The sequence below is a fragment of the Micromonospora sp. AB353 genome (assembly GCF_049538395.1).
GTDB classification, from domain to species: domain Bacteria; phylum Actinomycetota; class Actinomycetes; order Mycobacteriales; family Micromonosporaceae; genus Micromonospora; species Micromonospora aurantiaca.
Window position 1 is genome coordinate 1 of sequence record NZ_JBMVFV010000050.1, and the last position, 42649, is coordinate 42649.

Annotated in this window: 40 protein-coding genes, 1 pseudogene and 1 riboswitch; of the genes and pseudogenes, 36 read left to right on the forward strand and 5 right to left on the reverse strand. The window is 73.1% G+C overall.

Features of this window, described 5'->3' with window-relative positions:
• Window positions 1-250: 250 nt before the first annotated feature.
• The 9 genes from ACPCK6_RS19865 to ACPCK6_RS19905 all read left to right on the forward strand — a co-directional run bounded on the left by ACPCK6_RS19865 (window position 251) and on the right by ACPCK6_RS19905 (window position 8934).
• A complete protein-coding gene (locus tag ACPCK6_RS19865) occupies window positions 251-868 on the forward strand; it encodes a hypothetical protein (protein WP_396880771.1) in 618 nt (205 codons plus the stop codon).
• A 146-nt stretch (window positions 869-1014) separates the two neighbouring features.
• The gene (locus ACPCK6_RS19870; protein ID WP_013285490.1) at window positions 1015-1476 is read left to right on the forward strand and encodes a DUF948 domain-containing protein; all 462 of its coding nucleotides are present in this window, start codon (window positions 1015-1017) and stop codon (window positions 1474-1476) included.
• Between the two features lie 32 nt (window positions 1477-1508).
• The gene (locus ACPCK6_RS19875) at window positions 1509-1814 is read left to right on the forward strand and encodes a hypothetical protein (RefSeq protein WP_013285491.1); all 306 of its coding nucleotides are present in this window, start codon (window positions 1509-1511) and stop codon (window positions 1812-1814) included.
• The gene (gene alaS / locus ACPCK6_RS19880; RefSeq protein ID WP_396880478.1) at window positions 1811-4492 is read left to right on the forward strand and encodes an alanine--tRNA ligase; all 2682 of its coding nucleotides are present in this window, start codon (window positions 1811-1813) and stop codon (window positions 4490-4492) included. Before ACPCK6_RS19875 ends, alaS begins: the two co-directional genes overlap by 4 nt.
• Before the next feature lie 127 nt (window positions 4493-4619).
• Entirely contained in the window at window positions 4620-5081 is a 462-nt protein-coding gene (gene ruvX / locus ACPCK6_RS19885) for a Holliday junction resolvase RuvX (RefSeq protein WP_423481859.1), read from the forward strand.
• Window positions 5078-6280 carry an endolytic transglycosylase MltG gene (gene mltG, locus ACPCK6_RS19890; protein WP_423481860.1) on the forward strand — a complete coding sequence of 401 codons (1203 nt, stop codon included), beginning with the start codon at window positions 5078-5080 and terminating at the stop codon, window positions 6278-6280. Before ruvX ends, mltG begins: the two co-directional genes overlap by 4 nt.
• On the forward strand, window positions 6280-7092 hold the full coding sequence (locus tag ACPCK6_RS19895; RefSeq protein WP_423481861.1) for a shikimate dehydrogenase: 813 nt from the start codon (window positions 6280-6282) through the stop codon (window positions 7090-7092). The genes mltG and ACPCK6_RS19895 overlap by 1 nt, the downstream gene beginning before the upstream one ends.
• Before the next feature lie 157 nt (window positions 7093-7249).
• The gene (gene aroC / locus ACPCK6_RS19900; RefSeq protein ID WP_318333471.1) at window positions 7250-8428 is read left to right on the forward strand and encodes a chorismate synthase; all 1179 of its coding nucleotides are present in this window, start codon (window positions 7250-7252) and stop codon (window positions 8426-8428) included.
• Window positions 8425-8934 carry a shikimate kinase gene (locus ACPCK6_RS19905; RefSeq protein WP_396880475.1) on the forward strand — a complete coding sequence of 170 codons (510 nt, stop codon included), beginning with the start codon at window positions 8425-8427 and terminating at the stop codon, window positions 8932-8934. Before aroC ends, ACPCK6_RS19905 begins: the two co-directional genes overlap by 4 nt.
• A 69-nt stretch (window positions 8935-9003) precedes the next feature.
• On the opposite strand, the gene ACPCK6_RS19910 is transcribed toward ACPCK6_RS19905, so the two are convergent.
• Window positions 9004-9810 carry a cytochrome c oxidase assembly protein gene (locus ACPCK6_RS19910; RefSeq protein ID WP_423481862.1) on the reverse strand — a complete coding sequence of 269 codons (807 nt, stop codon included), beginning with the start codon at window positions 9808-9810 and terminating at the stop codon, window positions 9004-9006.
• A complete protein-coding gene (locus ACPCK6_RS19915) occupies window positions 9807-10349 on the reverse strand; it encodes a DUF2243 domain-containing protein (RefSeq protein WP_423481863.1) in 543 nt (180 codons plus the stop codon). The genes ACPCK6_RS19910 and ACPCK6_RS19915 overlap by 4 nt, the downstream gene beginning before the upstream one ends.
• A 92-nt stretch (window positions 10350-10441) precedes the next feature.
• Here ACPCK6_RS19915 and aroB point away from each other — a divergent pair, with 92 nt between their 5' ends.
• From aroB to nusB, 4 genes are read left to right on the forward strand one after another with little or no spacing between them, the layout of a single operon-like run.
• Entirely contained in the window at window positions 10442-11518 is a 1077-nt protein-coding gene (aroB, locus tag ACPCK6_RS19920; protein ID WP_423481864.1) for a 3-dehydroquinate synthase, read from the forward strand.
• Complete coding sequence (gene aroQ / locus ACPCK6_RS19925; RefSeq protein WP_396880471.1) at window positions 11515-11964, forward strand: type II 3-dehydroquinate dehydratase; 450 nt, start codon at window positions 11515-11517, stop codon at window positions 11962-11964. The genes aroB and aroQ overlap by 4 nt, the downstream gene beginning before the upstream one ends.
• 41 nt (window positions 11965-12005) lie before the next feature.
• On the forward strand, window positions 12006-12563 hold the full coding sequence (gene efp, locus ACPCK6_RS19930) for an elongation factor P (RefSeq protein ID WP_013285503.1): 558 nt from the start codon (window positions 12006-12008) through the stop codon (window positions 12561-12563).
• A 23-nt stretch (window positions 12564-12586) separates the two neighbouring features.
• Window positions 12587-12997, forward strand: coding sequence for a transcription antitermination factor NusB (gene nusB / locus ACPCK6_RS19935; protein WP_174361785.1), 411 nt, complete (start codon window positions 12587-12589; stop codon window positions 12995-12997).
• Window positions 12998-13058: 61 nt separating this feature from the next.
• Here the strand turns inward: nusB and bldD are convergent, their stop codons facing one another.
• The gene (bldD, locus tag ACPCK6_RS19940; protein ID WP_013285505.1) at window positions 13059-13547 is read right to left on the reverse strand and encodes a transcriptional regulator BldD; all 489 of its coding nucleotides are present in this window, start codon (window positions 13545-13547) and stop codon (window positions 13059-13061) included.
• 286 nt (window positions 13548-13833) lie between these two features.
• Between bldD and pyrR the strand changes: the two genes are divergently transcribed.
• From pyrR to ACPCK6_RS20040, 20 genes are all read left to right on the forward strand, one after another.
• Window positions 13834-14418: a bifunctional pyr operon transcriptional regulator/uracil phosphoribosyltransferase PyrR gene (gene pyrR, locus ACPCK6_RS19945; RefSeq protein WP_318333476.1), complete on the forward strand. Its 585-nt coding sequence runs from the start codon at window positions 13834-13836 to the stop codon at window positions 14416-14418.
• A complete protein-coding gene (locus ACPCK6_RS19950) occupies window positions 14415-15341 on the forward strand; it encodes an aspartate carbamoyltransferase catalytic subunit (protein ID WP_396880470.1) in 927 nt (308 codons plus the stop codon). The genes pyrR and ACPCK6_RS19950 overlap by 4 nt, the downstream gene beginning before the upstream one ends.
• Window positions 15338-16615: a dihydroorotase gene (locus ACPCK6_RS19955; RefSeq protein ID WP_423481865.1), complete on the forward strand. Its 1278-nt coding sequence runs from the start codon at window positions 15338-15340 to the stop codon at window positions 16613-16615. Before ACPCK6_RS19950 ends, ACPCK6_RS19955 begins: the two co-directional genes overlap by 4 nt.
• A gap of 3 nt (window positions 16616-16618) precedes the next feature.
• Window positions 16619-17761, forward strand: a complete 1143-nt coding sequence (carA, locus tag ACPCK6_RS19960) for a glutamine-hydrolyzing carbamoyl-phosphate synthase small subunit (protein ID WP_423481874.1) — start codon at window positions 16619-16621, stop codon at window positions 17759-17761.
• Complete coding sequence (gene carB, locus ACPCK6_RS19965; RefSeq protein WP_396880468.1) at window positions 17754-21101, forward strand: carbamoyl-phosphate synthase large subunit; 3348 nt, start codon at window positions 17754-17756, stop codon at window positions 21099-21101. Before carA ends, carB begins: the two co-directional genes overlap by 8 nt.
• Before the next feature lie 139 nt (window positions 21102-21240).
• Window positions 21241-22260: a quinone-dependent dihydroorotate dehydrogenase gene (locus ACPCK6_RS19970; RefSeq protein WP_423481866.1), complete on the forward strand. Its 1020-nt coding sequence runs from the start codon at window positions 21241-21243 to the stop codon at window positions 22258-22260.
• Between the two features lie 163 nt (window positions 22261-22423).
• The gene (locus tag ACPCK6_RS19975) at window positions 22424-23698 is read left to right on the forward strand and encodes an adenosylmethionine--8-amino-7-oxononanoate transaminase (RefSeq protein ID WP_423481867.1); all 1275 of its coding nucleotides are present in this window, start codon (window positions 22424-22426) and stop codon (window positions 23696-23698) included.
• Window positions 23699-23785: 87 nt separating this feature from the next.
• The gene (pyrF, locus tag ACPCK6_RS19980) at window positions 23786-24628 is read left to right on the forward strand and encodes an orotidine-5'-phosphate decarboxylase (RefSeq protein WP_318333486.1); all 843 of its coding nucleotides are present in this window, start codon (window positions 23786-23788) and stop codon (window positions 24626-24628) included.
• 175 nt (window positions 24629-24803) lie between these two features.
• The gene (gene mihF, locus ACPCK6_RS19985; protein ID WP_013285515.1) at window positions 24804-25121 is read left to right on the forward strand and encodes an integration host factor, actinobacterial type; all 318 of its coding nucleotides are present in this window, start codon (window positions 24804-24806) and stop codon (window positions 25119-25121) included.
• Window positions 25122-25146: 25 nt separating this feature from the next.
• A complete protein-coding gene (locus ACPCK6_RS19990; protein ID WP_318333487.1) occupies window positions 25147-25698 on the forward strand; it encodes a nucleoside/nucleotide kinase family protein in 552 nt (183 codons plus the stop codon).
• Window positions 25699-25701: 3 nt separating this feature from the next.
• On the forward strand, window positions 25702-25968 hold the full coding sequence (gene rpoZ / locus ACPCK6_RS19995) for a DNA-directed RNA polymerase subunit omega (protein ID WP_013285517.1): 267 nt from the start codon (window positions 25702-25704) through the stop codon (window positions 25966-25968).
• A gap of 14 nt (window positions 25969-25982) precedes the next feature.
• The gene (gene coaBC, locus ACPCK6_RS20000; RefSeq protein WP_423481868.1) at window positions 25983-27191 is read left to right on the forward strand and encodes a bifunctional phosphopantothenoylcysteine decarboxylase/phosphopantothenate--cysteine ligase CoaBC; all 1209 of its coding nucleotides are present in this window, start codon (window positions 25983-25985) and stop codon (window positions 27189-27191) included.
• An 82-nt stretch (window positions 27192-27273) separates the two neighbouring features.
• Complete coding sequence (gene metK / locus ACPCK6_RS20005) at window positions 27274-28479, forward strand: methionine adenosyltransferase (RefSeq protein WP_135239432.1); 1206 nt, start codon at window positions 27274-27276, stop codon at window positions 28477-28479.
• Window positions 28480-28538: 59 nt separating this feature from the next.
• Window positions 28539-30560: a primosomal protein N' gene (locus tag ACPCK6_RS20010; protein WP_423481869.1), complete on the forward strand. Its 2022-nt coding sequence runs from the start codon at window positions 28539-28541 to the stop codon at window positions 30558-30560.
• A gap of 233 nt (window positions 30561-30793) precedes the next feature.
• Complete coding sequence (locus tag ACPCK6_RS20015; RefSeq protein ID WP_396880461.1) at window positions 30794-31774, forward strand: AAA family ATPase; 981 nt, start codon at window positions 30794-30796, stop codon at window positions 31772-31774.
• A gap of 94 nt (window positions 31775-31868) precedes the next feature.
• Window positions 31869-33134 (forward strand): cytochrome P450, encoded by a 1266-nt coding sequence (locus tag ACPCK6_RS20020; RefSeq protein ID WP_423481870.1) that lies wholly within the window; start codon window positions 31869-31871, stop codon window positions 33132-33134.
• A gap of 42 nt (window positions 33135-33176) precedes the next feature.
• Entirely contained in the window at window positions 33177-33737 is a 561-nt protein-coding gene (def, locus tag ACPCK6_RS20025) for a peptide deformylase (RefSeq protein ID WP_396880459.1), read from the forward strand.
• A 5-nt stretch (window positions 33738-33742) separates the two neighbouring features.
• Window positions 33743-34669: a methionyl-tRNA formyltransferase gene (gene fmt, locus ACPCK6_RS20030; protein ID WP_423481871.1), complete on the forward strand. Its 927-nt coding sequence runs from the start codon at window positions 33743-33745 to the stop codon at window positions 34667-34669.
• Window positions 34666-36240, forward strand: coding sequence for an RsmB/NOP family class I SAM-dependent RNA methyltransferase (locus ACPCK6_RS20035; RefSeq protein WP_423481872.1), 1575 nt, complete (start codon window positions 34666-34668; stop codon window positions 36238-36240). The genes fmt and ACPCK6_RS20035 overlap by 4 nt, the downstream gene beginning before the upstream one ends.
• A gap of 236 nt (window positions 36241-36476) precedes the next feature.
• Window positions 36477-38225, forward strand: coding sequence for a M28 family peptidase (locus ACPCK6_RS20040; protein WP_396880457.1), 1749 nt, complete (start codon window positions 36477-36479; stop codon window positions 38223-38225).
• Between the two features lie 43 nt (window positions 38226-38268).
• Here the strand turns inward: ACPCK6_RS20040 and ACPCK6_RS20045 are convergent, their stop codons facing one another.
• Window positions 38269-39159, reverse strand: a complete 891-nt coding sequence (locus tag ACPCK6_RS20045) for a septum formation family protein (RefSeq protein WP_423481873.1) — start codon at window positions 39157-39159, stop codon at window positions 38269-38271.
• 77 nt (window positions 39160-39236) lie between these two features.
• Complete coding sequence (locus ACPCK6_RS20050; protein WP_194802856.1) at window positions 39237-40124, reverse strand: septum formation family protein; 888 nt, start codon at window positions 40122-40124, stop codon at window positions 39237-39239.
• Between the two features lie 261 nt (window positions 40125-40385).
• Between ACPCK6_RS20050 and rpe the strand changes: the two genes are divergently transcribed.
• From rpe to ACPCK6_RS20065, 3 genes and pseudogenes are all read left to right on the forward strand, one after another.
• Entirely contained in the window at window positions 40386-41066 is a 681-nt protein-coding gene (rpe, locus tag ACPCK6_RS20055; protein WP_128137820.1) for a ribulose-phosphate 3-epimerase, read from the forward strand.
• 1 nt (window position 41067) lies between these two features.
• Entirely contained in the window at window positions 41068-42024 is a 957-nt protein-coding gene (locus ACPCK6_RS20060; protein WP_194802855.1) for a GGDEF domain-containing response regulator, read from the forward strand.
• 74 nt (window positions 42025-42098) lie between these two features.
• Window positions 42099-42271: riboswitch (FMN riboswitch) on the forward strand.
• Between the two features lie 166 nt (window positions 42272-42437).
• Window positions 42438-42649, forward strand: a pseudogene (locus ACPCK6_RS20065) (bifunctional diaminohydroxyphosphoribosylaminopyrimidine deaminase/5-amino-6-(5-phosphoribosylamino)uracil reductase RibD); the annotation flags it as partial.

Sequence of the window (42649 nt, forward strand, 5' to 3'; positions counted from 1 at the left end):
CGCCCGCGCGACGGCCGGCGTGGCCCGCCCGGTCGCGCCGGACGAGCGGCCCGCCGGGCGCGCGACACCACCCGGACCGGAAACCGACCGGCCCGGACCGGGCGGCCCGGCGACACCGGCGGCGGCCCGGGCGGCTGTGGTCGTACCCCCGGGGGAGCCGGCGGGGCCACGGCCCGGCGGTCCCGGACCGGCCGACAGCGGCGCGGAGACCGGTGGCCTGCGTGGCGCGCGGTCCGAGCTGCGCCGGCAGATGCGCGAGCGCAGCCGGCTGCGGCTGGGCATCCTCGCCCTGGTCAGCCTCGTGCTGCTGGGTGCGGTACCGCTCTACTTCGGGATGCGGACGCTCAGCCGCGACCCGGTCTTCGACACCCTCGACGAGCTCGCGGTGCCCACCTGGGCGCAGAGCAACACGGTGGACAACGTCAGCGGCAGCCGCTGGTGCCTGCAGGACTGCCGCCTGCGGGAACGGTCCCTCGAGTCGGAGCAGGGGTGGAAGGAGACCGTCGCGGTCTACGAGAAGGCGCTGGCCGGGGACGGGTGGCGGCGCTGGAAGGTCGACCGTTGCCCGGACGAGAAGGTCCCGGGCAGCTACACCTGCTGGCGCCGGGACGAGCTGACGCTCGACCTGTGGGTACGCGACCGCACCTGCACGCCTCCGCCGATCGACGGAGCGCCCGCGCCGTCCACGCCCGCCGAGCCCGCAGCGGCGGCCTGCACCGGCTCGTTGGTGTCGGTGAAGGTGCGCAACGCGATCGACGACGAGCGCACCGGACCGACACCGACCACCGATCCGTCACTCACCGGTGAGGATCCCTACCCGACGCTGACCGACGACCCGCTGGGCGAGGTGACCCCCTCACCGTCGTGAGCCGACTTCCATCACGGACGGTAGGGTCTGGGGCTGGCACGCCCGTCCGTGCCCGGTGACCGGGTCGGCGTGGCGCGAAGTGGGTAGGTACGGTCGCGCGTTCCGGGGCGTCGGGTTCCGGGACACTGCTTGAGGAGGACTTTCGCGTGAGTGGTGGAGAGATCGCTGCGCTGATCGCGGCCGGCGCGTTCCTGATGCTGGTGCTCGTGCTGGCGGTGCCGATCCTGCGGCTGCGGCACACCGTGGACGCGACGACCCGCATGATCACCGACGTGAACGAGCGCACCGCGCCGCTGCTCGGTGACGTGAACACCACGGTGAAGAACGTCAACGTGGCGCTGGAGCAGGTGCAGACCTCGCTGGACGGGGTGAACCTCCAGCTCGCCAAGGTGGACACCATGACCAGCCACGCGCAGAACGTCACCGCGAACGTGGCGAACCTGGCCACCGTGGTCTCCGCCGCCGCCGCGAACCCGCTGGTCAAGGTGGCCGCGTTCGGCTACGGCGTGCGCCGGGCCGCCTCCGCCCGCCGGCACGCCGAGACCGAGCGCGAGGTGCGCGACACCATCAAGCAGCAGCGTCGCGCCGCCAAGCGCGGCAACCGCTGACCCCGACCGGCGTACGCGGGAAGGATGAGAACATGAGGCGGTTGTTCTGGCTGGGCATCGGGCTGGCCGTGGGCGTCCTGGTGGTGCGCAAGGCCACCCGGACCGCGCAGGCGTACACCCCGGCCGGCATCGCCAGCGGGCTGTCCGAGTCCGCCGGCGGTCTGGTCGAGTCGCTCCGGGCGTTCGTGGACGACGTCCGGGTCGGCATGGCCGAGCGTGAGCAGGAGATCCACGAGGCCTTCGCCCGCGGCGAGGTGTACGACGACCAGTTCGCCGAGCTGCGGGAGGACCCGCGGATCGGCGACCGAGAGATTTTCCCGGAGGACCACCAGCGATGAAGACGGCGGAGATCAAGCGGCGGTTCCTCGCCCACTTCGAGGCGAACGGGCACACCGTGGTGCCGTCCGCTCCGCTGCCCGCCATCAGCGACCCGAACCTGCTGTTCATCAACGCGGGCATGGTGCAGTTCGTGCCCTACTTCCTGGGCCAGCAGACCCCGCCGTACGCGCGGGCGACGAGCGTGCAGAAGTGCATCCGGACGCCGGACATCGACGAGGTCGGCAAGACCAGCCGGCACGGCACGTTCTTCCAGATGAACGGCAACTTCTCCTTCGGTGACTACTTCAAGTCCGGGGCGATCCCGCTCGCCTGGGATCTGGCCACCAAGCCGGTCGAGGCGGGCGGCTTCGGGCTGGACCCGGAGCGGATCTGGGCCACCGTCTACCTGGACGACGACGAGGCGTACGACATCTGGCGCGCCACCGGCGTGCCGGCCGAGCGGATCGTGCGCCGCGGCAAGGCCGACAACTTCTGGTCGATGGGCATCCCCGGCCCGTGCGGTCCGTGCTCCGAGCTGTACTACGACCGCGGCCCGGCCTACGGCCGCGAGGGCGGCCCGGAGGTCGACGAGGACCGCTACCTGGAGTTCTGGAACCTCGTCTTCATGCAGTTCGAGCGCGGCCCGGGCACCGGCAAGGAGGACTTCCCGATCCTCGGTGACCTGCCGGCGAAGAACATCGACACCGGCATGGGCCTGGAGCGGATGGCCTCGCTGCTGCAGGGCGTGGACAACCTCTACGAGATCGACGAGGTCAAGCCGATCCTCGACAAGGCCGCCGAGCTGACCGGCAAGCGCTACGGCGTGCACTCGGGTCACGCGGCCAACGAGTCGCACCCGGACGACGTACGGCTGCGGGTCATCGCCGACCACGTGCGCACCTCGCTGATGCTCATCGGCGATGGCGTGACCCCGTCGAACGAGGGCCGGGGCTACGTGCTGCGGCGGATCATGCGCCGGGCGATCCGGGCGGTGCGGCTGCTCGGCTACCAGGACCGGGCGCTGCCGGAGCTGCTGCCGGTGGCCCGCGACTGCATGGCGCCGTCGTACCCGGAGCTGGCCGAGGACTTCGGCCGGATCTCCCAGTACGCGTACGCCGAGGAGGACGCGTTCCTGGCCACGCTGCGCGCCGGCACCACGATCCTGGACACCGCCATCGCCGAGACCAAGTCGGCCGGCAGGGCGGCGCTCTCCGGTGACAAGGCGTTCCAGCTGCACGACACGTACGGCTTCCCGATCGACCTGACCCTGGAGATCGCGGCCGAGCAGGGGTTGCAGGTCGACGCGGAGGGCTTCCGCCGGCTGATGGCCGACCAGCGCAGCCGGGCCAAGGCCGACGCGCAGGCGCGCAAGACCGGGCACACCGACGTGTCGGCGTACCGGTCGGTGCTCGACGGCGGCGGGCCGGTGGAGTTCACCGGCTACACCGAGCTGAGCCGGGAGTCGCGGGTACGCGCGTTGCTGTCCGGCGGCGCCGCGATCTCCGCGGCGGTCGAGGGCGACACGATCGAGCTGGTGCTCGACACCACCCCGTTCTACGCCGAGGGCGGCGGCCAGCAGCCCGACCAGGGGCTCATCACCGTCGGCGGCGGCCAGGTCGAGGTCTTCGACGTGCAGCAGCCGGTGCCCGGCCTGATCGTGCACCGGGCCAAGGTGGTGCGCGGCGAGGTGCGTTCCGGGGAGACCGGGTACGCCGAGATCGACGTGTCCCGCCGCCGGGCGATCTCCCGCTCGCACACCGCCACGCACCTGGTGCACCAGACGATGCGCAACTTCCTCGGTGAGTCGGCGACCCAGGCGGGTTCGCTCAACGCGCCGGGCCGGCTGCGGTTCGACTTCAACACCCCGACGGGTGTGGCGCCGAGCGTGCTGCACGACGTCGAGCAGCAGGTCAACGAGGTGCTGCTGGCCGACCTGGAGGTGCACGCGTTCGTCACCAGCCAGGAGGAGGCCCGCCGGATCGGGGCGATGGCCCTGTTCGGCGAGAAGTACGGCGAGCGGGTCCGGGTCGTCGAGGTCGGCGACTACGCCCGCGAGCTGTGCGGTGGCACGCACGTGGCCCGCTCCGCCCAGCTCGGCCTGGTGAAGATCCTCTCGGAGGCTTCTGTGGGTTCCGGCGTCCGCCGCATCGAGGCGCTCGTCGGCATGGACGCGTTCGGCTTCCTGGCCCGCGAGCACCTGCTGGTGTCCCGGCTGGCCGAGCTGTTCCGGGTGCCCGGCGAGCAGGTGGCCGACCGGGTGGAGCAGACCGTCACCCAGCTGCGCGACGCGGAGAAGGAGCTGGAGAAGCTGCGCGCCCAGCTCGTGCTCGGCGGGGCCGGTGCCCTGGCGGCGCAGGCGAAGGACGTGCGCGGCGTCGCGTACGTCGGCACCGAGGCGCCGGAGGGCGCGGCGGCGAACGACGTGCGGACCCTCGCCCAGGAGATCCGGGGCCGGATCGACGCGGCCCGCCCGGCGGTGGTCGCGGTGGCCGCCCGGGCCAACGGCAAGGCGTCGCTCGTGGTGGCCGTCAACCAGGCCGCCCGGGGGCGGAACCTGAGCGCGAAGGATCTGGTCAAGGCGGCGTTCTCCGGCCGGGGCGGCGGCAGCGACGACCTGGCCCAGGGCGGCGGCCTGCCCGCGACGGAGGCGCCGAACCTGCTGGTCACCGTCGAGCGGGCGGTCGCCGGCACGGCATGAGCGAACGCACCGAGCGAAGCGAGGGCCGTGAGGGCATGCCCAGTCGGCACGGCATGAGCGCGACGATCGACGCCAGGGCGGACCACCCGGTCCGCCCTGGCCCGTACCGGCGGGGAGGTGTCCGCTCGTGAGCGAGCTGTCCCGTGGCGTCCGGCTGGGCGTCGACGTCGGCCAGGTCCGGGTGGGGGTGGCCCGCTGTGATCCGCACGGCATCCTGGCCACGCCCCTGGTGACGCTGGCCCGTGACCTGACCGCCGAACCGGACGCGGTGCCCGCCGACATGGCCGAGCTGGTCCGGCTCGCCGCCGAGCACGAGGCGGTGGGGATCGTGGTCGGGCTGCCTGTCAACCTGGCCGGAAAGCACGGCCCCGCGGCGGCGAACGTATCAGCATATGCCAGCCGATTGGCTGATGTAATGAGGCCGATTCCGGTGACGCTGACGGACGAGAGGATGTCTACCGTCGTCGCGAGTCGTAGGCTGGCCGAACGGGGCGTCCGGGGAAAGCGCCAACGAGCGGTGGTCGACCAGGCCGCCGCGGTGGAGATTCTGCAGAGCTGGCTGGACGCACAGCGGAGGCGGACGCAATGATCGACGATCTTGATCTGGGGTTCGACGAGCCGGACAGGGGGGAGAAGGGCCGGCACCGGCGCGGCGCGGTGCGCCGACGCCAGGGCAAGTCCGGCGGCAGCCGGGGCAAGACCCTGCTCGCCCTCGCGCTCGCGCTGGTCCTGCTCGGCGGCATCGGCGGCGGTGCGTTCTACGGCTTCGACCGGGTCCAGAACTACTTCGTCACACCCGACTACGACGGCTCCGGCACCGGCGAGGTGACCGTCGAGATCAAGCAGGGCGCGTTGATCGCCGACATGGCCGACGCGCTCGTCGCCGCCGACGTGGTGAAGAGCACCAAGGCGTTCATCGAGGCCGCCGAGGAGAACTCGCGCAGCAAGAACATCCAGCCCGGCACGTACAAGCTGCGCAAGCAGATGAGCGGTGACGCGGCGGTCGCGGCGATGCTGGACCTCAAGAACAAGATCGTCAACGGGATCACCATCCCCGAGGGCCTCACCGCGAAGACGGTCTACAAGCGGCTCTCCGAGAAGACCGACATCCCGGTCAAGGACTTCGAGGCCGCGGCGAAGGACCCGGAGGCGCTCGGCGTCCCGGACTGGTGGTTCAAGCGCTCCGACGGCAAGAAGGTCAAGCCGTCGATCGAGGGCTTCCTCTTCCCGGACACGTACGAGATCCCGCCGAAGGCCACCGCCGAGACGGTGCTCAAGCTGATGGTGGACAACTTCCTCACCGTCACCTCCGGCATGCAGTACGCGGAGAAGGTGCAGAAGGACCGCGGCGGCATCACCCCGTACGAGGCGCTGATCGTCGCCTCGCTCGCGCAGGCCGAGGCCGGCAACAAGGCCGACCTGGGCAAGGTTGCCCAGGTTGCCTACAACCGGGTCTACAAGGGCAACTTCGACTGCGGCTGCCTGGAGATGGACGTCACTGTCAACTACTACCTGGAGCTGACCGGGCAGCCGACCAAGGCGTCCAAGGACATGACCTCTGCCGAGCTGGACAACCCGAAAAACCCGTACAACCGCAAGCTGCGCGGCCTCATCCCCACCCCGATCAACAACCCGGGCAAGGACGCCCTGCAGGGCGCGCTGAGCCCGCCGCCGGGCAAGTGGCTCTTCTTCGTGGCGATCAGCAAGGACGGGCGCTCCGCGTTCGCCGAGACCTACGCAGAGCACCAGCGCAACGAGCAGAAGGCCAGGGAGGCCGGGATCATCTGATGGCCGATCCCCACCGCGCCGCGGTGGTCGGCAAGCCGATCGCCCACTCGCTCTCCCCGGTGATCCACACCGCCGGGTACGCGGCCGCCGGGCTGACCGGCTGGTCGTACACCCGGATCGAAGCCGGCGCCGACGAGCTGCCCGGCCTGGTCGCGGGTCTCGGCCCCGAGTGGGCCGGGCTGTCGGTGACCATGCCGGGCAAGGAGGCGGCGCTCGCGCTGGCCGACGAGGTCTCGCCGGTCGCCGCCGCTGTCGGCGCCGCCAACACGCTGGTACGCCGGCCCGACGGCACCTGGTACGCGGACAACACCGACGTCACCGGCATGGTCGAGGTGCTCACCGGTGCCGGCTGCGTGGCCGGGGCGGTCGTCACCGTGCTCGGCGCGGGTGGCACCGCCCGGGCGGCCATCGCGGCGGCGGCCCGGATCGGGGCGGCCGAGGTGACTGTGGTGGCCCGCCGCCCGGAAGCGGTGGACGAGCTGCGCCCGGTCGCGGCGGCGGCCGGGGTGCCGCTGGCCGGAGCCGAGTGGGACGGCGCGCCCGCGCACGCCCGCGCCGACGTGGTGATCTCCACGGTGCCGAAGGGGGTGGCCGACCCGCTGGCGGACAACTTCGACTGGCGGCCGGAGTCGGTCTTCTTCGACGTGGTCTACGAGCCGTGGCCCACGCCGCTCGCGGCGGCGGCGCTGACCGCCGGGTGCCGGGTGGTCTCCGGGCTGGACCTGCTGCTGGCCCAGGCGTTCGGCCAGTTCGAACAGTTCACCGGGGTCACCGCCCCACGCGCCGCGATGCGCGCCGCGCTGCCGGTGTAAGGAAGGGCCCTTCTTAACGCCTCCGGTAGAGGAAGGGTCCCCTGTTAACACCTCACCGACCGGGCGGAAGACCAGCGCGCGGAAATGGCCTGTCCGCAGGGCGGGATGCGGCGGGCGGCGTACGCCGGTGACCACCGGGCGTGACAGACTGACCGTCGTGTTGCGCTGGCTGACTGCAGGTGAATCGCACGGACCCGCCCTCGTCGCGATGCTGGAGGGCGTACCCGCCGGCATCGAGGTGACCACCGGGGAGATCTCCGGCGAGCTGGCCCGGCGCCGGCTCGGCTACGGCCGGGGTGCCCGGATGTCGTTCGAGCAGGACGAGGTCGAGATCATCGGCGGGCTCCGGCACGGGGTGACGCTCGGCAGCCCGGTGGCGATCCGGGTCGGCAACTCGGAGTGGCCCAAGTGGCGCACCGTGATGGCCGCCGACCCGGTCGACCCGGAGGAACTGGCGAGCCAGGCCCGCAACGCACCACTGACCCGTCCCCGCCCGGGTCACGCCGACCTGGCCGGCATGCAGAAGTACGGCCACACCGACGCCCGGCCGATCCTGGAGCGCGCCAGCGCCCGGGAGACCGCCGCCCGGGTCGCGGTGGGCACCGTCGCCAAGGCGCTCGTGCGTCAGGCGCTCGGCGTCGAGATCGTCTCGCACGTGGTCGAGCTGGGCCCGGTGGCGGTCAAGCCGGGTCTGCGCCCCACGCCGGAGGACGCCGCGCGCATCGACGCCGACCCGCTGCGCTGCCTCGACGCCGAGGCCAGCGCCCGGATGGTCGCCGAGGTCGACGCCGCGAAGAAGGCCGCCGACACGCTCGGTGGCGTGGTCGAGGTGCTCGCGTACGGGGTGCCGCCGGGCCTGGGCAGCCACGTGCAGTGGGACCGCAAGCTCGACGCCCGCCTCGCCACCGCGCTCATGTCGATCCAGGCGATCAAGGGCGTGGAGATCGGCGACGGCTGGCAGCAGGCCCGCTCGCGTGGCTCCGAGGCGCACGACGAGATCGTGCCCACCGCCACCGGCGTGCGGCGGATCACCGACCGGGCCGGTGGCCTGGAGGGCGGCATCACCACCGGTGAGCCGCTGCGGGTGAAGGCGGCCATGAAGCCGATCTCCTCGCTGAACCGGGCCCTCGCGACGATCGACGTGACCACGGGTGAGCCGGCCACCGCGATCAATCAGCGTTCCGACGTGTGCGCGGTGCCGGCCGCGGCCGTGGTGGCCGAGGCGATGGTCGCGCTGGTGCTGGCCGAGGCGGCGGTGGAGAAGTTCGGCGGCGACTCGATCGCCGAGATGCGCCGCAACCTGACCGGTTACCTCGACGGGCTGGTCGTCAAGTGAACACCCGGCCGGTCTGCGTGCTTGTCGGGTCGCCCGGCTCCGGCAAGACCACAGTCGGAACGGCGCTCGCCGAATTGCTCGGCGTCGGCTTCCGGGACACCGACGCCGACATCGAGAACCTCGCCGGCAAGCCCATCCCGGAGATCTTCGTGGACGAGGGGGAGGAGCACTTCCGTACCCTCGAACGGGCCGCCGTGGCGGCGGCGCTCGCGTCGCACGCGGGCGTGCTCGCGGTCGGCGGCGGCGCGGTCCTGGCCGAGGAGAACCGGGCCGCGTTGATCGGCCACACGGTGGTGCACCTGTCGGTGGAGCTGCCCGACGCGGTCAAGCGGGTCGGTCTGGGCGCCGGGCGGCCGCTGCTCGCGCTGAACCCGCGCGCCACGCTCAAGCACCTGATGGACCAGCGCCGACCGCTCTACGCCGAGGTGGCGACCGCGACGGTGGTCACCGACGGGCGTACGCCGCAGGAGTTGGCCGCGGAGATCGCCGCCCTGCTCAAGCCCTGACCCTCGCCTCGCCGCGCTGTGTCCGGCTCCTTCGGTGGAACGCCATGGGCGGGTGAGAAGGCGCACCGGTCAGGCGTTGGCCGCGGCGGTCCCGGCTGTCCGGCGTCCGGCGCGGCGGCTCCGGGCCGGCTCGGGTCGCCAGGTGGCGAGCAGCGCCAGCGCCAGCGCGATCTCGGCCAGGTCACCCAGGTAGTACATGAGCGTGGCGCCGGCCCGCAGCTCGGCGGCGGTGGCCGGCACGTCCACGAACAGCCCGGCGTAGAGCAGTTGGGCGATGGTGGCGTGCGCGGCGACCCCGACCCCGATCACCACCAGCCGGACCGGTACGCGGGGGCGGTGCGGTCCCGGATCGGGACCGGCGATCGACCAGGCGAACAGGCAGCCGCTCAGCAGGAAGTGCACGTTCACCAGCGTGTGCAGGGCCGGGTCGTCCAGGGTGGCCCGGTACAGCGGGGTGAGGTAGAGCAGCCATAGCCCGCCTGCGGTGAGCAGCAGACCGGTCACCGGGTGGCCGAGCACCCGCGCGACCGGGTGCCGCAGCAGGTGGACCAGGGCCCGGCCGGTACGCCGGTCCAGCGTGCGCAGCAGCAGCGTGACCGGGGCGCCGAGCACCAGCGCCAGCGGCGCGAGCATGCCGATCAGCAGGTGCTGCCACATGTGCCCGACGAAGTCGCCGACCGGCCACAGCAGCCCGGTCACCAGCAGCAGCGCGCCCAGCCCGAAGCTCGCCGTGCGGGCGTGCGGCCAGCCCGGCCCGCCCGGGTCGCGCAGCCGCAGCGCGGCGGCCAGGTACGCCCAGAACAGCGCCACCGGGATCAGCGCGGTCACCGGGAAGCCGCCGTCGGCGTGCCCGGCGTGGGCTAGGGCCACTGTCACCGGCGTTCGGGCGCGCAGAGGTCCACGGCCCGGGCCCGGCGCTGGATCACCCAGCCCGCGGCGATCAGCACCACCCCGAGGGCCAGGAACCCGAGATCCCACCAGAGCTGGTTCGGGCCGCCGCGGACGTGGTGGATGCCGAGCAGGTGGTGGTCGATGACGCCCTCGACCAGGTTGAACAGGCCCCAGCCGATCAGCGCCCAGCCCCACAGCGTGGGCGAGCGCCACAGCCGGCCCCGGGAGTGTGTGACCCGGGAGTAGAGCAGGGCCAGCCCGGTCAGCACCGCCACCCAGGTGACCACGTGGAACAGACCGTCCCAGAGCGTGTTCATCTGCAACCCGGGCACGGTGTCGACCGGGTACTCGCGCACGCCGATCCGGTCGCTGCCGGTGCTGCTGAGCATGTGGTGCCACTGGAGTACCTGGTGCAGGACGATGCCGTCGACGAAGCCGCCGAGCCCGACGCCGAGGATCGTGGCGGGCAGCCGGATGCTCGTCGCGGACTCCGGCCGGGTCGCGTGTGCCGTCGTCTCGCTCATTCCGGCCGCCCTACCCGCGGTGCGGCCGGGCAAACACCCAGCCCGTGGACAGTCGCCCCGCGAGGGCGGCGTGCTGGACTAGGCTGCCCGCGATGGACGAGGTGACCCGGATCCCGGTCGGCGGCGAGCGGCCGTACGACGTGCTCGTGGGACGTGACCTGCTGGACCCGCCGCCCCGGCTGCTGCCGGGCGCCGAGCGGGTGGCCTTCCTGCACGCGCCGCCGCTCAAGGCGCTCGCCGACCGGCTCGCCGACGCGGTCCGCGAGAGCGGCGTGACGCCGCTGCTGATCGAGGTGCCGGACGCGGAGGCGGGCAAGCACGTCGACGTGGCGGCGGCCTGCTGGGACCGGCTCGGCGACGCCGGGTTCACCCGTACCGACGCGGTGGTCGGGGTGGGCGGCGGCGCGGTCACCGACCTGGCCGGGTTCGTCGCCGCGACCTGGCTGCGCGGCGTGCGCTGGGTGCCGGTCGCCACGTCGCTGCTCGGCATGGTCGACGCCGCCGTGGGCGGCAAGACCGGCATCAACACCGCCGCCGGCAAGAACCTGGTCGGCGCGTTCCACCCGCCGGTCGGCGTGCTGGCCGACCTGGCGACGCTGGACAGCCTGCCCCCGGCCGACCTGGCCGCCGGCATGGCCGAGGTGGTCAAGTGCGGGTTCATCGCCGACCCGGTCATCCTCGACCTGGTCGAGGAGGACCCGGCCGCCGCGCTGGACCCGGCCGGTCCGGTGCTGCGGGAACTGGTCGAGCGCGCGGTCCGCGTGAAGGCCGGCGTGGTCGCCGGGGACCTGCGCGAATCCGGGGTACGCGAGGTGCTCAACTACGGGCACACCCTCGCCCACGCGATCGAGAAGGTGGAGGGCTACCGCTGGCGGCACGGTCACGCCGTGGCGGTCGGCCTGGTCTACGCGGCCACGCTCGCCCGGCTCGCCGGTCGCCTGGACGCGGCCGACGCCGAGCGGCACCGCCGGGTGCTGACCGCGCTCGACCTGCCCACCGGCTACCGGGCCGACGCCTGGCCGGAACTGCTGGCCGCGATGCGGGTGGACAAGAAGGCCCGGGGCAGCCGGTTGCGGTTCGTGGTGCTCGACGGGCTCGCCCGCCCGGCGATCCTGGAGGCGCCGCCGGACGACCTGCTCGCCGCCGCGTACGCGGAGATCAGCTCGTGAGGGTGTACGTGCTCAACGGGCCGAACCTGGGCCGGCTCGGCACCCGCCAGGTCGACGTGTACGGGGTGACCAGCTACGCCCAGCTCGTGGCCGACTGTGAACGGCACGGCCGGGAGCTGGGCCTGGACGTGGTGGTCCGGCAGACCGACGCCGAGCACGAGATGCTCGCCTGGCTCCACGAGGCGGCCGACGAGGCGGCGGCGGTGGTGCTGAACCCGGCCGCCTGGTCGCACTACTCGATCGCGGTGCGGGACGCCTGCGCGATGCTGCGCGGCCCGCTGGTCGAGGTGCACATCTCCAACATCCACGCCCGGGAGGAGTTCCGGCACCACTCGGTGGTCTCCGCGGTGGCCACCGGCGTGATCTGCGGCCTGGGCGTGGACGGCTACCGGCTGGCGCTGCACCACCTGGCTCAGCGTGCGAGTCCGATTCGACAGAGCGAGTAGACTTGGACGGTCTGTCCGCCAATTGATGATCAAGGCAGGAAATGGCCACCACCAACGACCTGAAGAACGGCCTGGTACTCAACCTGGACGGCGAGCTGTGGGCCGTCGTCGAGTTCCAGCACGTCAAGCCCGGTAAGGGTGGTGCCTTCGTGCGCACCACGCTGAAGAACGTGCTGTCCGGCAAGGTGGTCGACAAGACCTTCAACGCGGGCACCAAGGTCGAGACCGCGACCGTGGACAAGCGCACCATGCAGTACCTGTACGCCGACGGCGAGGACTATGTCTTCATGGATCTGGAGACGTTCGACCAGATCACCGTCCCCGGCGGCACCGTCGGCGAGGCCGCCAACTACCTCCTCCCCGAGGCCGAGGCGACTGTCGCCACCCACGAGAGCGTGCCGCTGTACATCGAGCTGCCGACCTCGGTCGTGCTCGAGGTCACCTACACCGAGCCGGGCCTGCAGGGCGACCGCTCGACCGGCGGCAACAAGCCGGCCACCGTCGAGACCGGCGCCACCGTGCAGGTGCCGCTGTTCATCACCACCGGTGAGAAGATCAAGGTCGACACCCGCGACGGCCGTTACCTCGGCCGAGCCTGATGGCCGAGGGCCCCAAGCAGCAGATGCCGGCGCGCCGCAAGGCGCGCAAGCGGGCGCTGGACGTGCTCTTCGAGGCCGACCTGCGGGACCGCCCGCCGGTCGAGGTGCTCGCCGGTTACCTGGAACGGATCGAGCAGCCCCGCCCCGACCACCTCGGCTACGCGGTCGGGCTGGTCGAGGGCGTGGCGGCGCACCTCGACCGGATCGACGAGACGATCGCCAGCTACGCCGAGGGGTGGACGCTGGAGCGCATGCCGGTGGTCGACCGCAACCTGGCCCGGATCGCCGTGTACGAGCTGCTCTACGTCGACGAGATCGACGACGCGGTGGCGATCAGTGAGGCCGTGGAGCTGGCCCGGCAGATGTCGACGGACGACTCGCCCCGCTTCCTCAACGGCATCCTCGGCCGGATCGCCGAGTACGCCACGCGCTGACGCGTAGCGACGACGAAGGGCCCGTGCCGGTCGGCACGGGCCCTTTCGTCGTACGGGGGTGTCAGGAGGCGAAGAACGCCCGCGGGTCGGCGACCAGCACGCCGTGCTCGGTCAGCCGCTCGATCAGCCCCGACGGCGAGGCGTCGTAGACGATCGCGAGGGCGCGCAGGTCGTCGGCGCGGATCGAGAGCACCCGGCCGTTGTAGTCGCCGCGCTGCTGCTGGATGGCGCGCGCGTAGCGGGCCACGTACGCGAGGTCCTCGGAGGCCTCGTCGTAGAGCCGCTCCAGGTCCAGCACGATCTTGCTGGTGGGCTCGTGACGCACCCCGCTGCCGTCGGGCAGCAGCTCCGAGACGGGAACGCGGTAGAAGTCGGCCAGCTCCGCCAGGCGGGACACGGTGACGGCGCGGTCGCCGCGCTCGTACGAGCCGACCACCACGGCCTTCCACCGCCCGTTCGACTTCTCCTCCACCCCCTGCAGGGACAGACCCTGCTGCTGGCGGATGGAGCGCAGGCGGGCGCCCAGCGACTTGGCGTATTCAGAGGGCATTCGGACACTCCCAGTGCTGTTCGGGTTCTCCGAGCTATCGCTACGGAGCGTGACGGTACGGGGATTGCGACATGTGGTCAAGTGTTGCCGTCCACCGGGTCCGGCACCCGCGTGTGGCTTGTCCCTATTTCTCCGGGCTGACCAGCAGGTCAGGACCGGCGGCGGGCGGCCCGGTGACCGCTGGTAACGTGGCGTGAAGCCCCGGTCCGGGCCCTGTGGGGGCCGGCCGGAGCAGACCAGACGTCCTTTAACGACCCGTCCCGTGAGGCGGGGAAGGAGGTCCGCCGTGGCCTACCCGTCGGCTGCCCACTCGTCGCCGCCGCGACAACCCTCGGTGAAGGTGATCCTCGCCGCAGCGGACGTGTCGCGGGTGGTCGACCGCATCGCCCACCAGATCCTGGAGAAGACCCAGGGCGCCGCCGGCACCGTGCTGCTGGGCATCCCCACCCGGGGCGTGCCGCTGGCCCACCGCCTCGCCGCCCGGATCAGCACCTTCGAGGACGTCACCGTCCCGGTCGGCGTGCTCGACATCACGCTCTACCGCGACGACCTGCGCCGGCACGCCACCCGCGCGGTCGGCCCGACCGACCTGCCGAGCGGCGGGATCGACGGCAAGCGGGTGATCCTCGTCGACGACGTGCTGTTCTCCGGCCGTACCGTGCGGGCCGCGCTGGACGCGCTCAGCGACGTCGGCCGCCCGGCGTCCGTGCAGCTCGCGGTCCTGGTCGACCGCGGCCACCGCCAGCTGCCGATCCGCGCCGACTACGTCGGCAAGAACATCCCCACCGCGCTGGCCGAGAACGTCAAGGTCACCCTCGCCGAGACCGACGGCACCGACGAGGTCAAGTTGTACGGGGGTACACCCGCATGATCCGGCACCTGCTCTCCGGCGCCGACCTGGACGCCGGCACCGCCACCCTGGTCCTGGACACCGCCGCGGAGATGGCGACGGTGGCCGGGCGTGAGGTCAAGAAGCTGCCCGCGCTGCGCGGGCGCACCGTGGTCAACCTCTTCTACGAGGACTCCACCCGGACCCGGATCTCGTTCGAGGCGGCCGCCAAGCGGCTCAGCGCCGACGTGATCAACTTCTCCGCCAAGGGCTCCAGCGTGGCCAAGGGGGAGAGCCTGAAGGACACCGCGCTCACGCTCCAGGCGATGGGCGCGGACGCGGTGGTCGTCCGGCACCCCGCCTCCGGCGCGCCGCACCGGCTCGCCGAGTGGGTCGACGGGTCGGTCGTGAACGCCGGTGACGGCACCCACGAGCACCCCACCCAGGCGCTGCTCGACGCGTACACGATGCGGTCCCGGCTGGGCCGGCTCGAGGGCCTGCACGTGGCGATCGTCGGCGACGTGCTGCACTCCCGGGTGGCCCGCTCGAACGTGCTGCTGCTGTCCACGCTCGGGGCGAAGGTCACCCTGGTCGGCCCGCCCACGCTCATCCCGGTCGACATCGCCGCCGCCCTGGCGCCCGGCACCGACGTCTGTTACGACCTCGACACCGTTCTCCCAGGTGTGGACGTGGTGATGATGCTTCGGGTGCAGCGCGAGCGGATGGGTGACTCCTACTTCCCGTCGGCCCGCGAGTACGCCCGCCGCTACGGGCTCGACGGGCCGCGCATGCGCCGGCTGCCCGAACACGCGATCGTCATGCACCCCGGACCGATGAACCGGGGCATGGAGATCACGCCCGAGGTGGCCGACTCGCCCCGCTCCACCATCGTCGAACAGGTCGCCAACGGGGTCTCCGTGCGGATGGCCGTGCTCTACCTGCTGCTCGGAGGGAACAACCGGTGACCGCGTACCTCATCACAGGCGTCAGTGTGGTCGGCGGCGAGCCGACCGACCTGCTCATCCGCGACGGCGTGGTGGCCGGGACGGGCCGCGGGCTCGCCGCGGACGACGCCACAGTCATCGACGCGACCGGCCTGGTCGCGCTGCCCGGCCTGGTCGACCTGCACACCCACCTGCGCGAGCCCGGCCGGGAGGACGCCGAGACGGTCGAGTCCGGCTCCCGGGCGGCGGCGCTCGGCGGCTACACGGCGGTCTGCGCGATGGCGAACACCTCGCCGGTCGCCGACACCGCCGGCGTGGTCGAGCAGGTCTGGCGGCTCGGCCGGGAGGCCGGCCTGGTCGACGTGCAGCCGATCGGCGCGGTCACCGTCGGGCTGGCCGGCGAGCGCCTGGCCGAGCTGGGCGCGATGGCCGACTCGGCCGCCGGGGTGCGGATCTTCTCCGACGACGGGCACTGCGTGTCCGACCCGCGGCTGATGCGCCGGGCGCTGGAGTACGTCAAGGCGTTCGACGGCGTGATCGCCCAGCACGCCGAGGAGCCCCGGCTCACCGAGGGCGCGCAGATGCACGAGGGCGAGGTGTCCACCCGCCTCGGCCTGACCGGCTGGCCGGCCGTCGCCGAGGAGGCGATCATCGCCCGCGACGTGCTGCTCGCCGAGCACGTCGGCAGCCGCCTGCACGTCTGCCACGTCTCCACCGCCGGCAGCGTCGAGGTGCTGCGCCAGGCCAAGGCGCGCGGGGTACGGGTGACCGCCGAGGTGACGCCGCACCACCTGCTGCTCACCGACGCCAAGGCGGAGAGTTACGACCCGGTCTTCAAGGTCAACCCGCCGCTGCGTACCGCCGCCGACATCGCCGCGCTGCGGGAGGCGCTGGCCGAGGGCGTGATCGACATCATCGCCACCGACCACGCGCCGCACGCCGTGGAGGACAAGGAGTGCGAGTGGGCGTACGCCCGGCCGGGGATGCTCGGCCTGGAGACGGCGCTGTCGATCGCGCTCGACGTGTTCGGCCCCCGCTGGGACCTGATCGCCGAGCGGATGTCCCGCACGCCGGCCCGGATCGCCGGGCTGGCCGGGCACGGCCTCGACCCGGCGCCCGGCGTACCGGCCAACCTGACCCTTGTCGACCCGGCCGCCCGGCGCGTCATCGAACCGGCGGAGCTGGCCAGTCGCAGTCGCAACACCCCGTACGCCCGCATGACGCTGCCGGGTCGCATCGTGGCGACCTTCCTGCGCGGCGAGCCGACGGTCCTGGACGGAAAGGCTGTCAAGTAAATGGTGAAGCGTAGATCGGCAATTCTCGTCCTGGAGGACGGGCGCACGTTCCACGGTGAGGCGTACGGCAGCGTCGGGGAGACCTTCGGCGAGGCGGTCTTCAACACCGGCATGACCGGCTACCAGGAGACGCTCACCGACCCGTCGTACCACAGGCAGGTGGTGGTGCAGACCGCGCCGCACATCGGCAACACCGGCGTCAACGGCGAGGACGACGAGTCCGACCGGATCTGGGTGGCCGGGTACGTGGTGCGCGACCCGGCCCGGATCAGCTCCAACTGGCGGGCCGGCGGCGGCCTGGAGGACCGGCTCGCCGCCGAGGGCGTCGTCGGCATCAGCGGCGTGGACACCCGGGCGCTGACCCGGCACCTGCGCGAGCGCGGGGCGATGCGGGTCGGTATCTCCAGCGTCGAGGACGACCCGGCCGCGCTGCTGGAGCGGGTGCGCCGCTCGCCGCAGATGGTCGGCGCGAACCTGTCCGACGAGGTGACCACCGCCAAGCCGTACGTGGTCGAGGCGGAAGGCGAGCACCGGTTCACGGTGGCCGCGGTGGACCTGGGCATCAAGCGCAACGTGCCGCGGCGGCTCGCCGCCCGCGGCGTCACCACCCACGTGCTCCCAGCCGGGTCGACGATCGAGGACCTGCTCGCCACCGGCGCGGACGCTGTCTTCTTCTCGCCCGGCCCGGGCGACCCGGCGACCGCCGACGGCCCGGTGGCGCTGGCCCGGGAGGTGCTGACCCGGCGGATCCCGCTGTTCGGTATCTGCTTCGGCAGCCAGATCCTCGGCCGGGCGCTCGGCTTCGGCACCTACAAGCTGGGGTACGGCCACCGCGGCATCAACCAGCCGGTGCTCGACCGGGCCACCGGCAAGGTCGAGGTGACAAGCCACAACCACGGCTTCGCGGTGCAGGTGCCGGGTGCCGGGGACGGTGCGGTGGTGCCGGATCAGGTGATCCAGACCGAGTTCGGCGGCGTCCAGGTGTCCCACGTCTGCCTCAATGACAACGTGGTCGAGGGGCTGCGAGCCGTGGACGTGCCCGCCTTCACCGTCCAGTACCACCCCGAGGCGGCGGCCGGCCCGCACGACGCGGACTACCTCTTCGACCGTTTCGCAGAGCTGATCGAGGGGCGCAAGAATGCCTAAGCGGACCGACCTCAAGCACGTCCTGGTGATCGGCTCCGGGCCGATCGTGATCGGACAGGCCTGCGAGTTCGACTACTCCGGCACCCAGGCCTGCCGGGTGCTGCGCAGCGAGGGGATCCGGGTCAGCCTGGTCAACTCGAACCCGGCGACGATCATGACGGACCCGGAGTTCGCCGACGCCACGTACGTCGAGCCGATCACGCGTGAGTTCGTCGAGCTGGTCATCGCCAAGGAGCGCCCCGACGCGCTGCTGCCGACGCTCGGCGGGCAGACCGCGCTGAACACCGCTGTCGCCCTGCACGAGGCGGGCGTGCTGGAGAAGTACGGCGTCGAGCTGATCGGCGCGAACATCGAGGCGATCAACCGGGGCGAGGACCGGCAGCTGTTCAAGGAGATCGTGGCGAAGGCCGGCGTACGGCTGGGCCTGGACGATCCGTCCGCGCTGGTGCCGCGCTCGCGGGTCTGCCACTCGATGGACGAGGTCCGCGAGACGGTCGCCGACCTGGGCCTGCCGGTGGTCATCCGGCCGTCGTTCACCATGGGCGGCCTCGGTTCCGGCATGGCGCACACCGACGAGGACCTGGAGCGCATCGCCGGGTCCGGCCTGGCGGCCAGCCCGGTCCACGAGGTGCTCATCGAGGAGAGCGTGCTCGGCTGGAAGGAGTACGAGCTCGAACTGATGCGCGACCGCCACGACAACGTGGTGGTGGTCTGCTCGATCGAGAACGTCGACCCGATGGGCGTGCACACCGGCGACAGCGTCACCGTCGCCCCGTCGATGACGCTCACCGACCGGGAGTACCAGCGGCTGCGTGACCTCGGCATCGCGGTGCTGCGCGAGGTCGGTGTGGACACCGGCGGCTGCAACATCCAGTTCGCGGTGAACCCGGCCGACGGCCGGATCGTCGTGATCGAGATGAACCCGCGGGTGTCGCGTTCCTCGGCGCTGGCGTCGAAGGCCACCGGCTTCCCGATCGCGAAGATCGCCGCGAAGCTCGCCATCGGCTACACGCTCGACGAGATCCCCAACGACATCACGCTGAAGACGCCGGCGGCGTTCGAGCCGACGCTCGACTACGTGGTGGTGAAGATCCCCCGGTTCGCGTTCGAGAAGTTCCCCGGCGCCGACCCGGAGCTGACCACCACGATGAAGTCGGTGGGCGAGGCGATGAGCCTGGGCCGCAACTTCACCGAGGCGCTGAACAAGGCGATGCGCTCGATGGAGACCAAGTCATCCGGTTTCTGGACCACTCCGGACCCGGAGGGCGCGACGAAGGAGAACACCCTGGCGGCGCTGCGGACGCCGCACGACGGCCGGCTCTACACGGTCGAGCGGGCGCTGCGCCTCGGCGCGTCGATCGCCGAGGTGTCCGAGGCGTCCGGCGGCATGGACCCGTGGTTCCTGGACCAGATCGCCTCGCTGGTCGAGCTGCGCGCCGAGATCGTGGACGCGCCGGTGCTCGACGCCACCCTGCTGCGCCGCGCCAAGCGGGCCGGCCTGTCCGACCGGCAGCTCGCCGCGCTGCGCCCGGAGCTGGCCGCCGAGGACGGCGTACGCACGCTGCGGCACCGGCTCGGCGTCCGGCCGGTCTACAAGACGGTGGACACCTGCGCGGCCGAGTTCGAGGCGACCACGCCGTACCACTACTCGACATACGACTCGGAGACCGAGGTGGCGCCCTCGGCGCGGCCGAAGGTGCTCATCCTGGGCTCCGGGCCGAACCGGATCGGTCAGGGCATCGAGTTCGACTACTCGTGTGTGCACGCGGTCCAAGCGTTGCGGGACGTGGACTACGAGACCGTCATGGTCAACTGCAACCCGGAGACCGTCTCCACCGACTACGACACCGCCGACCGGCTCTACTTCGAGCCGCTGACGTTCGAGGACGTGCTGGAGGTCTGGCACGCCGAGGACTCCTCCGGCAGGGAGGCGGGCGGCCCCGGCGTCATCGGGGTGATCGTCCAGCTCGGCGGGCAGACCCCGCTGGGCCTGGCGCAGCGGCTCAAGAACGCCGGCGTGCCGATCGTCGGCACCTCCCCGGAGTCGATCCACCTGGCCGAGGAGCGCGGCGCGTTCGGCGCGGTGCTGGCCCGGGCCGGCCTGCGCGCGCCCGCGCACGGCATGGCCACCTCGTACGACGAGGCGAAGGCGATCGCCGACGAGATCGGGTACCCGGTGCTGGTCCGCCCCTCGTACGTGCTCGGCGGACGCGGCATGGAGATCGTCTACGACGACGCCACGCTGCGCGACTACATCGGCCGGGCCACCGCCATCTCGCCGGACCGCCCGGTGCTGGTGGACCGGTTCCTGGACGACGCCATCGAGATCGACGTGGACGCGCTCGTGGACGCCGACGGCGACGTCTACCTGGGCGGCGTGATGGAGCACATCGAGGAGGCCGGCATCCACTCCGGCGACTCGTCCTGCGCGCTGCCGCCGATCACCCTGGCCGGCTCGCACCTGGCCCAGGTGCGGCACTACACCGAGCAGATCGCCCGCGGCATCGGGGTGCGCGGCCTGCTCAACGTCCAGTACGCGCTGCAGGGCGACATGCTCTACGTGCTGGAGGCCAACCCGCGCGCCTCCCGGACCGTACCGTTCGTCTCGAAGGCCACAGCGGTGCCGCTGGCGAAGGCGGCGGCCCGGATCGCGCTCGGCGCCACCGTCGCGCAGCTGCGCGCCGAGGGCATGCTGCCGCCCACCGGCGACGGCGGCACCATGCCGGCCGACGCGCCGATCGCCGTCAAGGAGGCGGTGCTGCCGTTCAAGCGGTTCCGCACCCCGTCCGGCAAGGGCATCGACGTGCTGCTCGGCCCGGAGATGAAGTCCACCGGCGAGGTGATGGGCATCGACACCGGCTTCGGGCAGGCGTTCGCCAAGTCGCAGGCCGCCGCGTACGGGTCGCTGCCCACCGCCGGGAAGATCTTCGTCTCGGTCGCCAACCGGGACAAGCGCGGCATGATCTTCCCGATCAAGCGCCTGGCCGACCTGGGCTTCGAGATCGTGGCCACCACCGGCACGGCCGAGGTGCTGCGCCGGCACGGCATCGCCTGCGAGCAGATCCGTAAGCACTACGAGTCGGGTGAGGGCGCGGACGCGGTGTCGCTGATCCTCGGCGGGGACGTGGCGCTGGTGGTGAACACGCCGCAGGGCTCCGGGGCGAGTGCCCGTTCCGACGGGTACGAGATCCGCAGCGCGGCGGTGAGCGTGGACATCCCGTGCGTCACCACGGTGCCCGGCGCCGCCGCCGCGGTCATGGGCATCGAGGCCCGCATCCGGGGCGACCTGAAGGTCCGCCCGCTGCAGGACCTGCACGCCGCCCTGCGGGCGGGCGAGTGACACCGCGCCTGAACGCGCCGATCATGAGGTTGGCGGCGATGTGGATCTCCAAATCCGCCGCCAACCTCATGATCAACGGGGAGACCGGGGGGACCGGGGGGACCGGGGGGACCGGGGGGACCGGGCGAGGGGGCGTGGCGTGATCTTCGAGAGGGTGGTGCGGCCCCGGTTGTTCTCGCTCGCGGGCGGGGACGCCGAGGGGGCGCACGAGTGGACGCTGGCGCGGCTGGCCGCGGTGTCCCGCCGGCCGGCGGTCCTCGCGGCGCTGCGTGCGGCGTACTTCCGGTCGGCGCCGCGCACCGTGTTCGGGGTGCGCTTCCCCAACCCGGTCGGGCTGGCGGCCGGCATGGACAAGAACGGACTCGCGTTGCCGGCCTGGCCGGCGCTGGGTTTCGGCTTCGTCGAGGTCGGCACCGTGACCGCGCACGCCCAGCCGGGCAACCCCCGGCCCCGGCTGTTCCGGCTGCGCGACAGCGAAGCGGTGATCAACCGGATGGGCTTCAACAACGCCGGCGCCGAGGCGCTTGCGGACCGGCTGGCCGCGTTGCCGCGCCCGCTCGGCGTGCCGCTGGGCATCTCGCTCGGCAAGTCCAAGGTGACCCCGCTGGACGAGGCGGTCGAGGACTACCTCGCGTCCTATCGGGCGCTCAAGGACCACGGCGACTACTTCGCGGTCAACGTGTCCTCACCGAACACTCCCGGGCTGCGGTCGCTTCAGGACCGGTCCCATCTGGACGCCCTGCTCGCCGCGCTGGTGGGGGAGGAGAAGCCGGTACTGGTGAAGATCGCCCCGGACCTCACCGAGCCGGCCGTGGCCGAGCTGCTGGAGGTGTGCCTCGACCGGGGCGCGGCCGGGGTCATCGCCACGAACACCACGCTCGCCCGCGACGGGCTCGCCCCGGCCGACCGGGAGCGCGCCGCCGAGGCCGGCGGGCTGTCCGGCCGGCCGCTGACCGCCCGGGCCCGGGAGATGGTCGCGTTCGTGCACCGGGAGACCGGCGGCCGGCTACCGGTGATCGGCGTGGGCGGCATCCTGCACCCGGACGACGCGGCACGCATGTTCGACGCCGGCGCCGCCCTGCTCCAGCTCTACACCGGCTTCATCTACCGGGGCCCGTCCCTGACCCGGGCCATCACCCGAACAGCCACCCGACCCTGACCCCGCCCTCGCCCTGTGCCCCGCCCCTGACCCCGCGCGATCTTGCACGTCCCGTCCCGGCATACCACCGCGTTCCGGACGCGGCGGGGGCGGCACCTGCAAGATCAGCGGGGAGAGGGTGGGGGGAGTGCGGGGAGAGGGCGGGGGCGAAGGAGGAGGAGACGTGACGCCTGAGGAGATTCTGGAAGCCGACCGGCGGCACGTGTGGCACCCGTACGCCCCGATGCCGGGCGCCGGCGCGCCGTATGTGGTCGAGAGCGCCGCGGGGGTGCGGCTGCGGCTCGCGGACGGGCGGGACCTCGTCGACGGCATGTCGTCGTGGTGGGCGGCGATCCATGGCTACCGGCACCCGGTGCTCGACGCCGCGGTGACCGACCAGCTCGGGCGGATGAGCCACGTGATGTTCGGCGGGCTCACCCACGAGCCCGCGGTACGCCTGGCGCGCACGCTCGTCGAGCTGACCCCGGACGGCCTGGAACACGTCTTCCTGGCCGACTCCGGCTCGGTGAGCGTCGAGGTGGCGGTGAAGATGTGCCTGCAGTACCAGCGGGCGCGGGGGCGTCCGCAGCGCCGCCGGCTGGGCACCTGGCGCGGCGGCTACCACGGTGACACGTTCCACCCGATGAGCGTGTGCGACCCGGAGGGCGGCATGCACCACCTCTGGGGCGACGTGCTGCCCCGGCAGGTGTTCGCGCCGGTGCCGCCGCCCGGCTTCGACGCGGCGCCGGACCCGGCGTACGAGGTGGCGCTGGTGGACGCGGTGGAGCGGCACGCCCACGAACTGGCCGCGGTGATCGTGGAGCCGGTGGTCCAGGGCGCCGGCGGGATGCGGTTCCACCACCCGCACTACCTGCGCGTGCTGCGCGAGGTGACCCGGCGGCACGGCATCCTGCTGGTGTTCGACGAGATCGCCACCGGCTTCGGCCGGACCGGCCGGATGTTCGCCGCCGAGCACGCCGGTGTCGCCCCGGACGTGCTCTGCGTCGGCAAGGCACTCACCGGCGGGTACCTGACGCTCGCCGCGGCGCTGTGCACGCCCGAGGTGGCGCGGGTGATCTCCGCCGACGGGGTGCTGGCGCACGGGCCGACGTTCATGGGCAACCCGCTCGCCTGTGCCGTCGCCAACGCCTCCCTGGACCTGCTGCGGGCCGGGGACTGGGCGGGACGCGTGGCGGGCATCGCCGACGGCCTGCGGGCCGGTCTGGAGCCGCTGCGGGGCGCGCCCGGCGTGGCCGACGTCCGCGTGCTCGGCGCGATCGGGGTGGTGCAGCTCGACCACGAGGTGGACCTGCCCCGGGCGACAGCCGCCGCGGTGGCCGGGGGGGTGTGGCTGCGCCCGTTCCGGGATCTCGTCTACACGATGCCGCCGTACGTCTGCGACGCCGCGGACGTGGCGCGGATCGCGGCCGGAGTGGCCGCGGCGGTCAAGGCCGGCTGAGCCCGGCCGGATACGCCAGGGCGCGACGGAAGGCCCGTCGCCGGACACGCCAGGCGGCCCGTGGCCGCCGGGAGAGGGAGAGACGCGATGGAGAAGACGTTCGGCGCCCGCCTGCACCGGGCCGTGGCGGAACGAGGGCCGCTCTGCGTGGGCATCGACCCGCACCCCGGGTTGCTGACCGCCTGGGGCCTGTCCGACGATGTGGCGGGCCTGGAGCGGTTCTGCCGCACCGTGGTGGAGGCGATCGGCGACCGGGTCGCCGTGGTCAAGCCGCAGTCGGCGTTCTTCGAGCGCTTCGGCGCCAGGGGTGTCGGCGTGCTTGAGTCAACTATCCGACAGTTGCGAGATTTGGGAGCGCTCACTCTGCTTGACGTGAAGCGTGGCGACATCGGCTCGACGGTCGCCGCGTACGCGTCGGCCTATCTCGATCCATCCAGCCCTCTGTATGTCGACGCGGTCACCGCGAGCCCCTACCTGGGAGTAGGTTCGCTCGCCCCGATGTTCTCCACCGCCGCCGAGCACGGCGGCGGGGTCTTCGTCCTGGCGCTCACCTCCAACCCGGAGGGTGCCTCCGTGCAGCGCGCCGTGGGTGCCGACGGGCGCACCGTCGCGCAGACCGTGATCGACGAGATTTCCCAGCTCAACAGGGGTGCGGAACCACTCGGCAGCTTCGGTCTCGTGGTCGGGGCGACGATCGGTGAGACCGGTCACGATCTGGACTCGGTGAACGGTCCGCTGCTCGCGCCGGGGCTGGGCGCGCAGGGCGGAACGCCCGCCGGGTTGCGTACCGTGTTCGGCGCCGCGCTGCCGTCGGTGCTCCCCTCGTACTCCCGGGAGGTGCTCGGCGCGGGCCCCGACCCGGCCGACCTGCGGGCCGCCACCGAGCGGGTGCTGGCCGACTGCCGGGCCGCCCTGGGCACGGCGGACTGACTGACGGCTCGGTCACTTTGGGTTGATCATCGCGCGTCCACGTTGCCGAAATCTCCGTTGACCGCTAGTTTTCCCCGCGCTGGGAACCACGGACCCCTTTGGTTGCCAGCGACACCACGTTTCACAGATGCGGTGGGGCGCTCAGCCCGCCGTACTAGGGACCTGAGGAGAACTGGTGCCGCTCCCGTCACTGACCCCCGAGCAGCGCGCTGCCGCGCTGGAGAAGGCCGCGGAGATCCGCAAGGCCCGCGCTGAGCTGAAGGAGCAGCTCAAGCAGGGCAAGACCACCCTCGCCACCGTCCTCGAGCGGGCCGAGTCCGACGACGTCGTGGGCAAGCTGAAGGTTTCGGCCGTGCTCCAGGCGATGCCGGGCATCGGCAAGATCCGGGCCACCCAGATCATGGAGAAGCTCAAGATCGCGGACAGCCGTCGCCTGCGCGGCCTCGGCGAGCAGCAGCGCAAGGCTCTGCTCGGAGAGTTCGCCGCCAACTGAACGGCCCGCCGTGTAGAAACAAGCGGTGAGCACGGATGACGAGGCGCGCTCGGCGGCTCGGCTCACTGTCCTGTCCGGTCCCTCCGGGGCCGGCCGGAGCAGTGTCGTCGAGGCGGTCCGGGCGCGCCTTGCGTCTGTCTGGGTGCCGGTGGTCGCCACCACCCGCCCACCCCGTCCCGACGAGCGCGACGGCGTGGACCGCGTCTTCCTCGACGCGCCCGGCTTCGACCGGCTGATCGCCGCCGGGGAGCTGCTGGAGTGGTGCCGGATCGGGCCGTACCGCCGGGGGGTGCCCCGGACCGGGGTGCGGACGCGGCTCGCCGAGGGCCGGCCGGTGCTGCTGCCGCTGGATCTGGGCGGCGCGCTCGCGGTACGGGCGGCGGCGCCCGGCGCCCGGCTGGTGCTGCTCGCGCCGCCGGCGTACCGGGCGGACCCGGACGTCGCGGCCGTCTTCGCCCACGCCGTGGCACACGACCACACCGAGCGCGCCGCGGCGGAGCTGGTAGGATTGCTCGGTTCGTCCTTCCTGGCTCCGGCCCGACCGCCCGCGGGCGGCGCACGAGACGCAGAGGTTTAATTCGTGGGATCCATCGCCACCAACCCCGAGGGCATCACCAACCCGCCGATCGACGAGCTGCTCGAGAAGACCACCTCGAAGTACGCGCTGGTCATCTTCGCCGCCAAGCGCGCCCGGCAGGTGAACGCCTACTACAGCCAGCTCGGTGAGGGCCTCCTGGAGTACGTCGGCCCGCTGGTGGAGACCACCCCGCAGGAGAAGCCGCTCTCCATCGCCATGCGCGAGATCAACGCGGGCCTGCTCACCGCCGAGCCGACCGACCAGCCGTAGCCGCGCCCGCGCCGATGCCCGCCGAGATCGTCCTCGGGGTCGGCGGCGGCATCGCCGCCTACAAGGCGTGTGAGCTGCTCCGGCTCTTCACCGAGTCGGGTCACCGGGTCCGGGTGGTACCGACCGCCTCGGCGCTCCGCTTCGTCGGGGCGCCGACCTGGGCGGCCCTGTCCGGCCGGCCGGTCGCCGACGACGTCTGGTCCGACGTGCACGAGGTGCCGCACGTGCGGCTCGGGCAGCACGCCGGCCTGGTCGTGGTCGCGCCGGCCACCGCCGACCTGCTCGCCAAGGCCGCTCACGGTCTCGCCGACGACCTGCTCACCAACACGCTGCTGACCGCGCGCTGCCCGGTGCTGCTGGCCCCGGCCATGCACACCGAGATGTGGGAGCACCCGGCGACCGTGGCGAACGTGGCCACGCTGCGCTCGCGCGGCGTCCGCGTGATCGAGCCGGCAGTGGGCCGGCTCACCGGGCGGGACACCGGCAAGGGCCGGCTGCCCGACCCGGCGGAGATCTTCGCGGTGGCCCGCCGGGCCCTGGCCCGCGGCGTCGAGGCCGAGGCCGACCTGGCCGGCCGGTACGTGGTGGTCACCGCCGGCGGCACCCGCGAGCCGCTGGACCCGGTCCGGTTCCTGGGCAACCGGTCGTCCGGCAAGCAGGGGTACGCGTTCGCCCGCGCCGCCGTGGCCCGGGGCGCCCGGGTCACGCTCGTCGCGGCGAACGTGGCGCTGCCGGACCCGGCCGGGGTGGACCTGGTCCGGGTGGGCACCACCGAGGAGCTGCGCGCCGCCACGCTCGCGGCGGCGGCCGACGCGGACGCCGTGGTGATGGCCGCCGCGCCCGCCGACTTCCGGCCCGCCAGCTACGCCAGCGGGAAGATCAAGAAGTCCGACGACGGCGTCGCGCCGACCATCGAGCTGGTCACCAACCCGGACATCGCCGCCGAGCTGGGGCGGCGTCGCCGTCCCGGGCAGGTGCTGGTGATCTTCGCGGCCGAGACCGACGACGCGGAGGCCAACGGCCGGGCCAAGCTGGCCCGCAAGGGGGCCGACATGATCGTGGTCAACGAGGTCGGCGTGGACAAGGTCTTCGGCGCCGACACCAACGCGGCCACGGTGATCGGCGCCGACGGCACCGTGCACCGGCTGCCCGAGCAGCCCAAGGAGGCCCTGGCCGACGCCGTCTGGGACCTCGTCTGTCCGCGGCTGCCGTCACGTTCCTGACGGTTGGTCGACCCGCGTTCATCGGGTCACGGCGGAACGACGGTGACTAAACTGCCGCCGAGCGACCTTTAAAAGTCTTCACATGCTTAGGAGTGCCGTGACACGTCTCTTCACGTCCGAATCGGTCACGGAGGGCCACCCGGACAAGATCGCCGACCAGATCAGTGACGGCATTCTCGACGCCCTGCTCGCCCAGGACCCGCACAGCCGGGTCGCGGTGGAGACGTTGATCACCACCGGTCAGGTGCACGTGGCCGGCGAGGTGACCACCAAGGCGTACGCCGACATCCCGACCATCGTCCGCGAGACCATCCTCGGCATCGGCTACGACTCGTCGAAGAAGGGCTTCGACGGCGCTTCCTGCGGCGTCAGCGTGTCCATCGGCGCCCAGTCGCCGGACATCGCCCAGGGCGTCGACAACGCCTTCGAGCTGCGTACCGGCGGGTCGGAGAGCGCGCTGGACGCGCAGGGCGCCGGCGACCAGGGCATGATGTTCGGCTTCGCCTGCTCCGAGACGCCCGAGCTGATGCCGCTGCCGATCGCACTGGCGCACCGGCTGGCCCGCCGGCTCGCCGCGGTCCGCAAGGACGGCACGATCCCGTACCTGCGGCCGGACGGCAAGACCCAGGTCACCATCGAGTACGACGGGCTGCGCCCGGTCCGGCTCGACACCGTCGTCGTGTCCAGCCAGCACGCCGCGGACATCTCGCTGGAGTCGCTGCTCACCCCGGACATCCGCGACCACGTCATCGCCCCGGAGCTGGAGGGCCTCGGCCTGCAGACCGAGGGCTACCGGCTGCTGGTCAACCCGACCGGGCGGTTCGAGATCGGCGGCCCGATGGGTGACGCCGGCCTGACCGGCCGGAAGATCATCGTGGACACGTACGGCGGGTACGCCCGGCACGGTGGCGGCGCGTTCTCCGGCAAGGACCCGTCGAAGGTCGACCGGTCGGCCGCGTACGCGATGCGCTGGGTCGCCAAGAACGTCGTGGCCGCCGGGCTGGCCGAGCGGTGCGAGGCGCAGGTGGCGTACGCGATCGGCAAGGCGCACCCGGTGAGCCTGTTCATCGAGACGTTCGGCACCGAGACCGTGCCGGTCGCCTCGATCGAGAAGGCCGTGGCCGAGGTGTTCGACCTGCGTCCGGCCGCCATCATCAGGGACCTGCACCTGCTGCGCCCGATCTACCAGCAGACCGCCGCGTACGGCCACTTCGGCCGGGAGCTGCCGGAGCTGACCTGGGAGGGCACCGACCGGGCCGCCGACCTCAAGTCGGCCGCGGGAGCCTGACCACCACCACGCGCCGCGACCGGCGACCCGCGCAGGGGTCGCCGGTCGCGCGCGTCTGCGTGGACGTGCCGCTGCCGCATCTCGACCGCCCGTTCGACTACCTGGTGCCGGAGGCGCTCGACGCCGACGCCCGGCCGGGGGTACGCGTGAAGGTGCGGTTCGCCGGGCAGCTCGTCAACGGCTGGCTGCTGGAGCGCGCCGAGTCGTCCGAGCACCCGAAGCTCGCGTACCTGGAGAAGGTCGTGTCCCCGGTGCCGGTGCTCTCCCCGGAGGTGGCCCGGCTGGCCCGCGCGGTCGCCGACCGGTACGCCGGCAGCCTCGCCGACGTGCTCCGGCTGGCGGTGCCGCCCCGGCACGCCCGCGCCGAGAAGGCCGTCACCGCGGCCGCGCCTGACGGCAGCCCCACCGACGGCACCGGACCCACCGGCAGCACCGCGCCCGACGGCAGCCCCGCCGACGGCACCGCGCCCGACGGCGGAGCGGCCGAGGACGCCGACGCGGGCGCCCGGCCGGGTGGCCGGGCGGAGGTGGACCCGCGCGGCTGGCGGGACTACCCGGCCGGGCCGGCCCTGCTGCGCGCGCTCACCGACGGCAAGCCCGCCCGCGCGGTCTGGTCGGCGCTGCCCGGGGAGGACTGGGCCGACCGGTACGCCGACGCGGTCGCCGCCACGCTGGCGGGCGGCCGGGGCGCTGTGGTGGTGGTGGCCGACGCCCGCGACCTGGACCGCCTCGACGCCGCCCTGACCGCAGTGCTCGGCGCGGGGCGGCACGTCCGGCTCACCGCCGCCGACGGTCCGGCCCGCCGCTACCGGGCCTTCCTCACCGCCCGCACGGGCGAGGTGGACGTGGTGATCGGCACCCGGGCGGCGATGTTCGCCCCGGTGCGGCGGCTCGGCCTGGTGGCGATCTGGGACGACGGCGACGACCTGCACGCCGAACCGCGCGCGCCCTACCCGCACGCCCGCGACGTGCTGCTCACCCGGGCGCAGCTCGGCGACATCGCCGCGCTGGTCGGCGGGTACGCCCGTACCGCCGAGGCGCAGTTGCTGGTGGAGACCGGCTGGGCGCGCGAGGTGGTGGCCGACCGGGCGGTGGTGCGCGCGCGTACCCCGGCCCTGGCCCCCACCGGCGACGATCCGCAACTGGCCCGCGACCCCGGCGCGGCCTCGGCGCGGCTGCCGAGCCTGGCCTGGACCACCGCCCGGGACGCGCTGCGCGCGGACCTGCCGGTGCTGGTGCAGGTGCCACGCCGCGGTTACGTGCCGTCGGTGGCCTGCGCCGACTGCCGTGCCCCGGCGCGCTGCCCGCACTGCGCCGGGCCGCTCTCCCTGCCGTCGGCGCAGGGCACGCCCGCCTGCCGCTGGTGCGGGCGGGTCGCCGCCGCGTACGCCTGCCCGGAGTGCGGCGGGCGGCGGCTGCGCGCCTCGGTGACCGGCGCCCGGCGGACCGCCGAGGAACTGGGCCGGGCGTTCCCCGGCGTGCCGGTGCGGACCTCCGGGCGGGAGGAGGTGCTGGCGAGCGTGCCGGGCGGGGCCGGGCTGGTGATCGCCACCCCGGGCGCCGAGCCGGTCGCCGAGGGCGGATACGGCGCGGTGCTGCTGCTCGACTCGTGGGCGCTGCTGACCCGGGCCGACCTGCGGGCCGGCGAGGAGGCGCTGCGGCGGTGGATGGCCGCCGCCGCGCTGGCCCGGCCCGGTACGGCAGGCGGCCGGGTGGTGGTGGTCGCGGACGGCGCGCTGGCCCCGGTGCAGGCGCTGCTGCGCTGGGACTCCGCCTGGTTCGCGGCCCGGGAACTGGCCGAGCGGCGCGAGCTGGGCTTCCCCCCGGCGGTCCGGATGGCGAGCGTCACCGGCGCGGCCGAGGCGGTGGCCGACCTGCTCGCCGGCGCCCGGCTGCCGGGCGACGCCGAGGTGCTCGGCCCGGTGCCGGCCGACGAGGGCCGGGAGCGGATGCTGGTCCGCGTGCCCCGGTCCCGGGCCGCCGCGATGGCCGAGGCGCTGCACGCCGCCGCCGGGCAGCGCAGCGCCCGCAAGGCGGCCGACCCGGTACGGCTCCAGGTCGACCCGCTCACCCTGTTCTGACCGGACGTGGCCGGTCGCGTGACAGTGCGCACGCGAACCCTCGCGCACGGTCGTGACCTGGGGTTTGCCGCACACCTGGTCCGGCAATCGAGTAGCGGGCGGTGATAGCATCGCCCGTCATGCCCAGCCGCGCGGTTTTCCCGCGCGGGACGCGGCGCGGCGGGTGCCAGAGCACGTCGGGCCGACACGGATTCGATGTCGTCAGTCAGCCGGTGAGCAGGGGTGGACCAGTCGTGACCGTTCGTCAGTCGATCGTCTTCAACGGTGACCTCGGCAGTGGCAAGAGCACCGTCTCGGTCGAGATCGCCAAGCGGCTCGGGCTTCGCCGGGTCAGCGTCGGCGACCTGTACCGCCAGATGGCCCAGGAGCGGCAGATGACCGCCCTCCAGCTCAACCTGCACGCCGAGCTGGACCAGGCCGTCGACGGGTACGTCGACCAGCTCCAGCGTGACATCGCCGCCTCCGGTGAGTCCCTGGTCATGGACTCCCGGCTGGCCTGGCACTTCTTCACCGACGCGCTCAAGGTGCACATGATCACCGAGCCGACCGAGGCGGCCCGGCGCGTGCTGGCCCGCCCGTCCGGCCCGGCCGAGAGCTACACCTCGCTGGAGGAGGCGCGCGCCAAGCTGCGCGAGCGCAGCGAGAGCGAACGCGGCCGGTTCATCGTCCGGTACGGCGTCGACAAGGCCCGCCTGCGCAACTACGACCTGGTCTGCGACACCACCCGGGCCGACCCGGAGCAGGTCATCCAGCACGTCATCGACGTCTACGAGGGTCGCCTCGGCGCGGACGTGCTGCGCGCCGGCCGGCCACTGCTGCTGCTCGACCCGAACCGGGTGTACCCCACCGAGGACGTGTCGACGCTGCGCGGTCTCTGGGACGCCGACGCCGCCGCCGAGACGGCCGGCAGCGAGGGCGAGCCGGAGCCGCTGAGCATCGGCTACACCGGCGAGTACTTCTTCGTCGTCGACGGGCACCGGCGGCTCAGCGCGGCGGTGCGCGCCGGCCTGCCGATGGTCGCGGCCCGCCTGGTCGCCGAGGTGGACGAGCCGGTGGTCGGCGGGATCAGCGCCGTCGACTTCTTCACCGCGCAGGCCCGCCCGGGGCTGATCCACGACTGGGAGGACGCGCACGGCATCACGCTGCCGCTGCCGGAGCACGCGCTGCTCGGCGGCGGCCCGGTGCTCGCCGGGGAGCCGGGCGCCGGCGTCTGACCGCCGGGGACACCGCCACCTCGCCGGTGAGGGTTCACCCGATCCGGCGGGCCGGAGCATGATGAAGGCCTCCGATGCCTGGGGAGGCGGAATCGTGGATCCGACCGACGCGCTCGCGCTGCTGATGTCCCCCGAGGGTCGTCTCGACCCCTATCCGACGTACGAGCGGCTGCGCGCGCACGGCCCGGTGGTCCAGGCCGGGCCGGTCTTCTACGTGGTCACCGGCTACGCGGAGGCGGACGCGATCCTGCGCGACTCGCGCTTCGGTGTGATGGACGACGCGTTGCGCGACCAGTTCATGCCGGGCTGGCGGGAGAGCCCGGCGGTGCTGTCGATCTCGCGGTCGATGCTGCGCACCAACCCGCCCGACCACAGCCGGATGCGGCGGCTGGCCGCTGGCGCGTTCACCCCGCGCCGGATCGCCGCGATGCGCGACGTGGTGCGGGCGCAGGCCGACGAGCTGGTCGACGCGATGCCCGCCGCCGACAGGGGGCCGGTCGACTTCATGGCCGCGTTCGCGTACCCGCTGCCGGTCGGCGTGATCTGCGCGCTGCTCGGCGTACCGGCGGCGGACCGGCCGCTGTTCCGGCGCTGGGCCACCGACCTGACCGGCGTGCTCGAACCGGAGATCACCGCCGACGAGCTGGCCGTGGCCGACCGGGGCGCGACCGAGCTGCGGGACTACTTCACCGAGCTGGTGGCGGCGCGCCGCCGGGCGCCGGCCGACGACCTCACCACCGCGCTGGTCCAGGCCCACGACGGCGGCGACCGGCTCTCCGGCGACGAGCTGCTGGCCAACCTGATCGTGCTGCTGGTGGCCGGCTTCGAGACCACCACCAACCTGCTCGGCAACGGCCTGGTGGCGCTGCTGGAGCATCCACGCGCCGCGGCGGCGCTGCGCGAGCGGCCCGATCTCGCGCCCGCCTACGTCGACGAGCTCCTGCGCTACGACTCGCCGGTGCAGCTCACCTCGCGGATGAGCACCGCGCCGTCCCGGTACGGCGACGTCGACCTGCCGCCGGAGAGCTGGGTCATCGTGCTGCTCGGCGCGGCCAACCGTGATCCCCGCCGCTATCCGGATCCGGCCCGCTTCGACCCGTGGCGGGCACAGATCGCGCCGCTCTCTTTCGGTGCCGGGCCGCACTACTGCCTCGGCGCGGCGCTGGCCCGGCTGGAGGCGCAGGTGGCGTTCCCGCTGCTGCTGCGCCGGCTGCCCGGGCTGGCCGTGGCGGGCCGGCCCGAGCGGCGGGTCCGGCTCACCCTGCGTGGTCACGCCACGCTGCCGGTGACAGTGGGCCGGGAGGCGGCCCCGGTCACCGTTCCCGGTACGCGACCCGGGGCGGCCGGGCCGACTCCGTAGACTGGACGCGCATCGTTCGACCCAGACAAGGAGCCACGCCGAGTGACCGTCCAGCCCATCCGTCTGTTCGGCGATCCGGTGCTGCGCACGCCGGCCGACCCGGTCGTCGACTTCGACGCCGAGCTGCGCAAGCTGATCGCCGACCTGACCGACACGATGCGCGAGCAGAGCGGCGCCGGCCTGGCCGCGCCGCAGCTCGGGGTGGGCCTGCGGGTGTTCACCTTCGACGTCGACGACGTCCTCGGCCACCTGGTCAACCCGGTGCTGGAGTTCCCCGACGAGGAGGAGCAGGACGGTCCGGAGGGCTGCCTGTCCATCCCCGGGCTCTACTTCGACACCAAGCGCCGGCAGAACGTGATCGCCAAGGGCTTCAACGGCTACGGCGACCCGCTGCAGATCGTCGGCACCGGCCTGATGGCCCGCTGCGTGCAGCACGAGACCGACCACCTCGACGGCGTGCTCTTCGTCGACCGGCTCGACCCGGCCGGCCGCAAGGAGGCCATGAAGGCGATCCGCCAGGCCGACTGGTACGACCAGGCCGCCCCGCCCACCGTGAAGCTCAGCCCGCACGCCGCCGGCAACCCGTTCGGCCTGGGGCGGTGACCCGGATGCGCCTGGTCTTCGCCGGCACGCCGGCCGTCGCCGTACCCGCCCTGGACGCGATCGCCGCCTCCGGGCACGAGCTGCTCGCCGTGGTCACCCGCCCCGACGCCCCGGCCGGGCGGGGCCGGGGACTGGTCCGCTCGCCGGTCGGCGCGTGGGCCGACGCGCACGGCGTCGAGGTGCTCACCCCGGCCCGTCCGCGCGAGCCGGAGTTCCTCGACCGGCTGCGCGAGCTGGCGCCGGACTGCGTACCGGTGGTCGCCTACGGCGCGCTCGTGCCGCCGGTGGCGCTGGAGATCCCCCGCCACGGCTGGATCAACCTGCACTTCTCGCTGCTGCCCGCCTGGCGCGGCGCCGCGCCGGTGCAGCACGCCGTGCTGCACGGCGACGAGCTGACCGGAGCCAGCGTCTTCGAGCTGGAGGAGGGGCTGGACACCGGCCCTGTCTACGGCACCGTCACCGACGAGATCCGGCCCGCCGACACCTCCGGTGACCTGCTGGAACGGCTCGCGCACTCCGGCGCCGGGCTGCTTGTCGCGGTGCTCGACGCGATCGGCGCCGGCACCGCCCGGGCCGTGCCGCAGCCGGCCGACGGCGTCTCGCTCGCCCCGAAGCTGACGGTGGAGGCCGCCCGGGTCCGCTGGGGCGATCCCGCGTTCGCGGTGGACCGGCGCATCCGCGCCTGCACGCCCGCGCCCGGCCCGTGGACCACGTTCCGCGACGACCGGGTCAAGCTCGGCCCGGTCACCCCGCTGGCCGACGGCCCGGAGCTGAAGCCGGGGGAACTGCACGTGGAGAAGTCCGGTGTGCTCGTCGGCACCGCCACCACGCCGGTGCGCCTCGGCGAGGTGCGCGCCGCCGGCAAGAAGGCCATGCCCGCCGGCGACTGGGCGCGCGGCGCCCGGGTCACCGCCGGCGAGGTGTTCGCGTGACGGGGCCGTCGCGCCCGGACCGCCCCGTCGAGGGCGAGCGTCCCCGGGGGTACGCGCGTGAGCACGCCGACCGGCCCGGCGCCGACCGGCGCGGCGACCGTGAGCGCGGCGCCCGGCAGCGTGCCGACCGGCCCGCCGCGGACCGGCGCGCCGGCGACCGTTCCGGCGGGGACCGGTTCGGTGGGGACCGGCGCGGCGGGCGTCCGGCCCGTCCGGCAGTCGACCTGCCCCGGCAGATCGCGTACGAGGCGGTCGCGGCGGTCCACCGCGACGACGCGTACGCCAACCTGGTGCTCCCGGCGATGCTGCGCGAGGCCGGGCTGACCGGCCGGGACGCCGCGTTCGCCACCGAGCTGACCTACGGCACGCTGCGGCACACCGGCACGCTCGACGCGATCGTCACCGACGCGGCCGGGCGGGACGTGCAGCGCATCGACCCGCCGGTGCGCGACGCGCTGCGGCTCGGGGCGTACCAGATCCTGCACACCCGGGTGCCCGCGCACGCCGCGGTGTCCTCCACGGTGGACCTGGTCCGGTCGGTGGGGCCGGGCGCCACCGGGTTCGCCAACGCGGTGCTGCGGGAGATCACCAGCCGGGACGCCGACGCCTGGGTGGCGAAGCTCGCTCCGGCGCAGGAGACCGACCCGATCGGGCACCTCGCGCTGGCGTACAGCCATCCGCAGTGGATCGTGCGGTCGTTCGCCGAGGCGCTCGGCGGCGACATGGGCGAGACGACCCGGCTGCTCATCGAGGACAACGAGCGGCCGCCGGTGCACCTGTGTGCCCGGCCGGGCCTGGCCGATCCGGTGGCGCTGGCCGACGAGGTGGGCGGCGCACCCGGCGCGTTCTCGCCGTACGCGGTCTACCTGCCCGGCGGTGCGCCGGGTGACCTGCCGGCGGTGGCCGACGGCCGCGCGCACGTGCAGGACGAGGGTTCCCAGCTGGTGGCGGACGCGCTGACCGCGGCGCCGCTGGACGGCCCGGACGGCCGCTGGCTGGACCTGTGCGCCGGTCCGGGCGGCAAGTCCGGTCTGCTCGGCGCGCTCGCCGCGATCCGTGGCGCCCGGCTGACGGCGGTCGAGGTGGCCGAGCACCGGGCGCGGCTGGTCGCACAGGCCACCCGTGGACTGCCGGTGACGGTGCTGCACACCGACGGGCGCAGCGTGGGCAGCGATCCGAAGCTGCCGGAGGAACACTTCGACAGGGTGCTCGTGGACGCGCCGTGCACCGGGCTGGGCGCGCTGCGCCGCCGCCCGGAGTCGCGGTGGCGCCGCCAGCCGTCGGACCTGCCGCCGCTGACCCGGTTGCAGCGGGAACTGCTCACCGCCGGGCTACGGGCGGCCCGGCCGGGTGGCCTGGTCGCGTACGTGACCTGCTCGCCGCACGTGGTGGAGACGCACGTGACGGTGACCGAGGCGGCCCGGCGGTGCGGTTTCGGTGTCGACTTCGTCGACGCGCGGCCGCTGCTGCCGGCCGGGATGCCGGGCCTGGGTGACGGCCCCACCGTGCAGCTGTGGCCGCACCGCCACGGCACCGACGCCATGTTCCTGGCGGTCCTCCGCCGGGTCTGATCCACCTCCCCCTCGCAGTCGATCAAGGAGTTCGTGTCCCCGGGGCCGCCGTGCCCGGACACGAACTCCTTGATCGTCGTGGGAGAAATGGGGAGGGATGGAGCGTGTGCGGCATCCCGGTGGGGGGAGGGGGCCGGTGGGATGTGACAGCCCGTTGACTGTTCGATCGATGCATGTAACTGTTTCGACCACCGGTCCCGGCACCCCCGCCCGCCGAACCCCCACGAGGAGTCTCCATGAGACGCAGAACGCCGACCACGAGCCTCGCGCTCGCCCTCGTCGCCACCCTGACGACGGCGAGCCTGGCCGGCACCGCCTCCGCCGCCCCCGCTCCGGCCGCCGCCCCCGCCCCGGCCGTCGCCGCACTCGCCGCGCCGGACGTCTCCCTCAGCAACATCCAGACCCACCTCACCCAGTTCAACTCCATCGCCACCAGCAACGGGGGCAACCGGCGCTCCGGCTCGGCCGGCTACACGGCGTCGGTCAACTACGTCAAGGGCAAGCTCCAGGCCGCCGGCTACACGGTCACCGAGCAGAACTGCTCCACCTGCACCTACCCGGGCAACAACCTGATCGCCGAGTGGCCGCAGGGCCCCTCGGACCAGGTCGTCATGTTCGGCGCCCACCTTGACGGCGTCGCCGCCGGCCCCGGCATCAACGACAACGCCTCCGGCTCGTCGGTGCTGCTCGAGAACGCGCTGGTGCTGGCCGCGCAGAACCCGACCATGACCAAGCGGGTCCGGTTCGCCTGGTGGAACGGCGAGGAGCAGGGCCTGCAGGGCTCCAAGCACTACGTCAACCAGCTCAGCTCCACCCAGCGCGGCTACATCAAGGGCTACTACAACTTCGACATGGTGGGCTCGCCCAACGGCGGCTACTTCATCAACCGGATCACCTCCGCCACCGCCGCGCCGCTGAAGGCGTACTGGGACTCGTTCGGCATCTCGCCGGAGGAGAACACCGAGGGCCAGGGCCGCTCCGACGACTACTCGTTCGCCAACGCCGGCATCCAGACCTCCGGCTACGCGGCGGGCGCCAGCTACACCAAGACCTCGGCGCAGGCCAGCAAGTGGGGCGGCACCGCGGGCGCGGCGTACGACGGGTGCTACCACCGCTCCTGCGACAACACCAGCAACATCAACACGACCATCCTGAACCGGGCCGCGGACGGCGTCGCGTACACGATCTGGCAGCTCGCGGTCGGCGGCGGCACGCCGACAAACGACTTCTCCGTCTCGGTGAGCCCCACCTCCGGCAGCGTCGCCCGGGGCGGCTCCACCACCGCCACCGTCAGCACCGCCACCACCGCCGGCAGCGCGCAGACCGTGGCGCTGTCCGCCAGCGGCGCCCCGAGCGGCGTCTCGGTGAGCTTCAGCCCGTCCTCGGTCACCTCGGGCGGCTCGGCCACCATGACCGTCACCGCCTCGTCGACGGCCACCACCGGCACGTTCACGCTCACCGTGACCGGCACCGGCTCGGCCACCCGCACCGCGAGCTACACGCTCACCGTGACCGGCGGCAGCGGCGGCTGCACCGGCGGGCAGCTCATCGGCAACAGCAGCTTCGAGTCCGGCACCACGCCGTGGACGGCCAGCTCCGGCGTGATCACCAACAGCTCCAGCCAGGCGGCCCGCACCGGGTCGTACAAGGCGTGGATGAACGGGTACGGCTCCTCGCGTACCGACACGCTGTCCCAGTCGGTCACGCTGCCGTCCGGGTGCAGCAGCTACACGTTCTCGTTCTGGCTGCACATCGACTCGGCCGAGACGACCACCTCGACCGCGTACGACAAGCTCACCGTGCAGGTCGGTTCGACCACGCTGGCCACGTACTCGAACCTGAACAAGGCCACCGGCTACACCCAGCGCACCTTCAACCTGGCCGCGTACGCCGGTCAGACGGTCACGCTGAAGTGGACCGGGGTCGAGGACTCCTCGCTGCAGACCAGCTTCGTCGTCGACGACGTGACGCTGCAGGTCGGCTGAGCGGTACCGGGCGGGGTGGGCGCCGGCCCGCCCCGCCCGGTTCTCAGTTGATCGGCAGCGCCTTGGCGCCCGCGCCCTTGACCGAGCGGGTCAGCGACCGTCCGGAGACCCACAGGAAGCACTGCACGCCCCGGTCGCCGTCGCGCCACTGCTCCTCGTACGGGTGGTAGATGATGGTCCCGGCCCGGTACTGCATGTTGCCGTCGTTCGGCAGCCCGGCGTACTTGGCGATCAGGCTGCGGCAGGCCTTGTGCGCGCGCAGCGGCGTGCGGTCGAACTCCGCGTAGCTGATGTCCGGCGCCTGGTAGACGCCGACGAACTCGGCGTGGTGCTTGCTGGTGCAGGCCACCGGCCGCATCGACTGCACCTCGTCCTTGCTCAGCTTCGGGTTGAAGCAGCCGAGCGCGAGCTTCGAGCCGGGCTTCAACGCCCCCCGCAGGCTGCCGGTGCGCTGGGACACGGCACCCTCGTCCAGGTCGCTGATCTCGGCCACGTCGCAGCGGTACCAGCGGGCCCCGCCGGACCACGCGAGCGCCGACGGGAAGACCACCGCCAGGCGCAGCCGCCCGGAGCGCCAGTCCGCGCCGACGGCGCGGGTGACCTGGCGGGCGCACTCGGCGTGCGCGGCACGCATCCCCGCCGATCCGGTACGCGGCGGCGCGGAACGCTCCGCCTCCGCGCCGGTCATCGTGCCGACGTGCAGCGTCTCGGTGCGGTGCGGGGTGGCGCAGTCGACCGGCTGGTAGCCGCTGAGGTAGCCGACGTCGGCGACGGTGGGATGACAGGCGCCGGACTGCGGCACGAACCCGACCGGAGCGGCGAACGCGGGCCAGTCGTCGACCAGGTCCCGGTCCACTCCGGCCGGCGCGGCACAGCCGCCGAGCGCCAGCACCAGCGCCGCGCCCACGGTGACCGCCACCCGCCATCGCCGCATCCCGACCGACCTCCCCCGCGCATCCGGCGCCGTCCGGTCACCCGGTACGCCTCGGCGGTGGAGCATACGGCAGCCGATCAGGTGACCGGGAGTCCCTCGGGGCCGGCGCCGCGCACCGATCGGTTCAGCTTGCGGTCGTCACTCCACAGGAAACAGCGCACGCCCCGGTCGCCCTCCTCCCACTCCCGCTGCGACGGCGGGTAGAAGATGGACCCGGCCCGGTACGGCAGTTCGGCGTTGTCCGGCACCTCGGCGAACGCGGCGATGAGCGTCATGCAGCGCCGGTGCGTGGCGGGCGCGCCCTTGGTGAACTCCGCCCAGCTCATGTCGCGTTCCTCGTACACGCCGACGAACTCCGCGCGGTGCGGTTCGGTGCACAGCACCGGGGCCATGTAGTTGAGGTTCTGGCCGATCAGCTTCGGGTCGAAGCACCTGTGCACCAGCGGGTTGTCGCCGACGAGCGCGCCGCGCAGGCTGCCGACCCGGTTGACCGGGCGGGTGTTGTCGATGCTGTCGGTCTCGGCCAGGTCGCAGCGGAACCAGCGGGCACCGGACGTCCAGGCGGTGACGGTGGGCAGCGCGATGTTCAGCGTCAGCCGGGCGGCCCGCCAGTCCCCGCCGATCATCTCCCGGGCCCGCTGGTCGCACTCGGCGCGCGCGGTCCGCAGCGCCGGTGAGCCCGGTTCCGGGCGTACGCCCTGCGCCGCCGGCCCGCTGAACCGGCCGACGTGCACGGTCTCGGCCAGGTGGCTGCCCGCGCAGTTGACCGTCTCGTAGGTGGCGGCGGCCACCACGGTGCTCAGCCGGGGCAGGCAGGCCTCGGTCGCCGGGACGAACAGCTGCGGCACCGGCAGCGCCGCCCAGTCGTCGATCAGGTCGCCGTCGGCCCGATGCACCTGAGCGCAACCCGCGAGCACCGCAGTCGCGGCGCCGGCCAGCGCGAGCACGTGGAGCCACCGTCGCATCGTCCGCCCCTTCCGGGAGAGATGACAGCCGGTCGTCATAGGCCCGACCGGCGTCCCCCGCGCCCGGGCGTGCAGCATACGTGACCGTCCCTGTAGGAGTTTCGTCATCTTTCAATCGATCGGCCAGTCACCGGCGACTATTCGTGCCGATTTTCTCCCCGGACGGCCGGATGGTGCACCACGGGTGACGGAAGGATCACCGCTGGTCGCTCCGGGAGCCGTGCCGCTACCTCCGGATCACCGCGTTCGTACACTGGCCCCGTGACCGTACCGCCGCCGATCGTCGCGCCCAGCATCCTGGCCGCCGATTTCGCCCGCCTCGCCGACGAGGTCCGTGCCGTGGAGCCCGCCGCCGACTGGCTGCACGTCGACGTCATGGACAACCACTTCGTACCCAACCTGACCATCGGGCTGCCGGTGGTGCAGAGCCTGCGCGCCGTCACCGGGATCCCGTTCGACGTGCACCTGATGATCGAGGATCCGCGGCGCTGGGCGCCCGGGTACGCCGACGCCGGGGCGTACAACGTCACGTTCCACGCCGAGGCGTGCGACGACCCGGTGGCGCTGGCGAAGGACCTGCGGTCGGCCGGGGCGAAGGCCGGGCTGGCGATCGACCGGGACACCCCGATCGAGCCGTACCTGGAGTTGCTGCCGAGCTTCGACACGCTGCTGATCATGACGATCAAGGCCGGCTTCGGCGGCCAGCGGTTCCTGCCGCAACTGCTGGACAAGGTGCGCGCAGCCCGCCGGCACGTCGACAGCGGGCACCTGGAGCTGCGCATCGAGGTCGACGGCGGCATCGCCGCGGACACCATCGAGCAGGCCGCCGCGGCCGGTGCCGACGCGTTCGTCGCGGGCACCGCCGTCTACGGCGCCGACGATCCCGCGGAGGCGGTGCGCCGCCTGCGGGGCCTGGCGGAACGCGCGATGACCGGGGCCTGAGATGGACCCGGCCGGCGAGCGACCCGACGTGATCCTCGTCGTCGACGACGACGAGGACATCGCCCGCTTCGTCGAGTTCAACCTGCGCCTGCACGGCTTCGAGGTGCTGCACGCCGCCGACGGTCAGGAGGCGCTGGAGGTCATCGAGCGGCAGCGGCCCGACCTCGCCGTGGTCGACCTGATGATGCCGCGCATCGACGGGCTGGAACTGACCCGGCGGCTGCGCGCCGACCCGATGACCTCGGCCCTCCCGGTGATCATGCTGACCGCCAAGGGGATGACCCAGGACAAGGTCAACGGGCTCAGCGTCGGCGCGGACGACTACCTGGTCAAGCCGTTCGACACGCTGGAACTGGTGGCGCGGGTCAACTCCACGCTGCGGCGCAACAAGGAGTTCCGGGAGGTCTCGCCGCTGACCGGGCTGCCCGGCAACAGCCGGATCCGGCGGGAGATCAGCGACCGGGTCCGCAACGGCGTCGACTACGCCGTCGGCTACATCGACATCGACCGGTTCAAGAGCGTCAACGACCGGTACGGCTTCGTGCGCGGCGACGAGTTCATCTCGGCCCTGGCCCGCAGCCTGCACCGGGCGGTGGTGTCGATCGGGATGCCGCCGGCGTTCCTCGGCCACGTCGGCGGCGACGACTTCGTCATCGTCTGCGCCCCCAGCCAGGTCCGGCCGCTGACCAGCCGGGCCGTCGTCGACTTCGAGAAGGCCGCCGACGCGCTCTACGACGCCACCGACCGGGAACGCGGCTTCGTCGAGCTGAAGGACCGGCGCGGCAACATCCGCCGCGCCGCGCTGGTGACGCTCTCCATCGGCGTGTCGCTGTCCGATTCCGGCAAGCGGTTCACCGACCCGCTGGAGGCGATCGCGGTGGCCTCGGAGATGAAGACGGTGGCCAAGAGCCAGCCCGGCTCGTACGTGGCGGTGGACCGACGGCGCGGCGTCACCTGAGGCGGTCCTGTGAGGTAGCTCGCCTCTGTGGCGCGCGCCCGGGCGGAACGTGTAAGACTTCCCGTATACCCACCACGCGCTGGCGGGGCTCGGTGAAATTCCGAACCGGCGGTGATCCACGGTCCGACCGTGGTAAGCCCGCGACCCGGACGGCTTCGGCCGGACGGTGGACCTGGTGAGAATCCGGGGCCGACGGTTGGGGTGCGGCTCGTCCGCCCCCAGAAAGTCCGGATGGGAGACAGCGCGCGGAACGGGGGAGGCCCCTGCCGGCCGCTGAGCACCCTCAGCCGCCGCGTGGGCTCCCCGGGGTCGGCGTCGCCGTCCCCGGGTTCCCGCCGCCGCGTGTCCGCGGCTTTCCTGCCGCTGCTCCCGAACCGCCCGCGCGCGACCGGCGAGCGGGAGGACAGGCGGCCATGGCGAGCGTCTCCGTCGACGAGGCGATGCGTCGTGCCATCGAACTGGCCGCGCGCGGCCTCGGCACCACCAGCCCCAACCCGGTGGTCGGCTGCGTGCTGCTCGACACCGAGGGCGAGGTCGTCGGCGAGGGCTTCCACGCGTACGCCGGCGGCCCGCACGCGGAGATCGTCGCGCTGGCCCAGGCCGGCACACGCGCCCGCGGTGGTAC

What these genes read in the sequence shown, in the direction of transcription:
- fmt (WP_423481871.1), top strand. Translation starts at nt 33,743, where the DNA reads ATGCGCCTGGTCTTCGCCGGCACGCCGGCCGTCGCCGTACCCGCCCTG.
- metK (WP_135239432.1), top strand. Translation starts at nt 27,274, where the DNA reads ATGCTTAGGAGTGCCGTGACACGTCTCTTCACGTCCGAATCGGTCACG.
- alaS (WP_396880478.1), top strand. Translation starts at nt 1,811, where the DNA reads ATGAAGACGGCGGAGATCAAGCGGCGGTTCCTCGCCCACTTCGAGGCG.
- ACPCK6_RS20050 (WP_194802856.1), bottom strand. Translation starts at nt 40,124, where the DNA reads ATGCGACGGTGGCTCCACGTGCTCGCGCTGGCCGGCGCCGCGACTGCG.
- ACPCK6_RS20060 (WP_194802855.1), top strand. Translation starts at nt 41,068, where the DNA reads ATGGACCCGGCCGGCGAGCGACCCGACGTGATCCTCGTCGTCGACGAC.
- mltG (WP_423481860.1), top strand. Translation starts at nt 5,078, where the DNA reads ATGATCGACGATCTTGATCTGGGGTTCGACGAGCCGGACAGGGGGGAG.
- ACPCK6_RS20045 (WP_423481873.1), bottom strand. Translation starts at nt 39,159, where the DNA reads ATGCGGCGATGGCGGGTGGCGGTCACCGTGGGCGCGGCGCTGGTGCTG.
- ACPCK6_RS19865 (WP_396880771.1), top strand. Translation starts at nt 251, where the DNA reads ATGCGCGAGCGCAGCCGGCTGCGGCTGGGCATCCTCGCCCTGGTCAGC.
- ACPCK6_RS20040 (WP_396880457.1), top strand. Translation starts at nt 36,477, where the DNA reads ATGAGACGCAGAACGCCGACCACGAGCCTCGCGCTCGCCCTCGTCGCC.
- pyrF (WP_318333486.1), top strand. Translation starts at nt 23,786, where the DNA reads ATGGAGAAGACGTTCGGCGCCCGCCTGCACCGGGCCGTGGCGGAACGA.
- carB (WP_396880468.1), top strand. Translation starts at nt 17,754, where the DNA reads ATGCCTAAGCGGACCGACCTCAAGCACGTCCTGGTGATCGGCTCCGGG.
- ACPCK6_RS19895 (WP_423481861.1), top strand. Translation starts at nt 6,280, where the DNA reads ATGGCCGATCCCCACCGCGCCGCGGTGGTCGGCAAGCCGATCGCCCAC.
- efp (WP_013285503.1), top strand. Translation starts at nt 12,006, where the DNA reads ATGGCCACCACCAACGACCTGAAGAACGGCCTGGTACTCAACCTGGAC.
- coaBC (WP_423481868.1), top strand. Translation starts at nt 25,983, where the DNA reads ATGCCCGCCGAGATCGTCCTCGGGGTCGGCGGCGGCATCGCCGCCTAC.
- nusB (WP_174361785.1), top strand. Translation starts at nt 12,587, where the DNA reads ATGCCGGCGCGCCGCAAGGCGCGCAAGCGGGCGCTGGACGTGCTCTTC.
- ACPCK6_RS19875 (WP_013285491.1), top strand. Translation starts at nt 1,509, where the DNA reads ATGAGGCGGTTGTTCTGGCTGGGCATCGGGCTGGCCGTGGGCGTCCTG.
- bldD (WP_013285505.1), bottom strand. Translation starts at nt 13,547, where the DNA reads ATGCCCTCTGAATACGCCAAGTCGCTGGGCGCCCGCCTGCGCTCCATC.
- aroB (WP_423481864.1), top strand. Translation starts at nt 10,442, where the DNA reads ATGGACGAGGTGACCCGGATCCCGGTCGGCGGCGAGCGGCCGTACGAC.
- ACPCK6_RS19950 (WP_396880470.1), top strand. Translation starts at nt 14,415, where the DNA reads ATGATCCGGCACCTGCTCTCCGGCGCCGACCTGGACGCCGGCACCGCC.
- ACPCK6_RS19915 (WP_423481863.1), bottom strand. Translation starts at nt 10,349, where the DNA reads ATGAGCGAGACGACGGCACACGCGACCCGGCCGGAGTCCGCGACGAGC.